Below are 56994 nucleotides of genomic sequence, written 5' to 3'. Positions count from 1 at the left end.
CCAAAAACCACACAACTGACTGAAACAAAACACCTTTTTAAATAAGAGGGCCTTAAGTAAAAAGTCGTGATACCAAAGTCTGGGATTCCTTTTTGCCGACCTTTGACCACTATCAATCAGGAACATTTCGGCCGACTAACCCACCGAAACACTCTCGATCTCCTTCAACCCAAGAACAAACGGAGAGCCTCACTATGGCAGATGAGAAATCCAATGCCTCGGCCTACTGGTCGGCGAACGTTCGCCTGATCACCGGCTGCCTGGTCGTCTGGGCCCTGGTCTCCTACGGCTGCGCCATCCTGCTGCGCCCGCTGCTGGCCGGTATCCCCGTGGGGGGCACCGACCTGGGCTTCTGGTTCGCCCAGCAGGGATCCATCCTGACCTTTATCGGCATCATCTTCTTCTACGCCTGGAAGATGAACAAACTCGACAAGAAGTTTGGCCTGGGGGAGTAAGCCGACTATGAGCCAATTTGCCATCAACCTGCTGTTCGTGGGGGCCTCCTTCGCCCTCTATATCGGCATCGCCATCTGGGCGAGGGCCGGTTCCACCAAGGACTTCTATGTGGCGGGCGGCGGCGTCCATCCGGTGACCAACGGCATGGCCACCGCCGCCGACTGGATGTCCGCCGCCTCCTTTATCTCCATGGCCGGCCTGCTGGCCTCCGGCGGTTACGCCAACTCCACCTTCCTGATGGGCTGGACCGGCGGCTACGTCATCCTGGCGATGCTGCTGGCGCCCTATCTGCGCAAGTTCGGCAAGTTCACCGTGCCAGACTTTATCGGTGACCGCTTCTACAGCAAGACGGCGCGCCTGGTGGCGGTGATCTGCCTGATCGTCGCCTCGGTGACCTATGTCATCGGTCAGATGACCGGCGCCGGCGTGGCCTTCTCGCGCTTCCTCGAGGTGCCCAACACCGCGGGCATCTGGATCGCCGCGGCCATCGTCTTCCTCTACGCCGTCTTCGGCGGCATGAAGGGCATCACCTATACCCAGGTGGCCCAGTACGTGGTGCTGATCATCGCCTACACCATCCCGGCGGTGTTTATCGCCATGCAGCTGACCGGCAACCCCATCCCCATGTTCGGCATGTTCAGCACCCACACCGAGTCCGGCGTGTCGCTGCTGACCAAACTCGACGAGGTGGTCAATGCCCTGGGCTTCCGCGACTACACCGCCGACGTGGACAACAAGCTCAATATGGTGCTGTTCACCCTGTCGCTGATGGTGGGTACCGCGGGCCTGCCCCACGTCATCATCCGCTTCTTCACCGTGCCCAAGGTGGCCGATGCCCGCTGGTCCGCCGGCTGGGCCCTGGTGTTTATCGCCCTGCTCTACCTCACCGCACCGGCGGTGGGCTCCATGGCACGCCTCAACCTGATGACCACCGTCTATCCGGAAATGTCCGGCCAGGTGGAGGACTACGAGAGCGCCGCCGGCGAGGCGATCCTCTATGCCGAGCGTCCCGACTGGGTGCGTACCTGGGAGGAGACCGGCCTGATCACCTTCGAGGACAAGAACGCCGACGGCCGCATCCAGTTCTATAACGACGCCAACCCCGACTTCGCCGCCACCGCCGAGGCACGTGGCTGGGAAGGCAGCGAGCTGACCGTCAACAACGATATCCTGGTGCTGGCCAACCCGGAGATCGCCAACCTGCCGCCCTGGGTCATCGGCCTGATCGCCGCCGGCGGTATCGCCGCGGCGCTGTCCACCGCCGCGGGCCTGCTGCTGGCCATCTCCTCGGCGATCAGCCACGACCTGATCCGCAGCATGATCAACCCCAATATCAGCGAGAAGGGCGAGATGCTGGCGGCGCGGATCTCCATGGCCGGGGCCATCCTGCTGGCCACCTACCTGGGCCTCAACCCCCCGGGCTTCGCCGCCCAGACCGTGGCCCTGGCCTTCGGTATCGCCGGCGCCTCGCTGTTCCCGGCGCTGATGATGGGGATCTTCTCCAAGCGGGTGAACAACAAGGGCGCGGTCGCCGGCATGCTGGCGGGCCTGATCGCCACCCTGCTGTATATCTTCACCTACCTGGGCTGGTTCTTTATCCCCGGCACCAACTCGCTGGCCAACACCCCGGATAACTGGATCCTGGGCATCTCGCCGCTCTCCTTCGGCGCGGTGGGGGCGATCATCAACTTCGCGGTCGCCTTCACGGTCTCCCGGGCCACCGCGGAACCGCCCCAGGAAATCCAGGACCTGGTGGAGAGCGTCCGCTATCCCAAGGGCGCGGGTGTCGCCACCGGTCACTGACGTCCCGGTACCTTCTGGGCCATAATGGCCCCCTGGCCCGGCATGCCGGGCCAGTCGATTCCCACCGCTCGGGCTTCCCATGGGAAGCCCGAGCGCTTTACGCAAGGAACTCCGATGATTTGGCACTTGATCGCCGCCATCTTCGCCGGCCTCGGGGCCGCGGGCCTCGCCCAGCTGCTGCGCCTGGCCAGCGGCAAGCGGCTGCCCCGCTGGCTGGTGCCGGTGTGCGCCGGCCTGGGCATGCTGGGCTACCAGGTCCATACCGAGTACCGCTGGTTCGATCACAAGCGCGCCCAGTTGCCGGAGACGGCCCAGGTCGTACAGGTGGAACACGACACCATGTTCTGGCGCCCCTGGACCTATCTCTTCCCCATGGCCACCGCCTTCAGCGTGGTCGATGCGCAGAGCCTGGTGACCCAGGAGGGAGACGAGGGGCGGCGCGTCGAATTCCTGCTCTATCGCTTCGAGAAGCAGGTGCAGGACCGGGTCAGCCATCAGGCCTGGCTGATGAACTGTGCCACCCGCGAGACCCTGCCGCTGGAGGGCGAATCCCGCCGCCCGCGGGTCGAGGCGATGCGCCGGCTGAGCGAACAGGCCCCGCTCTATCGGGCGATCTGCCACGACGACCGAGTGGCGCCGTAACGACACCCGGCGCGCCCCTGCCTTCGGCGATGCTTTGCCCTAGGCCGGGCGATCCGCCACGACGACCAAGCGGCGCCGTAACGACACCCGGCGTGCCCCTGCCTTCGGCGATGCTTTGCCCTAGGCCGGGCGATCCGCCACGACGACCAAGCGGCGCCGTAACGACACCCGGCGCGCCACCTGCCGTCGGCGATGCTTTGCCCTAGAATGGGCGCCAGACTCGAGGGAGGAAGCCCATGTTTTCCGGCTGGCTGCTGATCGCCGTTTCACTCGCCTATATCGCCGTGCTCTTCGCCATCGCTTGGCGCGGCGACCGCCGCGCCAAGCGTCAGGGCCCCAGCCGGCGGCGGCCGGTGATCTACAGCTTGGCCCTGGCCATCTACTGCACTTCCTGGACCTTCTATGGCGCCGTGGGCGAGGCGGCCACCTCCGGCTGGTCCTTCGCCAGTATATTCGTCGGGCCCATCCTCACCTTCCTGCTGTTCTGGCCGGTGCTGGCCAAGATGATCCGTGTCGCCAAGCACCAGAACGTCACCTCCATCGCCGATTTCATCGCCTCCCGCTACGGCAAGACCCAGTCCCTGGCGGCCTTCGCCAGCCTGGTGGCGCTGATCGGCACCCTGCCCTATATCGCCCTGCAACTGAAGGCGGTCTCGGCCTCCTTCCAGGTGCTCACCGAGGCCTCGGACCTGACCCGGGCGCCGCTGTTCGCCGATACCGGCTTCTATGTGGCGGTGGTGATGGCGCTCTTCGCCATCCTCTTCGGCACTCGCCATACCGATGCCACCGAGCACCACGAGGGGCTGATCCAGGCCATCGCCTTCGAGTCGCTGGTCAAGCTCGGCGCCTTCCTGGTGCTCGGCGCCTATGTGACCTGGGGCATGTTCGATGGCCTGGGCAGCCTGCTGGCCCAGGCCGATGCCCAGTTGGAGCTGCAGCGCCAGCTGGCGGAGCAGGACTTCGGGCACAGTTTCTGGGCCCAGACCCTGCTGGCGATGCTGGCGATCTTCTGCCTGCCGCGGCAATTTCATGTGGCGGTGGTGGAGAACACCCATCGCGACGATGCCGCCAAGGCACGCTGGCTCTTTCCCCTCTACCTGGTGGCCATCGGCTTCTTCGTGCTGCCCCTGGCCGCGGCGGGGCTGACCCTGTTCGGCGAGACCCCCGCGGTACGCCCGGACAGCTATGTGCTGGCGCTGCCCATGGCCGCGGACAGCGCCTGGCTGACCCTGCTGACCTTTATCGGCGGCTTCTCGGCGGCCACCGGCATGGTAATCGTCGCCGCGGTGGCGGTCTCCATCATGATCTCCAACGAGATCGTCATCCCGGCGCTGTTCCGGCTGCGCTGGTTCGATACCAAGGCCCGGGACTATGGCCGCCTGGTGCTGCGGGCCCGGCGCCTGACCATCCTGGTGATCCTGGCCCTGGCCTACGGCTTCTATCAGCTGATCGGCGAATTCAGCTCCCTGGCCTCCACCGGCATGTTGTCGTTCGCCGCCGCCGCCCAGTTCGCCCCGGCCCTGCTGGGGGGCCTCTACTGGAAGCGGGGCAACCGCCTGGGCGTTATCGTCGGCATGAATATCGGCTTCGCGGTCTGGGCCTATACCCTGCTCCTGCCGGCGCTGATCACCGCCGGGGTGCTGCCCCAGGCCTGGCTCGCCGGCGGCCCCCTGGGGGTGGCCTGGCTGTCGCCCACCCAGCTGTTCGGCCTCAATATCGGCGACGGCTTCACCCATGGGGTGATGCTGTCCCTGGGACTCAACCTCTTCTTCTATATCTTCGTCTCCCAGATGACCCCCCAGCGGGTGGTGGAGCGCATCCAGGCCTCGCTGTTCGTCGATAGCGTCGAGACCCGCCAGACCTCGGTGAATCGCCCCTGGACCGGGGCCACCACGGTGGGCGACCTCAAGGTACTGTGCGAGCGCTTCCTCGGCGCCAATCAGGTGCACCGTGCCTTCGAGGACTACGCCAGGCGCAACGGCAGCGCCCTGGACGACGGCGCTCGAGCCTCCATCGACGTCATCCAGTTCACCGAGCGCTTCCTGGCCTCGGTGCTGGGCGCCTCCTCGGCGCGAATCGTCGTCAACTCGGCGCTGCAGGGCCGCGGCATCGGCATCTCCGACGTGATCTCCATCGTCGACGAGGCCTCCCAGGTACTGGAGTTCAATCGCGCCCTGCTCCAGGCCACCATCGAGAACATCAACCAGGGCATCAGCGTGGTGGATCAGAACCTGCGCCTGGTGGTGTGGAACCAGCGCTACCTGGAGCTGTTTCGCTTCCCGGATCACCTGATCCGGGTCGGCGCCCCGATGGACAAGATCTTCCGCTACAACGCCCACAACGGCGAGTACGGTCCCGGCGACCCGGAAGAGCACGTGGAGCTACTGCTGGACAATATTCGCCAGGGCCAGCCCCACCGCTATGTGCGCTACCGTCAGGACGGCAGCGTGCTGGAGGTGCAGGGCACGCCCATGCCCGGCGGCGGCTTCGTCTATACCTATCAGGACATCACCCAGCAGAAGCGCACCGAGGAGGCGCTGATCCGCTCGGAGAGCAATATCCGCATCTATACGGATAACGTGCCGGCGCTGATCGCCTACTTCGACAAGGAGTGCCGCTACCTCTTCACCAACCGCGCCTACGAGCAGGCCTTCGACGTGGATCGCAATGCGGTGATCGGCAAGCGCCTGGGCGAGGTGATGCCGCCCCAGGTCAGCCGCGAGCGACGCCCCTGGATCGAGCGCACCCTGGCCGGCGAGCGGGTCAGCTTCGAGATTTCCCTGGACGATGGCGAGGGCGGGACCCGCTATATGCTGGTCACCTATACGCCCCACTTCGGCGATAGCGGCGCCATTCTCGGCTTCTTCGCCCTCTATCAGGACATCACCGAGCGGCGCCTGGCGGAGATCGCCCTCAAGGAGACCAACGAGACCCTGGAGGAGCGGGTCCGCGAGCGCACCCAGGCGCTCTCCGAGGCCAACGCGGCGCTGCGCCAGGAGAACCGAGTGCGCGCCGAGGCGGAGCAGGCCCTGCGTCAGGCCAAGCAGGTGGCCGAGGATGCCAACGCCTCCAAGACCCGCTTCCTGGCCGCCGCCAGCCATGACCTGCTGCAGCCCCTCAATGCCGCCCGGCTATTCACCTCGGCGCTCTCCCAGCAGGTCGACGCCGAGGACCTCAAGCGCACCATCGGTCATATCGACAACTCCCTGCAGGCCGCCGAAGAGCTCTTGGGCACCCTGCTGGATATCTCCAAGCTGGATGCCGGCGCCCTGACGCCGCGGCGCAGCCACTTCGCCCTGGCCGAGATCATTCGCCCGCTGCGCGCCGAGTTCGAGGTGATGGCGGAGGATCGCGGCCTCGATCTGGTGGTGGTGCCGACCCGGGCCTGGGTCGACAGCGACGCCCAGATGCTGCGCCGCATCGTGCAGAACTTCCTGTCGAATGCCATTCGCTACACCCAGCAGGGCCGAGTGCTGCTGGGCTGCCGGCGCCAGGGCGAACGCCTGAGCATCGAGGTCTGGGACTCGGGCCCGGGGATCCCCGAGTCCAAGCAGGCCGAGATCTTCCAGGAGTTCCGGCGCCTCGATCAGGCCTCCCGCCACAAGGAGAGCGAGAAGGGGCTGGGGCTGGGGCTGTCCATCGCCGACCGCATGAGCCGGGTGCTGGATCACCCCATCAAGGTGCGCTCCTGGGAGGGCATCGGCACCGTCTTCTCGGTCAGCGTGCCGGTGGTCGGCGCCGGGGCCGTGAGCTCCGAGGAGGAGGTGGCCCCCCCCAAGCGCGCCGGCAGCAAGCTGGCCGGCACCCGCATCCTGTGCATCGATAACGAGACGCTGATCCTGGAGGGAATGAAGGCGATGCTCTCCGGCTGGGGCTGCGAGGTGTTCACCGCCACCTCCATCGGCGGCGCCAAGTCGATCCTGCGCCACCTGGACGGGGACCCGGACGCGATACTGGCCGACTATCACCTGGACAACGAGGTCACCGGCCTGATGGCCCTGGAGGCCCTGGCCGAGCGCCTGCAGGGCGCGGTACCGGGGATCGTGATCACCGCCGACCGCACCGAGGAGGTCGCCGAAACCATCAAGCGCGCCGGCTACCAGCTGCTGCACAAGCCGGTGCGTCCCGCCGCCCTGCGCGCCCTGCTGACTCGTACCCTCCAGGCCAGCCGCGCGGCGCAGTAGGTCGGGTAAACGAGCCGAAGGCGAGCGCACCCGACGAGCCAGCTGGATAGCAGCCCAATGTGAATCGCCCCCATGGCAGGGCCATGGGGGCGATTGTTCTTCCAGCTTCCAGGCGCGAAGCGCCGCTCTTACGGCTCCTGACCGACGGTCAGGACTCGACCTTGGGCGGCTCCACCTCGAGTTTCTGGGCGGCGATCACCGCCTGGGTGCGGGAGTGCACGCCGAGCTTGCGCAGGATGGCGGTCACATGCGCCTTGATGGTGGCCTCGGAGACGTTAAGCTCGTAGGCGATCTGCTTGTTGAGCAGGCCCTCGGTCAGCATATTGAGCACCCGGAACTGCTGGGGCGTCAGGGAGGCGATGGCCTCGGCGAACTTGGCCTCCTCCTCGTCGGACTCGCCCAAGGTCTCCGCCAGCTCCGGCGGCAGCCACACCTCCCCTTCGAGGATCTCGCCCACCGCCTCGGCGATGGCCTGCAGGGAGGAGGACTTGGGAATAAAACCGGAGGCGCCGTAGTCGATGGCGCGTCGCACCACATGGGGCTCGTCGCTACCGGAGACCACCGCCACCGGGATATCCGGCGACTGGCCACGCAGCTGAATCAGGCCGGAAAAGCCGTGGGCTCCCGGCATATGCAGGTCGAGGAGGATCAGGTCCGCATCCGGATGACGGGTCACCACCTCGGTGGTGGCTTCCATGGTATCGGCTTCGACGATCTCGGCCTGGGGCGCCAGTTGTCGCAGTGCCTGTGTCAGGGCGGCACGAAACAGCGGATGGTCATCGGCGACGATGAATTTCTGGGCAAAGGCCATTGAATCTCCTCCGGATCTTGGGCCGGCCGTAGCGGCGGGGCGCTTTCGCCAAGGCTGACTGGCATGTTACCCCAAGGCGCCGGTGATTCCCAAACCCGCGCCTTCCACGCCATTACCGCTGCCGGTACAAAAACACCGGCCGCCTGGGCCGGTGTCGATAATCGATCACCCCGGGCCGGCCGGGGCGTCGCGATTTACCGATTGGCGCGGTGCTCGATCAGCTCGTCCACCACCGAGGGGTCGGCCAGGGTGCTGGTATCGCCCAGCCCATCGCACTCGTTGGCGGCGATCTTGCGCAGGATGCGCCGCATGATCTTGCCGGAGCGGGTCTTGGGCAGGCCCGGCGCCCACTGGATCACGTCCGGGGTGGCGATGGGGCCGATGTCCTTGCGCACCCACTGGGCCAATTCCTTCTTGAGCGCCTCGGTGGCTTCCACGCCATCGGCCAGGGTCACATAGATGTAGATGCCCTGCCCCTTGATATCGTGGGGGAAGCCGACCACCGCGGCCTCGGCCACCGCCTCATGGGCCACCAGGGAGGACTCGATCTCGGCGGTGCCCATACGGTGCCCGGAGACGTTGAGCACGTCATCGACCCGGCCGGTGATCCAGTAGTAGCCGTCCTCGTCGCGGCGGCAACCGTCACCGGTGAAGTAGTAGCCCTGGTAGGTGGAGAAGTAGGTCTGCACGAAGCGCTCGTGATCGCCCCAGATGGAGCGCGCCTGGCCGGGCCAGGAATCGGCGATCGCCAGGTTGCCATCCACGGCACCCTCCAGTACCCGGCCTTCGTTATCGAGCAGTACCGGCTGCACGCCGAAGAAGGGGCGGGTCGCCGAGCCCGGCTTGAGGTCGGTGGCGCCGGGCAGCGGGGCGATCATGATGCCGCCGGTCTCGGTCTGCCACCAGGTATCGACGATCGGGCACTTCGAATTGCCGATCACCCGGTAGAACCACTCCCAGGCCTCGGGATTGATGGGTTCGCCCACCGAGCCCAGCAGGCGCAGGCTGTCGCGCTTGCTGGAGTCCATGACGTTGTCGCCATGGGCCATCAGGGCGCGCACCGCGGTGGGGGCGGTATAGAGGATATTGACCTTGTGCTTGTCGACGATCTCGCCCATGCGGCCATGGGTCGGGTAGCTAGGCACCCCCTCGAACATCAGGGTGATGGCGCCATTGGCCAGGGGCCCGTAGACGATATAGCTATGGCCGGTGACCCAGCCCACGTCGGCGGTACACCAGTAGACCTCGCCGTCCTGATAGTCGAAGACGTACTGGTGGGTCAGGCTGGCATAGGTGAGGTAGCCGCCGGTGGTGTGCTTGAGGCCCTTGGGTGCCCCGGTGGAACCGGAGGTGTAGAGGATGAACAGCGGATCCTCGGCATTCATCTCCTCGGCGGCGCACTCGCTGGACTGACCGTCCACGGCCTCGTGGAACCAGACGTCACGCCCCTCGTGCCAGTCGATATCGCCGCCGGTGCGCTTGACCACCAGCACCTTTTCGCACACCTCGGCGCCCTGGCGGGTCAGGGCCGCGTCGACGTTGTCCTTCAGGGGGACCTGCTTGCCACCGCGCACCGACTCGTCGGCGGTGATCACCAGCTTGGAATTGGCGCCGATCACCCGCTGGGCCAGGGCATCCGGAGAGAAGCCGCCGAACACCACGGAGTGAACCGCGCCGATGCGCGCACAGGCCAGCATGGCCATGGCCGCCTCGGGAATCATCGGCATATAGAGGGTGACCACGTCGCCCTTGCCGACGCCCAGCGCCTTGAGGGCATTGGCCAACTGGTTGGTGCGCTCATAGACCTCGCGATAGGTCAGGGTCTTGGCGTCGTTGGGGTCATCGCCTTCCCAGATGATGGCGGGCTGGTCGCCGCGGGTCTCCAGGTGACGATCGAGGCAGTTGACGCTGGCGTTGAGGGTGCCGTCCTCGAACCAGCGGATATCCACGTCATCGGGGGCGAAGGAGGTGTGCTTGATCCTGGTCGGCGACTTGAACCAGTCGAGGCGTTTGGCCTGTTCCGACCAGAAGCCTTCGGGATCATCCACCGACTGCTGGTACATGGCCAGGTATTTTTCGTTATCGGCCCAGGCGTTGGCGGCGATTTCCTCGCGCACCGGATAGACATGCTGCTCGGTCATGGTATTACCCCTATCCCGGAGAGTGATCCAAATTCATTCCGCCGGCCGCTGTTGTTATGGAGTCTGGCCGACCCTGAAAGACAGGCCCAGCATATACCGCCCCGCGCCGAGCCGCCCTTTAGACATTGGTAGAAACAATTTCTTTTTAAATAACAATAGCTTATTTTTAATTTCCCGCCACCGATCCGGGCGCATAGACCAAGGTCTGAGCGCAATGTCGACAACGATAACGCCGACCACCCCGCGCCAGGGCATGACGCCGCGCGGAGAAGCCATGCTCGCGACAGGCGCAACGATAGACGAAGGGCATGGGACTGGCTCGTCCCACATCGAAGCGGTGCGTGGTGCGCGGTTCCAGCCCGAACAGCTCGCGCATCACCTGGCGCCATTCGCGCCCATGGGGGCGAAGTCGCGGTCCCTCGTCGAGGTGCCAGACCAGCCAGTGGGCCATCTCGTGGGGCACTACTTCGGCCAGGAAGGGGTGGCGATTCTCGTCCAGCAACACGGGATTGAAACGCAGGCCGCCGCGCCCGAAGTGGGCCTGGCCGGCGCTCTTGCCACGCAGGTCGCACCAGACCCGGGGGCGAGGCAGCCGGGGGTGGACCTCTCGGCAGAGTCGCCAGGCCGCCTCCACCTGGCGATGCAGGCAGGCCTCGAGCTCGCCGGCATCCAGGGCGGCGAGCGATTCGGCGGGGGGCGTGAGCAGCGCGGGTGTCGGCATGGATGCTAGAATGCCGAGCCAGACCGACGGCGTCCAGCGCGCCTGGCCGATTGCCCCGGCCCCCAGCGACTTTCCCAAGCGAGAGCCCCATGTCCGAGACTCCCCTGCCCCAGCCCCTGCTCGACGACGATGCCCTGGACTACCTGGATGATTTCTTCGACTCGGAGCGGGTCGGGCCCGATGCCCTGGATCTGATCGGCACCCATGGCTATCTGGTGGCCCTGGCGGTGGCCCCCCGCGAGGTGCCCGCCGCCACCTGGGTCGCCGAACTCTTCCAGGGCGAACCCGACTTCGCCGATGACGCCGAACGGGAGCGGGTCCTGGCCCTGCTGGAGCAGCTGCGCCATAACGCCATCGAGGCCCTGGAGCAGGGCCTGCTGCCGGAGCTGCTGTTCGAGCTGACCCTGGATGGCATTGCCCCGGAGGAGACCCCCATCGGCGACTGGTGCGCTGGCTTCATGGAGGCGGTGTTCCTCGACGAGGCGGCCTGGTTCGAGGGCGACGAGGAGAGCGCCGCGGCCCTGCTGCTGCCCTTTATGGCCCTGTCGGGGCTGTTCGACGACGAACCCGACATGGCCGAACTGGCCGGCAGCCCCCGTCAGCTGGAGGAGCTGGTGGCCCAATTGCCGGAGCTGGTGCTGGACCTCTATCTGCTCTATCGGGTGCCGCCGGAGAAGCCCAAGCCCAGCCCCCAGCGCAAGCGCCCCGCCGGCGCCAAGAGCGGCAAGAGCGGCAAGAGCGGCAAGAGCGGCAAGAGCCAGGGCAGCCGTAAGCGGTAATCGAGAAAGAAGAGCGAGGCACGAAGAAGCAAGAGGCCAAGCCAGCAAGGCGACCGGGCAAGGCGGCCGGGCAAGGCGGGCGAGCGATTTCGTCGGGCCGCCGACGCGCAGCGAGCTGGGTAGCGCAAATCGACAGGGATGTCGATTTTGGGCCGGCGAGAGGGACCTCGGTCCGGCCCTTGCGCGTCAGCCGGCGAGCGCAGCGTCGGGGTTTCGGCCCGAAGGTGAGCGAGCCGCCTTGCTCGGTCCCCATGCCCCACTCCCGGCCTTATCGGGATAATCTTTCTTCCAGCTTCAAGCCTATCGAAGCCGGGTCAGCCAACCATCCAGGGTACCGAACAGCCACTCCTTGAGGCGTTGCCAGCGGGGCCGCCGCGCCCAGGCGCCGGCGTGAATTTCCTGGCTGGCGGCGAAGTTGCGCTCGAACAGGGCGGCCACCTCCCGGGCGAAGCGCGGGTCGTCGACCTCCTGATTGGCCTCCAGGTTCCAGTGCAGGCTCCAGTGATCGAAGTTGCAGGAGCCGATGGAACTCCAGTCGTCCACCAGGCAGAACTTGGCGTGAATAAAGGAGGGCTGGAACTCGAAGATACGGATGCCCGCCCGCAGCAGGCGACCATAGAAGCGCTGGCCGGCATAGCGTACCCCGGGGTGATCGTGGGCCTCGCCGGGCAGCAGCAGGCGCACATCCACGCCGCGCCGCGCCGCCAGGGCCAGGCGGATCCGCAACCCCAGGGTAGGCACGAAATAGGGGGTGCAGATCCACAGCCGCCGACGCGCCTGCCACACCCGCCGATGCAGGGAGCGGCGAATCGCCTGGTAACGATAGCCCTGCCCCCAGACCACCCGGCCACGCATGCCCTGGTAGCCGTCATCGTCCGCCAGGGCCAGGCGCAGGCCACGCACCAGGGCCGCCTCCCCCGCGCCCCGGGTCAGGGAGGAATCCCAGAGCCGCGAGAAGAGTCGCACCCAGTCCGCCACCACTGGCCCCTCGATACGCACCGCCACCTCGTACCAGGCCTGGAGGAAATCATCCACGGCGCCGAAGCCGCCGGTAAAGGCGACACGGCCATCCACCACCACCAGCTTGCGGTGGTCCCGGGTCAGGTTGTGCGCCAGCGGCAGATGGAAGCCCAGGGGGTTGAAGAAGCGCAGCGCCACGCCGAACTCGGCGAGGCGTCGCCGGTCCGCCTCGGCTAGCCCCATGGCGCCATAGCCATCGAGCATCAACAGCACCCGCACGCCGCGCCCCGCGGCACGTCCCAGGGCCTCGATCACCGCGTCGCCGAGGCGCCCCGATTCCATCAGGTAGAGCTCCACCAGTACCCAGGACTCGGCCGCCTCCAGGGCCTCCAGCATGGCCGGCAGGAACTGGCTCGCCTCCGGGAGCAGGGTAAAGCGATTGCCGTCCCGCCAGACTCCCCGCATACGCCTCTCCTTTCGCCGATCCGCCTGCGTATAATAGTGCGGCACCCCCGAACTCGAAGGCAATGGAATGGCCTGGCGTCCCTTTCACGCTCTATTGCGCCGCCTGCTCGGCGCCTGGGTCGAGCTCCGTCACTGCGACCCGGCGCCCGAGACTCTGGCCCTCGATCCCGAACGCCCCGTCCGCTATGTGCTGCCGCACCGGGCGCTGAGTGATCGCCTGCTGCTGGAGAACCTGTGCCGCCGGCATGGCCTGCCCCTGGATGCGCCTCCCGGCACCTCGGCCATCCTGAGCCTGCCGGAGACGCGCCGCCGGCGGTGGCGCCGCCACGCGCCCTCGCCCCTGGCGGCCCTGACGGAAGGCCTGGCCGACGCCGCCCCCCAACTGGTGCCGGTGAGCATCTTCTGGGGCCGCGCCCCCGGCAAGCGCTTCGGCCTGTGGAAACTGCTGGCGGCGGACAGCTGGGCCCTGACCGGGCGCCTCAGGCGCCTGCTGTCGGTAGGGATCAACGGCCGCAGCGTGGAGGTGGTCTTCGGCGCGCCCCTGCGCCTGGACGAGCTGCACGACCCGGCTCGCCCCGAGCTGACGGCCCGCAAGGCGGGGCGACTGCTGCGGGTCCACTTCCGCCGGGTACGCACCCGAGTCCTGGGGCCCGACCTCTCCCACCGCCGCACCCTGATCGATAGCGTGGTGGCCAGCCCCGAGGTGCGCCGCGCCATCGACGAGGCGGCCGCGGCCCAGGAGCGCTCCCGCACCCGGCTGACCCGGCGCGCCCAGCGCTATGGTCGCGAGATCGCCTCCAATATGTCCTACCCGGTGCTGCGCTTCTTCGATCAGTTGCTCAAGCGTCTCTGGACGCGGCTCTACGATGGCGTCGAGGTCACCGGCATGGAGGCGGTCAAGGCCCTGGCCGGTGATCACACCCTGGTCTATGTGCCCTGCCACCGCAGCCATATCGACTACCTGCTGCTCTCCTACGTGCTCTACCGCCAGGGGCTGATGCCGCCCCATATCGCCGCCGGCCGCAATCTCGACATGCCGATCGTCGGCCCCCTGCTGCGCCGCGGCGGCGCCTTCTTCATGCGCCGCAGCTTCCGCGACAACCGCCTCTATGCGGCGGTCTTCGACGCCTACCTGCATCGCCTGCTGGCCCGGGGGCACGCCCTGGAGTACTTCATCGAAGGCGGACGCTCGCGCAGCGGCCGCCAGCTCGCGCCACGGCATGGCATGCTGGCCATGACCCTGCGCTCCCAGGCACGGCTGATCCAGGAACAACGACGCCCCCGGCCGCTGGCCTTCGTGCCGGTCTACGTCGGCTACGAGCGGGTGATGGAGAATGCCAGCTACCGTCGCGAGCTGGCCGGGGAGACGAAGCGCAAGGAGTCGCCGCTGGCCCTGCTGCGCACCCTGAAGCGCCTGCGGGAGCCCTTCGGCCGGGTGACGGTGGCCTGCGGCGAGCCGCTGATCCTGGATCACTGGCTCGATGCCCAATGCCCCGAGTGGCGCCGGGCCGTCCCCCAGGGGCGGCCGACCTGGCTGGGGCGGGCCTTGCCGGCCCTGGGGCAGGCGCTCTCCCGGCGCATCAATGCCGCCGCCCGCCTCAACGCCAGCAACCTGGTGGCCCTGGCCATGCTGGCCACCCCTCAGCGGGTCATCGAGACGCCCCGGCTGGCGCATCAGCTGCGCCTGCTGGCCCGCCTCGGTCGGGCGCACCCCGGCGAGCCCCTGGCGCCCCCCGAGGGCACTCCCGGCGACTGGATCGATCACGCCGAGCGGCTGGGCCTGATCCGCCGCCGCCCCCAGGCCCTCGGCGAGCTGGTGGTGGCCGACGCCGACCAGGCCGCCCAACTGGGCTGGTATCGCAACAATGTGCTGCACGGCTTCGCCCTGCCGGGCCTGGTGGCCTTCGCCTTCCGCAATACCCCACGCCATGATGCCGCCGGCCTCGCACAGCGGCTCAGTCCGATCTGGCCGCTGCTGGTGCGCGAGCTGGCCATCACGGCCCCCGAGGACCTGACGGCGGCGATCACCGAGCAACTGGGCCAGCTGACGGCGCTGGGGCTACTGGAGGCGGTGGGCGCTGGCTGGCAACGACCCCGGGCACTTCCCGACCAGGCCGCCCTGGATCAGCTCGGCGCCCTGGTGGAGCCCTTCCTGGCCCGGGGCTTCCTGCTGCTCACGGTACTGCTGCGCCAGCCCAGCGGCCGGGCCACCGCGGAGGCCCTGGCCGACCAGGGGCGCCAGCTCGCCGAACGCCTGGCGCTGCTCTCCGGCCTGCCGGCCCCGGAATTCTTCGATGCCAGCCTCTTCGCCGCCCTGCTCGAGGGGCTGGAGGCGGAAGGCTGGGTATGGCGGGATAACGACCGGGTGCACTATGGCGCCACCCTGCAGGAGGCCGCCCGGCACGCCCAGGAGCTCTTCGACCCGGCCCTGCGCCAGCGGCTGATGCTGCTGGCCGAGGCCGGCGAGGATAACGACGGACAGGAGGAGAGTTAAGGCTCTTCGCACTTTGGCGTGAATACCATGGTGGGAGCGCGGATTCCGCGCGATATCGCCCGAAGGGCGATCCCGGCAACCACCAAGGCGCCTGCGGCGCCCATCGTCCGGGGAACCCGGACTCCCACACTAGCTCGCCGGAGCTGGCCGAGGCCGGCGAGGATAACGATGGGCCGGAAGCGAGTTAACGAATCAGGGTTTTAGGGCCCGACGGACGTATAGATCATAGCGGCTGGTCTTGCCTTCCAGCACATGCTGGGGAGCGGGGCCGGCGATGGGCGGCGCCTTGCGCGGTCGCTTCACCACCACCCGATGGGTGGCCGTCTCCAGGGCCGCCTCCAGCAGCCGCGGCGCGTCGGCGTCGTCGCCGGCGAGCTCGCGGAACAGCCGCATCTCCTTCTTGACCAGCGCCGACTTGTCGCGGTGAGGAAACATCGGGTCCAGGTGAATCACCTGGGGCGGGAAATCCGTGGCCGCCAGGGTGGCGGGCAGTTCGCGGCCGGCATCGGCCCAGGCCAGGCGCATCCGCGCGACGATCTCGCCCACCTCCGGATCGCCGGCGGCCCGGGCCAGGCCGTCCTCGAGCAGGGCGGCGATGGCCGCCACCCGCTCGACCAGCAACACCGGGGCCCCCAGGCTCGCCAGCACGAAGGCGTCGCGGCCGAGCCCCGCGGTGGCATCGACGATATGCGGGGTCACCCCCTTGCCGAGGCCACAGGCCTTGGCCACCAGCTGGCCCCGGCCGCCGCCGAATTGGCGACGATGGGCGACCTTGCCGGCCAGGAAGTCCACCGCCAGCGGCTTGCCATAGACCCGAGGATCGCCGGCCAGCACCAGCCAACCCGCCTCCCGGCGCAGCACCAGGGTCGCCCGTTCGCCCTGGGGCAGGCCCAGCCGCTCGGCCAGGGCGGCATCGGCCACCGCCAGGCTCGGCGGCGCCTCGTCCGGGCTCATCGGCTCTTCTTCCAGGCCACCTGGTCACGCAGATAGACCGGCTGCACCCGATGCGGCGCCGCGCCTTCACCGGCGGCGAAGGCCTCGGCGGCCAGGCGCACCATGGCCTCGGCGCCGGGCTCCTCGTCCACCAGGCACTGCCCCACCCCGGCCTGCAGGGTGGCCGGCATGGCATCCCATAGCGCCCAGCCGGAGCCCACGCCGACCCAGTCGCGCTCCTCCTGCCCCAGCGGTAGGGCCAGCCGCTCCGGCGGCAGCACCGCCTCCTCGCCGATCAGGGTGACTCGCCCCGCCTCGCAGTGGTAGGCCGCCGCATAGACCTCGCCCATGCGCGCGTCCAGGGCCGGCAGCACATGGCGCAGATGCAGGCGCCGATGGGCGGCCAGGGCCAGGGCCGCCAGGGTCGAGACCCCCAGCAGCGGCCGCTCCAGGCCATAGGCCAGGCCCTGGGCGGCGCCGGCGGCGATCCGCAACCCGGTGAAGGAACCGGGCCCCCGACCATAGGCCAGGGCGTCCAGGGCGCTCAGCGGCAGCCCCGCCTCGGCGAGCAGTTCCCGGGCCATGGGCAGCAGCCGACGGGTGTGTTCGCGGGGCGCCACCACGAAGCGGGCGGTCACCTCGCCGTCATGCCAGAGGGCGGCGGAACAGGCGCTCGAGGAGGCATCCAGGGCCAGCAGGGTCGACATAGGGCGGTCACGGGTGGTGAAGGGTGGAGGCGGCATTATACGCCGCCCTACCCATGGGGAAAACGACACGGGAAAACGACACGGGCCCGCCATTGGCGGGCCCGTGAATACTGCGCGGAGGCGGTTTGCTCAGCCTCCCAGTTAGCCCTCCAGGGCCTCGATCACCTGACGGGTGATCTCGTCGACGCTGCCCACGCCTTCGACCCGATGGTAGGCCGGGGCGGCGGCGGCGTCCTGCTGGGCCCACTGCTGGTAGTAGTCGACCAGGGGCGCGGTCTGATCGTGGTAGACCGCCAGGCGGTTGCGCACCGTGGCCTCCTGATCGTCGTCACGCTGGATCAGCGCCTCGCCGGTGACGTCGTCCTTGCCGGCCTCCTTGGGCGGATTGTACGCCACGTGGTAGACGCGGCCGGAGCCCGGGTGCACGCGGCGACCCGCCAGGCGCTTGACGATCTCCTCGTCCTCGACGGCGATCTCCAGCACATGGTCGATCTTCACCGCCGCGTCCTTCATGGCCTCGGCCTGGGGAATGGTGCGCGGGAAGCCATCGAACAGGAAGCCGTTCTCGCAGTCGGGCTGAGCGATACGCTCCTTGACCAGGGCGATGATGATCTCATCGGAGACCAGGCCACCGCTGGTCATGATCTCCTTGACCTTGAGACCCAGCTCACTGCCTTCCTTGACCGCGGCGCGCAGCATGTCTCCGGTGGAGATCTGGGGAATCTTGAAGCGCTCGCAGATGAACTGAGCCTGGGTTCCCTTGCCGGCCCCGGGGGCACCCAACAGGATAAGACGCATCGATCATGCTCCTTGAGACGAGTTGAGAAAGTTTTTCGAAAAATTGGAATTGGCAGACGATACCCGGGCGACGACGGCGACACAAGCCGGCAAGCCGTCGCACCCCCTCGCCATAAAAACATTTTTTGCTTTAACGACAAGGTATTGTACGGCATTTAGCACTTTGGTCTGGACGCCGCTGCATCGTCCATGTCGCTTTTGCATGACAAAAACGCCGACGGCGCCCAGCGGGCGCCGTCGGCGGGACTCGCGTCCGGCCTCAGAGCAGCAGGCGACGGATATCCGTCAGCAGCTGACCGAGGAAGGCGGTGAAGCGTGCCGCATCGGCGCCATTGACCGCCCGGTGGTCGTAGGAGAGCGACAGCGGCATCATCAGCCGCGGCGCGAACTCGCTACCATTCCACACCGGCTTCATCTGCGCCTTGGAGACGCCGAGGATGGCGACCTCCGGGGCGTTGACGATGGGCGTGAAGGCGGTGCCGCCGATGGAGCCCAGGCTGGAGATGGTGAAGCAACCACCGGTCATCTCCTCGCGCTTGAGCTTCTTCGACTGGGCCTTGCCGGCCAGCTCCACGGTCTCCTTGGCCAGCTCGATCAGCGACTTCTTGTCGGCGTCGCGGACCACCGGCACCATCAGGCCGTCCGGGGTGTCCACGGCGATGCCGATATGCACGTACTTCTTATGCACCACGGTCTCGCCGTCGCTCTTCAGGCTGACGTTGAACTGCGGGAACTTCTGCAGCGCGAAGGCACAGGCCTTGATCAGGAAGGGCAGCGGCGTGAGCTTGGCCCCCTGGGCCTCCGCCTCGGCCTTCATGGACTTGCGGAAGGCCTCCAGCTCGGTGATGTCCGCCTCGTCGAACTGGGTGACGTGGGGCACGTTGAGCCAGCTACGATGCAGGTTGGTGGCGCCCATCTTCATCAGGCGACCCATCGGCTTCTCTTCGATCTCGCCGAACTGGCTGAAGTCCTGATCGGGAATCGGCGGGATGCCGGCACCAGCAGCGGCGGGGGCCGCGGCCTGACCCTTGCCCTGGTTGGCGATGACCTGCTTGACGTAGCCGTGCAGGTCCTCCTTGACGATCCGCCCCTTGGGCCCGCTGGGGGTCACCTGGGTGAGATCGACGCCCAGCTCGCGGGCCAGCATGCGCACCGCCGGACCGGCGTGCACGCGCTTGCCATCACGGGCCTGGCCGGTAGCGGGCTGGCCGGCCGCGGGGACCGCGGGCTTGGCCGCCTGAGGCGCCGCCTTGGCGGGCTCGGCAGCGGCTTGCGGGGCCGGCTTGGCCGGTTCGGCGGCGGGGGCGCCGGCGGTCTCGATGATACCGATCAGATCGCCTTCGCTGAGGGTATCACCTTCCTTCACCGACAGCTCGACGAGCTTGCCCTTGTAGGGGCTCGGCACGTCCATGGAGGCCTTGTCGGACTCCAGGGTGACCAGGGCATCTTCCTCGTCCACCTCGTCGCCCACGGCCACGGCGATCTCGATCACCGGCACGTCGCTGGAGCCGGAGAGGTCGGGCACCCGGATCTCCTTGCGCTGGGGCTCGCCGCTGGCGGCCGGCTCGGCGGGCGCCGAGGCGCTCTCCTGGGCCGGGGCGCTCTCCTGGGCCGGGGCGGCCTGGGGCTGAGACGCCGACTCGGCGGTCTCCTCGGCACCGCCCTCGATCTCGATGGTGCCGATCAGGTCGCCCTCGGAGACGCTATCGCCGACCTTGACGGCCAGGCTGACCAGCTTGCCGCCATGGGGGCTGGGCACGTCCATGGAGGCCTTGTCGGACTCCAGGGTGATCAGGGTGTCTTCCTCGGCGATCTCCTCGCCTTCGGCCACCGCCACCTCGATGATCTCCACATCCGCGGAGCCGCCCAGGTCGGGGACCCGGATCTCCACGGTCTGCTTGCCACCGGCGGGCTTGGCCGCGGGCTGGGCTTCCTCGGCGGCCGGCGCCTCGGGGGCGGAGGCCTGGGGCTCGGCCTCGGCCGGCGCGGGCTCGGCGTCGCCACCACCCTCGGCTTCCAGCTCGAGGATATCGTCGCCCTCGGAGACGCTGTCGCCCTCCTTGACCAGGACCTTCACGACCTTGCCGCCCTTGGGGGACGGCACGTCCATGCTGGCCTTGTCGGACTCCAGGGTAATCAGGGTGTCTTCGGCCTCGATCACATCACCTTCGGACACCGCGATCTCGATGATTTCGACACCTTCGCTTCCGCCGATGTCGGGGACTTTGATGATTTCGCTACTCAAGGTCGCGCTCCTCTCGAATCTTGCGTGCCGCAGGCGCCGCCTCCCGGTCGGGGAGGCACCGGTCGTACCGGCCGGCGCCTGCTGCTAGCTGGTCAACGGCTCACACCGACAAGGGGTTGGGCTTGCTCGGATCGATGCCGTACTTCTTGATCGCTTCGCTGACCACCTTGCGGTCCAGCTCGCCCCGGTCGGCCAGCGCCTTGAGCGCGGCCACGGTAACGAAGTAGCGGTCGACCTCGAAGAAGTGACGCAGCTTCTCGCGGGTATCGGAGCGCCCGTAGCCGTCGGTACCCAGCACGGTGTAGTCGGTGGGCACCCAGGCACGCACCTGGTCGGCGAACAGCTTCATGTAATCGGTGGAAGCGATGGCCGGGCCTTCGCGACCTTCCAGACACCGGGTGACATGCGGCTTGCCGGGCTCGTCTTCCGGATGCAGGAAGGCCTGACGGTCCACTTCCAGGGCCTCGCGACGCAGCTCGTTGAAGCTGGTGACGCTCCAGATGTCGGCGCCGATGCCCCACTCCTCGGCGAGCATCTCGGCGGCGGCCTCGACCTCGCGGAGGATGGTGCCGGAGCCCAGCAGCTGAACGCGACCCTTCTTGCCTTCGGTCTCGCGCAGCAGGTACATGCCCTTGATGATGTCCTCGGCCGGGAGGGTCTCCAGCTCCGGATGCTCGTAGTTCTCGTTCATCACCGACAGGTAGTAGAAGCAGTTCTCCTTGTCGGCGAACATGCGCTTCAGGCCGTCCTGGACGATCACCGCCACCTCGTGGGCATAGGTGGGGTCGTAGCTGCGGCAGTTGGGGATGGTGGAGGCCAGGATATGACCGTGACCATCCTGGTGCTGCAGGCCCTCGCCGTTGAGGGTGGTACGACCGGCGGTGCCGCCGACCAGGAAACCGCGGGCCTGGAGGTCACCGGCGGCCCAGGCCAGGTCGCCGATACGCTGGAAGCCGAACATCGAGTAGTAGACGTAGAACGGCAGCAGCGTCAGGTTGTTGTTCGAGTAGGAGGTGGCGGCGGCGATCCAGGCGGACATGGCGCCGGCCTCGGAGATGCCCTCCTCGAGGATCTGGCCCTTCTTGTCCTCCCGGTAGAACATGATCTGGCCCTTGTCCACCGGCTCGTACTTCTGCCCCTCGGAGGTGTAGATACCGAGCTGACGGAACATGCCCTCCATGCCGAAGGTGCGTGCCTCGTCGGGGATGATCGGCACCACCTGCTTGCCGATCTTCTTGTCCTTCACCAGGCCGTTGAGGACCCGCACGAAGGCCATGGTGGTGGAGACTTCACGGCCCTTGGAGCCGCCGGTCTGGGAGGCGAAGGTCTTGTCCTCCAGGGACGGGATCTCCAGCGCCTGGAAGTCGCTGCGGCGCTGGGGCAGGTAACCGCCCAGCCGCTCGCGCTGCAGGTGCATGTACTTCATTTCCGGGGAGTCGTCCGCCGGCTTGTAGTACGGCACGTCCTTGAGCTGCTCGTCGGAGATGGGGATGCCGAAGCGGTCGCGGAAGCGCTTGAGGGCCTCGTACTCCATGCTCTTGAGCTGGTGGGACTCGTTGGCCGCCTCGCCGTCGTCGGCACCCATGCCGTAGCCCTTGACGGTGTGCGCCAGGATCACGGTGGGACGCCCGTTGGCGTTGTTGACCGCCTCATGGTAGGCCGCATAGACCTTGTAGGGGTCGTGACCGCCGCGGTTGAGGCGCCAGATGTCCTCGTCGGACATGTCCTTGACCAGTTCCGCGGTCTCCGGGTACTTGCCGAAGAAGTGCTCGCGGGTATAGGCACCGCCATTGGCCTTGTAGTTCTGGTAGTCGCCGTCGACCGCCTCGTCCATGCGCTTCTGCAGCATGCCCTTCTTGTCCTGTTCGAAGAGCGGATCCCAGAAGCGGCCCCAGACGACCTTCTGGACGTTCCAGCCGGCACCGCGGAAGACGCCTTCCAGCTCGTCCATGATCCGCGAGTTGCCGCGCACCGGGCCGTCGAGACGCTGCAGGTTGCAGTTGATCACGAAGATCAGGTTGTCGAGCTTCTCGCGGCTGGCCAGGTGGATGGCCCCCAGGGATTCCGGTTCGTCGCACTCGCCGTCGCCCATGAAGCACCAGATCTTGCGATCGTGCATGTCCTTCATTTCGCGGGAATGCAGGTACTTCATGACGTGGGCCTGGTAGATGGCCTGAATCGGCCCCAGCCCCATGGACACGGTGGGGAACTGCCAGAAGTCCGGCATCAGCCAGGGGTGCGGATAGGAGGAGAGGCCATCGCCATCCACTTCCTGACGGAACTTGTCCATCTGCGCCTCGGAGAGACGCCCCTCCAGGAAGGCACGCGCATAGATGCCCGGCGCCACATGGCCCTGGATATAGACCAGGTCGCCCTCGAAGTCACCATTGGGGGCGCGGAAGAAGTGGTTGAAGCCCACATCATAGAGGGTGGCCGCCGACATGAAGCTGGCGATATGGCCGCCCACGCCCGGGTTGGCGCGGTTGTTGCGGATCACCTGGGCGATGGCGTTGTAGCGGATCAAAGAGCGAATACGCCGCTCCATGAACAGATCGCCGGGCATGCGTGCCTCGCGGTGCACCGGGATGCTGTTGCGGTGGGGGGTCGTCACCGAGAAGGGGACCTGCATACCGTCGCGACGCAGGCGGTCGGCCAGGTTGCTCAGCAGGAACTGGGCGCGATCCTCGCCCTCACGATCCAGTACGGACTCCAGGGATTCCAACCATTCCTGGGTTTCGACCGGATCAAGATCTTCTCTTGCCTCCAGACTCATAGACGTCTCTCCAAATGAAGATTTTTTGTCAGTCTGCCCTCACCCGGGGGTCGAGGGGCGTGTGGCGCTCTTCAGTGCGGGCGCGGCCTTCTGGTGGGCCGCATCTCCGGAAAAGGTAGGCTGTAGGTTTTTTACAGACCGGCGTCAATGACGCATGAATTCCGGCATGAAGATACCGCAAACGCTGGCTTCTGCCAATGACAACGAACATGGAAATTTTTTCCACATACGTCATTGCACTGCAACACAAGGCGTTGCGCGCCCCCCAGGCAGCCTAGACCAAGGCGCCATACCATGTAGTCAGGCTACACGATTCCCTCGCTCAAGCAGCGCCGCAGGTAGGCCCAATCGAAGGCGGGTCCCGGGTCGGTCTTGCGCAGCGGCGCGATCCGCGCATGGCTGGTGAAGCGTCGCGGGGTGATCTCGGGATAGGCCCGGCAGAGGGCCGCCAGGGCCCGAGCCAGGGTGCGATACTGGGCCTCCCGGTAGGGGGAGACCTCGTCTCCTTCCAGCTCGATGCCCACCGAGAAGTCGTTGAGCTCACCCCGCCAACGGCGGCCATCGAACCAGCGCGAGCGCCCGGCGTGCCAGGCGCGCCGATCGAAGGGCACGAACTGCACCGCCTCGCCATCGCGGCGAATCAACAGGTGTGCCGAGACCCGGAGGCCGGCGATCTCGGCGAAGAAGGGGTGAGCCTCGGGGTCCAGGGTATTGGTGAAGAGGCGCTCGATATGCTCGCCGCCGAACTCCCCCGGCGGCAGGCTAATGGAGTGCAGGACCACCGCCGAGACCTCCCCCGCCGGCCGCGCATTATGGTTGGACGAGGCCACCCGCCGCGCCGATTGCCACCAGCCCTGCTCGATCATCTCGCCTCCCCCGTCCTCGATTCCCTATAATGGCGGCCAGTATGGCATATCCCCCCACCAGCCCGGAGCCAGGCCCCATGCATTATCATCACGCCCTCGCCGAAGAGATCCGCGACGCCGCCGCCCGGCTGCTGGCGGAGGACGTCGGCCCCGGCGATATCACCGCCGAGCTGATCCCCGCCCAGCAGTGGGCCAAGGCCCGGGTACTGACCCGGGAGGCCTGCGTGCTGTGCGGCGTGGCCTGGGTCGACGAGGTCTTCCGCCGCCTGGACGCCCGGGTTCGCCTGACCTGGCACGCCGCCGACGGCGACCGCCTGGCGGCGGACAGCGTCTTCCTGGAGCTGGAGGGCCCGGCCCGCACCCTGCTCACCGGCGAGCGGGCGGCGCTCAACCTGCTGCAGACCCTCTCCGCCACCGCCACCCGCACCCGCCACTATGTGGACCTGATCGAGGACACCGGCGTGCGCCTGCTGGATACCCGCAAGACCCTGCCGGGCCTGCGCCTGGCTCAGAAATACGCGGTCACCTGCGGCGGTGGCCACAACCATCGCATCGGCCTCTATGATGCCTTCCTGATCAAGGAAAACCATATCGCCGCCTGCGGCGGGATCGCCGCGGCGGTGAAGGAGGCCCGGGATATCGCCAGCGACCTGCCGGTGGAGGTGGAGGTGGAAACCTTCGACGAGCTGGATCAGGCCCTGACGGCGGGCGCCGATATCATCATGCTCGACAACTTCGACCTGGGGGAGCTGCGCGAGGCGGTGACTCGCACCGCCGGCCGCGCCACCCTGGAGGCGTCGGGCAATGTCGACGACACCACCCTGCGCGCCATCGCCGAGACAGGCGTCGACTGTATCTCCAGCGGCGCCCTGACCAAGGGCGTGGAGGCCATCGACCTGTCGATGCGCCTGACCGAGACCTGGGAGGCCCGCTAGGGTATGGCCAGCTCGCCGGCGAGCGAGTCCTTTGCCCTGGAGGCGATCGGCCGCATCGAGAGCGACTACCCGGACAAGTTCGGCATCCCCCGCCAGCCGGGCCTGGCCCCGGCGGCGCGGGCCGAGCTGGTCCTCGAGGGCGCCTATGCCGACCCGCTGGCGGTGCGCGGCCTGGATGCCTTCAGCCACCTCTGGCTGACCTTCGTCTTCCACCAGAGCCCGCCGCGCTGGACGCCCCTGGTACGCCCGCCGCGCCTGGGGGGTAACGCCAAGGTGGGGGTCTTCGCCAGCCGCAGTACCCATCGCCCCAACCGCCTGGGGCTCTCCCTGGTGGAGCTCACCGGCATCGAGACCCGGGATGGGGTGCGCCTGCGCCTGGCCGGCTGCGACCTGGTCAGCGGCACCCCGGTGCTGGATATCAAGCCCTACCTGCCCTGGGCCGAGGCCCGCCCCGAGGCCCGCGCCGGCTTCGCCCCCGAGCCGCCGCCCCGGGTCGCCGTCGGCTTCGAGGCGGCGGCCCGGGCGGCCCTGGCCCGCCGCCCGGACGGCGACGAGTTGAGCGCGCTGATATGCCAGGTGCTGGCCCAGGACCCGCGCCCCGCCTACCATCGCGACAAGGCCGACGCCGAGCGCCTCTATGGCGTGCGCCTGCGGGATGTGGACGTGCGCTTTCGCGCCGCGGGGGACGGCTTGCGGGTGGTGGAGATCGTCCCCGCCTAAGACGACAACGCCCTCGCCACGGATTATGCACAGTGGCCCGGGGCGACCCTGGGGACAGGACTCGCCAAGACGCCGTAAATCCCTCCATGGAAGCTCGACTTTATCGTCCATGATAAAGACGCTTTGCTCTGCCCTGCCCCCAGCGCCCCTTAGCCACTCCCGCGGTGCTGATCATAGGGGCGGCGTAGCATAGATACGACAACGCCCTCACAAGGAGGGCGTTATCTCGAGTGCGGCGCTGGGATCAGCTAAATTCTACGCCGATCCGGCGACCCACCTCCTCGTAGGCCTCGATCACCCCGCCCAGGCCCTGGCGGAAGCGGTCCTTGTCGAGCTTCTCGCGGGTCTCGGCGTCCCACAGCCGGCAGCCGTCCGGGGAGAACTCGTCGCCCAGCACTATCTCGCCGTGGAAGAGGCCAAACTCCAGCTTGTAGTCGACCAGCAGCATGCCGCCGTCGGCGAACAGCTGCTTGAGCACCGCATTGACCTTGAAGGTCAGCGCCTTCATCTCGGCCAGTTGCTCGGGGGTCGCCCAGCCGAAGGTCTCGGCCAGGGACTCGTTGATCATGGGATCGCCCTTCTCGTCGTTCTTGAGGAACAGCTCGAAGGTGGGCGGCGTCAGGGCCTGGCCCTCGTCCACGCCCAGGCGCTTGACCAGGCTGCCGGCGGCGATATTGCGCACCACGCACTCCACCGGAATCATCTCCAGCTTCTTGACCACGCACTCGGTATCGGAGAGCAGGGTCTCGAAGTGGGTGGGGATGCCCGCCGCCTGGAGCTTCTCCATGATAAAGGCATTGAAGCGGTTATTGACCATGCCCTTGCGCTCCAGGGCCTCCTTCTTCTTGCCGTCGAAGGCGCTGGTATCGTCGCGGAAGGTGAGTACCAGGCGGTCCGGGTCGTCGGTGAGATAAACCGACTTGGCCTTGCCGGCATAGAGTTCTTGACGCTTTTCCATGGGGATCTCCGAAGAGGAACGCGGATAAATGCTGACCGGCATCGGCAGCGGTGATTAAGGGTCAGGCGATGGTTTGCCAGCCCAGGCCCTCGTCCTGGGCGGCCACCATCAGCCGGCGGTCGTCGCCGTCGAGCAGCGGCACCAGGGCCTCCAGGGCCAGCTCGGGACGGTTGTTATGCTCCGAGAGGTGAGAGCAGATGATGCGCTGCAGGCGATCCAGTCCCAGCCCCTGGAGCAGCCGGGCCGCCTGCACATTGGCCAGGTGCCCCCAGTCGCCGCCGACGCGGCGCTTGAGCCTCGGCGGATAGGGCCCCTCGGCGAGCAGCCGGCGATCGTGATTGCACTCCAGGATCAGCGCATCGCAGCCACGAAAGGCCTCCACCACATGGGCGCTGGGGTGGCCCAGGTCGGTAAGCACCCCGAGCCGGCGACCGGCGCCCGAGAGGCAGAATTGTACCGGTTCTCGGGCGTCATGGGGTACGGTCACCGGCTCGATTTCCAGCCCCTTGATCGCGAAACGGGCCTGGGGGGTGATCCAGTGGTGCCGCGGCACCCGGCCGAGGCGACCGGCGCGCCAGGTCCCCGGGGTCAGGTAGACCGGGATATCGTGACGCCGGGCCAGGGGACCGACGCCGCCGATATGATCGCCGTGTTCATGGGTCACCAGGATGGCATCCAGTTGCCCGGGATGCAGTCCCAGGGCGGCCAGGCGCCGTTCGGCCTCGCGCATGGTGAAACCGCAATCGATCAGCAGCCGCGTCTCGCCGTCGCTGACCAGGGTGGCATTGCCCTTGCTGCCGCTGCCCAGGGAGGCGAAGCTCAGGCGCCCCGCCTCGGGGAGGCTCGCCTCGGCCATCAACGCAGCAGGCGGGCGAGGCGCTCCAGCAGCTCGCGCTGATCCGCGCCCTCGAGGCCCTCGGCGACGCGGACACGGCTCTGCCCGCCGCCCTCGGCCTCGACCCGCAGGCGCGCCGCGCGGGGTTCGGGATCGTCGCGCCAGATCGCCAGGGTGGCCAGCATGCCCTCCCCCTGGCCGCGCAGGCGCTGCGGCAAATAGGCCACCCGGAACTCGCGAGCCGTGGCGTCACGCTCCAGCAGACGCTGGAAATCGGCGTCATCGAAGTCACTGGCCAGCTGATAGTCGAGCTCGTTCCAGACTCGCTCGGCGTCCGCCGGCACGCGCAGTGCCCAGCCGTCGCCCAGCGGTTCCACCGCCAGGCCGGACGCGCCCCCGGCGCGACGCGCCAGGGCCGCGGCACTGGCGCTTTGCCCCTGCTGCTCGAAATAGCCTCCCAGGGCATTCAGGCAGGCGACGTGGCTGCGCCCGGCGGCCTCGCAGCGCACCTCGCTGGCGTCGCCACTCAGGGCACGCCGCACGCTGAGGCGCCCCTGGGGAGTCTCGATCGTGCCCTGGCCGGCATCGCGAGCGGTGACGACCAGGCCCTGGCGCTCGACGAAGGTCTCCAGCATCGGCCACACCGCGGTGGGGGACGCGGCCACCTGCAGCCAGCGCTCCTCGCCCCGCTGCCGGGATTCGACGAAATGCTCGGGGCCGCGATCCAGCGCCCCGCCCGCCACCGGCCGGGGAGCGTCTTCCAGCGAGGCGGCGATGCGCCCCTGGGGTACCGGCATCACGCCGGCGTCACCACCGACGCCGCCCGGCAGGCGTAGCGGCTCGACGACCTCCGCCTCGCCATAGTCGAGGTTGCGATCATGGTAGTAGCCGTCGCGGGCGCAACCGGCGGTCGCCAGGGCCAGGGCCATGACCAGCGGGGTCCATTTCAGCGCAGGGTTCATGCATCCACCTTGAGTTGTGTGGCCGGTGTCGTGCGGCCTCAGGATTCGATCAGGCCCGCCAGTTGCAGGGCCTCGCTCACCGTGGAGTGGTACTTCTCGGAGAGCCAGGTCAGGGGCAGGCGAATGCCCGCCTCGGCCAGCCCCATGCGGTGCAGGGCCCACTTGACCGGAATCGGGTTGGACTCGACCCCCAGCACGGTATGCAGCGGCATCAGCCGAGTATTGATCTGGTGGGCCCGCTCGGCATCGCCGGCCATGGCGGTCACGCAGAGGTCGTGCATGGCGCGGGGCGCCACATTGGCGGTCACCGAGATATCGCCATGCCCGCCCATCAGCATGTAGTCGCAGGCGGTGCCGTCGTCGCCGGAATAGAGCATGAAGCCACTGCCCTTGAGGCGATCGATCAGCTCCTGGGCCCGCTCCAGGTTGCCGGTGGCATCCTTGAGACCGACGATATTCTCCACCTCGGCCAGGCGCAGCACCGTCTCATTGTAGAGATCGGAGCAGGTGCGCCCGGGCACGTTGTAGAGGATCACCGGCAGCTTGCTGCCCTCGGCCACCGCCTTGAAGTGGCGGTAGAGGCCTTCCTGGGTCGGCTTGTTGTAGTAGGGACAGACCGACAGGCAGTAGTCGGCCCCCACCTCGCCGGCATAACGGGCCAGCTCCACCGCCTCGGAGGTGGCATTGGCGCCGGTCCCGGCGATCACCGGAATACGGCCATTGACCTCTTCCACCACGGTGCGAATCACATCGAAGTGCTCGGCGAAGGACATGGTGGTGGGCTCACCGGTGGTGCCGGCGGCGACGATGCCATCGGTGCCATTCTCCAGGTGGAAATTGACCAGGCGGCGCAGCGCTTCCCAGTCGATTTCGCCATCCACCTTCATGGGCGTCGCCAGGGCGACGATACTGCCTGTGATCATGATCTTTCCTCTTAACTCGACAACCGCCTGGCACCTGGCCGCGACTCGGCGGCACGACCCGACATGGCGCAGGGCGCCCAATAGGCCTAGATGGTACTCAGGCGACGAAAGTCTGTACAGAACCCGAGGGGGCGCCGGCGCGGGATTGGCCCTTTACAGGGCCGGCCGCCTTGCGTGTAATCGGACCTTGTACATGGATTTCACCGACCCAGGAGCCCCATCATGAGCGTCAGCATCGGCCAGCCCGTTCCCGACTTCACCGCCCAGGCCACCGGCGATACCACCGTCAACCTCGCCGCATTGAAGGGCCAGCGGGTGGTGATCTACTTCTACCCCAAGGCCAGCACCCCGGGCTGTACCACCGAGGGCGGCGACTTCCGCGACCGCAAGGCCGACTTCGAGGCCGCCGATACCGTGATTCTCGGCGTTTCCCGGGACGGCATCCGCGCCCAGGAGAACTTCAAGGCCAAGCAGGGCTTCAACTTCGAACTGATCTCCGACAAGGACGAAACGCTCTGCCGTCTGTTCGATGTCATCAAGCTCAAGAAGCTCTATGGCAAGGAGCACCTGGGGATAGAGCGCAGCACCTTCCTGATCGACGCCGAGGGCAAGCTGGCCCGGGAGTGGCGCAAGGTGAAGGTCGCCGGTCATGCCCAGGAGGTGCTGGAAGCGGCCCAGGAACTCGCCGGCTAGGCGCTCTCCTCCCGACTCATCGACTGGCTCTCGAGGCGCTCCTGGATCCCCCGCGGCCAGGCATAGACCAGCGCCTTGAGCAGGGTGGCCAGGGGGATCGCGAAGAAGATCCCCCAGAATCCCCAGATGCCGCCGAAGAACAGCACCGCCACGATGATCGATACCGGGTGCAGGTTGACCGCCTCGGAAAACAGCACCGGCACCAGCACATTGCCGTCCAGGGCCTGGATGACGCCATAGGCCAGCACCACATAGAGGAACTGGTCGCTCAGCCCGAAATGGAACCCCGCCACCGCCGCCACCGGCAGGGTGGCCACGGCGGCACCGATATAGGGCACCAACACCGAGAAGCCCACCAGCACCCCCAGCAGCGCCGAATAGGGCAGCCCGAAGAAGGCGAAGGTCAGGAAGGCCACGCTGCCGACGATCATGATCTCGATGAACTTGCCGCGCACATAGTTGGCGATCTGGGCATCCATCTCCTGCCAGATGCGCGTCATCAGGTCGCGGCGGCGCGGCAGCATCAACAGCAGAAAGCCCACCAGCCCGTCGCGGTCCTTGAGCATGAAGAAGACCAGGATCGGCACCAGCACCAGGTAGATGATCAGATCGAGCAGGTTGCCCAGGGAGGCCAGCGACAGGCTCAGGGCCCGCTGTCCCACCTGGGTCAGCTCGCGCCCGGCCATGGCGATCCACTCCTGCACCTGGTCCGGGGTCACCAGGGTGGGATAGCGCATCTGCAGCTCATCCAGCCACTGCTGGCTGCTGGCGAACATCCGCGGTATCTCCTGGAGCAGGGTCACCAGCTGATTCCAGATCAGCGGCATCAGGACCAGGGCCATGGCCAGCAGCAGGCCGACGAAGCCCAGGAACACCAGGATCACCGCCAGCGGATGGGGCAGGCGACGACGCTCCAGCCAGTTCACCGCCCCCTGCAACAGGAAGGCGATCACCAGGGCGGTAAAGAAAGGCGCCAGCATCTTGCCGAACCAGACCACCGCGGCGACGCCGAGCACCAGCACCACCAGCAGGATCACCGCCTCCTCGTCGGAGAAGTAGTGCTCGACCCAGCCCTTGAAGACGGACTTCAGGGTCATGAGCCGGCCTCGCCGTCGGCCTTGCGCAGCCAGTAGTGGTAGACGCCGTCACGCTCCTCGCGGGCCTCCAGGGTGTGGCCACTATGCGCCACGAAGGTCTCGAAGTCGGCCCAGGAGCCGGCATCGGTGGCCCTCACCTCCAGTAGTTGACCGGGTGCCAGCCGCGAGAGCGCCTGCTTGGCCTTGAGCAGCGGCAAGGGGCACGGCAGACCGCAGGCATCGAGAAGGTCATCGGGTTGCAGCGCCATGGGATCTCCCGGAATATGAAGTCAAAGCAAGCAGGGACAGGGCCCCTGCCGGGCTATCGGAATTCGCTTTACGGCTCGCCAAGACACACGGCCGCCCCAGGGATTTAAAGGCACTTTGCCCAATGAATCAATGTCAGAACAAGGCCCCTGCCTCCTTCACTCGCCGTTCGGGACCCGTCATGCTGCGCACCCTTGCCCCCCTGCTTCTCGCCGCCCCCCTGCTGCTGGGAAGTCCCGCCTCTCCCGCCCAGGCCGACGACGGCGGCCTGCCCAGCCTGGGCGGCAGCCATGCCAGCCTCACGTTGTCCGACGAGCATCAACTGGGACGCGCCTGGCTGCGCCAGTTCCGGGCCCGGGCACCGCTCTTGGACGATCCCCATGCCCGGGACTATGTGGAGCGGCAGATCGCCCGCCTGCTGCCCCATAGCGAGCTGCCCGATGCCCGCACCCTGGTGGTACTGGTGGATAGTCACCAGCTCAACGCCTTCGCCGTGCCCGGCGGCGTGGTGGGAGTGAATGCCGGCCTCTTCGCCTTCGCCGAGGATGGCGACGCCTTCGCCTCGGTGATCGCCCATGAGCTGGGCCACCTCTCCCAGCGCCACCATGCGCGACGCATGGAGCGGGCCGAACAGACCCAGGTGCCGGCCATGGCCGCCTTCCTGGCCGGCATGCTGATCGCCGCCAGCGGTGGCGGCGACGCCGGCATGGGCGTGGCCATGGGCTCCCAGGCGGCCTTTATCCAGGACCAGCTCGCCTACTCCCGGCGCTTCGAACAGGAGGCCGACCGTATCGGCCTGCAGGCCATGGCCCGGGCGGGCATCGATCCCCAGGCCATGGTGCGCATGCTGCGCGCCATGCATCAGTTGATCAGCCTCCAGGGCGGCATGCCGCCGGAGTTCCTGCTTACCCACCCCCTGACCGAATCCCGTCTCGGCGACGTGGCGGCACGCGCCGAGCGGCTGACGATGGCCCCCGGCCACGACGCGGGCCCCCTCTACGCCATGATCCGCGCCCGGGCCCTGCTGGCCATACATCGCCACGAGCCGCGCCGCGCCCTGACCCGCCTGGAGGGCGCCGATGCCCAGGCACACCGCTACCTCGAGGCGCTGATCGCCGCCGAGGAGGGGCGCACCGACGCCGCCCTGGCCACGCTGGACAGCCTGGCCCGGGAGCTGCCCGACCTGGCCCTGCTGCCGGCCAGCGCCGCCGAGGTCGCCTTCGGCGCGGGTCGCACCGAGGAGGCCCTGGAGCGCAGCCGGCGACTGCTGCGTCTGATGCCCGACTACCTGCCGGCGCAACGCCTGCGGGCCGAGGCCCTGCTGCAGCAGGACGCGGACCAGGCCTACCACCTCCTGCGCCGCCTCACCGAGGAGCACGCCGAGGACCCGCAGCTTTTCACCCTGCTCGCCGAGGCCGCCGGACGCAGCGGCCGAGAGGCCTGGGGCCACCTGGCCCGCGCCGAGCACCTGCAGCTCAGCGGCGAGATCGACCGCGCCATTCGCCAGTTGGAGATCGCCGAGCGAGTCGCCGAGGGCACCGGCGACCCCAGCGTCGGCGCGCGCATCGCCCAGCGCCGCGAGGACTTTCTCGACTACCGGGAAACCCTGGAGACGTTTCAGTAAAGCCGCCAGTCGTCACGGCATAGGAAGCACGGCAAAAACCAAGGAGCCCCGCAGGCATTAACCTGCGGGGCTCCTCGAGGCTTGGCGCTTGACGCTTACTTCTGGAAGTTAAGCATCCGCTCCAGGGGCTTGAGGGCGGCCTGGCGCAGGGCATCGTCGACGAAGATCTCGCCGCCGCCGTCGCGCAGGGCGCCGGCCAGGTTGTCCAGGGCGTTCATGGCCATCCAGGGGCAGTGGGCGCAGCTCTTGCAGGTGGCGCCATTGCCGGCGGTAGGTGCCTCGAAGAGGGTCTTCTCCGGCACCGCCTGCTGCATCTTGAAGAAGATGCCCCGGTCGGTGGCCACGATCAGCTTGTCCTGGGGCAGCGCCTTGGCCGCCTTGATCAGCTGGGACGTGGAACCCGCCACATCGGCCAGCTGCACCACCGCCTCCGGCGACTCCGGATGCACCAGCACCGCCGCCTCGGGGTAGAGGGCCTTGAGGTCCTCGATGCCCTTGGCCTTGAACTCCTCGTGGACGATGCAGGCGCCATCCCAGAGCAGCATGTCGGCGCCGGTCTGCTTCTGGATGTAGCCGCCCAGGTGCTTGTCCGGCGCCCAGAGGATCTTCTCGCCCCTGGCGTGCAGGTGTTCGATCACGTCCACGGCGATGGCGGAGGTCACCACCCAGTCGGCGCGGGCCTTCACCGCCGCCGAGGTATTGGCATAGACCACCACGGTGCGGTCGGGATGCTGGTCGCAGAAGGCACTGAACTCGTCCGCCGGACAGCCCACGTCCAGGGAGCAGGTGGCCTCCAGGGTGGGCATCAGCACGCGCTTCTCCGGGGAGAGGATCTTGGCGGTCTCGCCCATGAAGCGCACCCCGGCCACCACCAGGGTGTCGGCCTGGTGGCGGGCGCCGAAGCGGGCCATCTCCAGGGAATCGGCCACGCAGCCGCCGGTCTCTTCGGCGAGCTGCTGGATGGTATCGTCGGTGTAATAGTGCGCCACCAGGACGGCGTTGTTGGCGTTCAACAGGCGCTTGATCTCTTCGACCCGCGCCTCGTCCTCGGCGGGAATCCGCGTGGGGCAATAGGCTCGAGCCAGATGCTCGCGCACCTCGGCCCGGGAAGTCATGATCGTCATCGTGTCTACCACTGTGACTGGCAGGGGCTCCCCCTGCGCTGTGCCAGTTGCGTCGAGCGATCGCGCTCCGCGACCCTCGCGCTCCCAGGGCCCGCCGTTGCGTCTACCACAGTGGCCGGCCCAGCTCCCATTCTAGCCCAGATGCCCGGCTAGACTGCAACAAAAACGCCCCCGCGAGGTGCGGGGGCGTTTTCGAGAATCTGGTGGGTCGTGTAGGATTCGAACCTACGACCAATTGGTTAAAAGCCAACTGCTCTACCAACTGAGCTAACGACCCCTGTCACCATGCCGAAGCAGGGTGAAGTGGCGGTGTGGTGGGTCGTGTAGGATTCGAACCTACGACCAATTGGTTAAAAGCCAACTGCTCTACCAACTGAGCTAACGACCCGCCGCCGGATCGTCGGCCATCGACCCTGCTCAGGGGAGTCGATGGTGGGTCGTGTAGGATTCGAACCTACGACCAATTGGTTAAAAGCCAACTGCTCTACCAACTGAGCTAACGACCCGCCGACAGGGCGCAGATATTACTGAGTCACCGCGCCCAAGGCAAGGGTTTCGATAAATTTTTTCAGCGCTTGTGGCCGGAGCGCGGGCGCCGCACCCCCTGCACCGGACGCCGCTTGTTCTTGTCGCGGCTCCAGCGATTCTTCTCGTCGGGGGTCAGCTCCGGCACCTTGCGCGCCTCCAGCCCGGCCAGGGTGGCCAGATCATCCACCTCGGCCTGGGTCAGCTCGGTCCACTCGCCGGCCTTGGCCCGCTTGTCGAGGAAGATATTGCCGTAACGCACCCGCTTGAGGCGGCTCACCGTCAGTCCCTGGGACTCCCACAGACGACGCACCTCCCGGTTGCGGCCCTCCATGATCACCACATGGAACCAGGTATTGATGCCCTCGCCGCCGAACTCCTGGACGTCGGTGAAACGCGCCGGGCCGTCCTCCAGCATCACCCCTTCGACCATCTGCTTGATCTGGGGCTTGGTCACCTCGCCCATGACGCGTACCGCATACTCCCGCTCCACCTCGGTGGAGGGGTGCATCAGGCGGTTGGCCAACTCGCCGTCGGTGGTGAACAGCAGCAGGCCACTGGTGTTGATATCCAGGCGGCCGATGGCGATCCAGCGCTCGCCCTTGAGACGCGGCAGCCGCTCGAAGACGGTACGCCGCCCCTCGGGGTCCTTGCGGGTGCACAGCTCGCCTTCCGGCTTGTTGTACATGATCACCCGGCGCGGGGTCTCGTCGGCACCGCGCAGGGTCACCGGACGCTGGTCGAAGCTGACCTTGTCGCTCGGCTCGATGCGGTCGCCCAGGGTGGCCACCTTGCCATTGACGCTGACCCGGCCATCGGCGATGGCGGCCTCCATCTCGCGACGCGAGCCCAACCCGGCCCGGGCCAGTACCTTCTGCAGTTTTTCGCTACTCATGAGTCATCGATCTCATCGGTTGAGTGTGACGCACCCGGGCGCTCGTCATCCTCGACGGTCGCTCGCTGGCGGGCGCGTTCGGCAAGGCGAGCCTGCAGATCGCTGAAGCTCAGGCCCTGCCCGTGGGACGCCGTCTCGGCGTGTGTGGCGTCGGCCATCCCGGCCGTCGCATCCTTCTCTTCCTGTTCGCGGGGCTCGTCGGTGGCATCGGCCTCCGGGGCCTCGATCTCGTTGCCTTCCATGTCGGTGGCATCGGCCTCGTCCGTCGCCGCCGGGCCCGGCGGCTCGTCCTCCGGCACGCTTTCCTCGCCCCAGTCATCGCGATCGGCCAGCTCGTGCATGGGCGGCAGGCTATCCAGGGTCTTGAGGCCGAAGTCGTCGAGAAAGGCGCGGGTGGTGGCATAGACGGCCGGGCGCCCCGGCACGTCACGGTGCCCCACCACGCGAACCCAGCCCCGCTCGGTGAGGGTGCGCATGATCGAGCTGCTCACCGCCACGCCGCGCACCTCCTCGATATCGCCGCGGGTCACCGGTTGACGATAGGCGATCAGCGCCAGGGTCTCCATCAGCGCCCGGGAATAGCGCTGGGGACGCTCGTCCCAGAGCCGCGAGACCCAGGGCGAGAGCCGCGAGCGAATCCGCAGCCGGTAGCCGGAGGCGGTCTCGATCAGCTCCAGGGCGCCCCGCTCGTGGCGCAGGCCGAGGCGCTCCAGGGCCTCGCGCAGGGCCCGCCGGGGCGGGCGCTCATGCGCATCGAAGAGGCCCTCGAGGCGCTCCAGGGCCAGCGGCTCCCCCGCGGCCAGCAGGGCCGCCTCGAGGATCTCGTCCAGGGCATCGGGAAATTCCATGGCGGTCATGGCGTCGACTCATCCTCGAAGGCGCTCTCGCCTCCGTCTTCCGGGGCTTGGGGGTCGTCGGCGAAGGCCGCTTCCTCCGCCTCGTCGTTCGGCGCCGCCCTGGCGCGCACATGAATCGGCGACAGGGGCGCGTTCTGCACGATCTCGATCAGCGCCTCCTTGGCCAGCTCGAGGATCGCCATAAAGGTCACCACCACCCCGGCCCTGCCCTCCTCCAGGGTGAACAGGGCCTCGAAGGGGGTGTAATGCTCGTGCTCGAGGCGTTCCATGATGCGCATCATGCGCTCCCGGGTGGAGAGCACCTCGCGGCTGATCTGGTGCGACTGGGTCAGCTCGGCGCGCCTGAGGATACCGGCCAGGGCGCCGAGCAGCTCGTCGAGCTCCACCTCGGGGTGGATCACCCGGGTCTCCAGGCTCGGCGGCTCGGCATGGGCCGGGAACCAGTCGCGGCCCTGGCGCGGCACCTCGTCCAGGGACTCGGCGGCCTGCTTGAGACGCTCGTACTCCTGGAGGCGACGAATCAGCGCCGCCCGGGGGTCCTCTTCCTCCTCGTCGCCCTCCGCCTTGGGAGGGCGCGGCAGCAGGGTCCGCGACTTGATCTCCGCCAGCATCGCCGCCATCAGCAGGTACTCCCCGGCCAGTTCGATCTCCAGGGCCTTCATCAGCTCCACGTACTCGATGTACTGGCGGGTGATGGCGGCCACGTCGATGGCGAGGATATCCAGGTTCTGGCGGCGGATCAGGTAGAGCAGCAGGTCGAGCGGCCCCTCGAAGGTCTCCAGGAAGACCCGCAGCGCCTCGGGGGGAATGTAGAGGTCCTCGGGGAGCTGGGTGATCGGCTCGTCGAACAGCCGCGCCAGCACCTCCGCCTGTGCGGCGGCCGCTGGTTCCTGGCTGGTCGCCTGCTCCGCGCCGACTGTCTCGCTCACGCCCTGCCCGTCCGGTTGCGTTCAGCCGGCCAGTCTACCAAGAGAGCCGCGCGGGAGATAGCGAGGGGCCTATCGGAGACTCGAGCTACTCCGCCGCCTCGGCACGGCGATAACGGCCCACGTAGTCGAACAGCTTCTCGCGCACCTGCCAGTGGCGGCCCACCTTGCGCCCCACCACGAAGTCCGGGTGACGCAGGCGACGCCGCTCCGCGATCACCGCCTCCGGGGTGGTGGGGCGCCAGTCGCTGCCCGGGGCGCGCAGGTGCTCGCGCAGAAAAACAGCGGCGAAGGCGCCACGCTGGGCCGGGGTCTCCAGGGCGAACCATTCGCCGAGCGTAGCGCCGTCCTCGTCGTGGTAGGTCACCTTGAGGCGCGGCAGGCCGCGGCCATTGACGACGGCCTCGAGCCGCATGCCGCTGACCCTGAGCACCCGGGCGTCCTTGAGACGCAGCGCCGCCTTGAGCTTGTCGTCGGCATCCACCAGCAGGGTCTCGCAGCCATGACAGCGGCGGGCGGCGATATCGTTCTCGGCGCCACAGTCGCCGCACACCTTGAAGCGAAAGCGGAAGTCGCACTGCTGGCGCTTGCCTGAGTCGTCCTCGACCAGCCCCTGGCAGCGGCGCCCGAAGTGCTCGATCACCAGGTCGCCGTCGCGCTTGCCCCAGAAGAGGTTGGCGTGACCGCAACGGGGGCACTCGACCTGCACCGGTTCGCTGTCGGCGTCCGGCTTCGGCGAGCCTACCTCGGGGGCATAGAGGTCCCAGGGATTGCCGGCATAGTCGAGGATCAGGCAATCCGTCTTGCCCGGCGACAGGCGCAGCCCGCGGCCGACGATCTGCTGATAGAGGCTCACCGATTCGGTGGGGCGCAGGATGGCGATCAGGTCCACATGGGGCGCATCGAAGCCGGTGGTGAGCACCGCCACGTTGACCAGGTACTTGAGCTCCCGGGCCTTGAAGGCGGCGATGATCGCCTCCCGCTCGGCGGAGGGAGTCGCCCCGGTGATCAGCGCCGCCTCGTCCCGGGGCAGGTAGCCGAGGACCTCCTCGGCGTGGGCCACGCTGGCCGCGAACAGCATCACCCCCTGGCGCTCACGGGCCCGCGCCACCACCTCGGCGATGATCCCCGGGGTGGCACGGTTGCCCGCCGCCACCCGGTTGAGCTCCTCCTCGCGGAACCGCCCGCTCGACGCGGGCACCAGACGCGAGAAATCGTAGCGCTCGACGGCGGCATCCACCCGCCGCGGCTCGGCCAGGTAGCCCTGCTTGACCATCAGCCGCAGGGGCTGCTCGAAGACGCAGTCGCGGAACAGGCAGTCCGCCTCGCCACGCACCATGCCGTGATGATGGCGGTGATAGATAAAGCCCTGACCCAAGCGGTAGGGGGTCGCGGTCAGGCCCAGCACCTTGAGGCCGGGATTCTGGGCACGCAGGTGATCGATCACCCGGCGGTAGCCGGAGGCCTTCTCCTCCGCGACCCGGTGGCATTCGTCGATCACCAGCAGGGTAAAGGCGCCCTGCCCCGGCACCGGCGCGGTGAAGGCGTCCAGGTTCCTGACCACCGACTGCACCGAGCCGAAGACCACCTGGCGGCCGCTCTCCTTGCGGCCCAGGCCGGCGCTGAAGATATCCGCCTGGCGACCATAGGCGAGGAACTTGGCGTGGTTCTGTTCCACCAGCTCGCGCACATGGGCCAGCACCAGCACCCGCCCCCGGGCCAGGCGCGCCAGCTCGGCGATCACCAGGGACTTGCCGCTGCCGGTGGGCAGCACCACCACGGCGGGGTCGTCACTGCCGCGAAAATGCTCGACCACCCGCGAGACCGCCTGCCGTTGATACGGCCGCAGGCTGGGAGGGCTGGCGAAAACGTCGGAGGAAAGGGGCGCGGTCATGGCAGGACCCTGGCAAGCGAGGCCGCCATTCTAGCGGCTCGCCAGGGGCCGACCCAAGTCAGCGGTGGGCCGGGCGCGTTCCAGGCCCTCAGGGCCCCGGGACGCGCCAGGACGACCCGGGGAACGAAGCCGGTAACCGTCAGGGTCAGCCGTGATGCGCCATTGTCCTGACCAAGGTCCTGCGGCCTGGGCCTCCTCGGCTGGCTATCCCCCGAGCCCCCCTGCCGGGGCCGACTGCAAATAATTGGTTAAGCCAGCAACAGGCCCTGCAGCAGCAGGTAGCCGGGCAGCCAGGCGGTCACCAGGCCCTGGGCCAGGGCGGTGCGCGCCATCAGCGGCTGCAGTTGGGGACGATGGCAGAGCATCAGGTAGAAGCCGAACCAGAGCAGGGCCCAGGCCAGCCAGTTGAGCCCCGACCACCAGCCCCAGAGCCCTTCGGCCACCGCCAGTTGCTGCAGCCCGGTGGGCAGGGCGGTCAGCGCCACGAAGAGGCAGAAGTAGCCCAGGCCATGACCGGAGCTGCCGTTGCGGCGATTGATGGCCACCCACAGATAGGTGAAGGCGAACAGCAGGGTCATGGCCGCGGTGCGCACGCTGGCCGCATCGGCTCCCGGCCCGAAGGCGGCATAGGCCGCCACCGCCAGGCTGACGCCTCCGGTAAAGAAGTTGATCACCTGGATCTCGCGGTCCTCGATGCGCCCCAACATCCACAGGCCATTGAGCACCAGCACCGCGCCCACGTAGAGCAGACTCAGTCCCTCATGCACCTTTGCATTCTCCCGGCTCGGGGCGCCAACCCCATGCCGGAGCCCCTCTTGCAAACGCCCTTATAGCCGCAAGCAACGACCCCGGCAAGAGTTTTGTGGAAATAGATTCCATGCCTTCTCCCGGATAGCAAAAAGGCGGCCCGAGGGCCGCCTTCGTTGAGGTCGAGAGGGGCTTAACCCACCCAGGCCCGGGCCGGGTGTGGTGATAGCGGAACAGCCACAGCCAGGCGGCGTCTTTGCCTTAACCCACCCAGACCCGGGCCGGGTGTGGTGATAGCGGAACAGCCGCAGCCAGGCGTCGTCCTTGCCTTAACCCACCCAGACCCGGGCCGGGTGTGGTGATAGCGGAACAGCCGCAGCCAGGCGCCGGGGCGCTCCCTAGGAGAGCGCCTTAACCCGGCCTTAACCCACCCAGACCCGGGCGTTGCGGAACAGCCGCAGCCAGGCGCCGTCCTGGGTCCAGTCGCCGGGCCGCCAGGAGTTGGTGACCGCCCGTACCACCCGCTCCGGGTGGGGCATCATGATGGTGACCCGACCGTCCGGGGTGGTCAGGCCGGTGATGCCGGCGGGGGAGCCGTTGGGGTTGGCCGGGTAGCGGCTGGTGACCTGGCCGTAGTTATCCACGTAGCGCAGCGCCACCTGGCCGCCGCCCTGCATGGTGCGCAGGTGACCGCTGTCGCGGAACTCGGCACGGCCCTCGCCGTGGGCCACGGCGATGGGCAGCCTCGATCCCTCCATCCCGGCCAGCAGGATCGATGGGCTCTGCTCCACCTGGACCATGGCCACCCGGGCCTCGAACTGCTCCGACTCGTTGCGCACGAAGCGCGGCCAGGCCTCGGCACCGGGGATCAGCTCCTTGAGCTGGGAGAGCATCTGGCAGCCATTGCAGACGCCGAGGGCGAAGCTGTCGTCGCGCTGGAAGAAGCCGGCGAACTGCTCGCGGGCCTGGGCATTGAAGAGCACCGACTTGGCCCAGCCGCCGCCGGCGCCCAGGACGTCACCATAGGAGAAGCCACCGCAGGCCACCAGCCCCTTGAACTGCTCGAGGGTGACCCGCCCCTCGAGGATATCGCTCATATGCACGTCGACCGCCTCGAAGCCGGCCTTGTCGAAGGCCCAGGCCATCTCCAGGTGACCGTTGACGCCCTGCTCGCGGAGGATCGCCATGGCGGGACGGGCGGTGTTGATAAAGGGCGCGGCGATATCCTCGTCGATGGCGAAGCTCGGCTCGGCACTGAGTCCCGGGTCGCGGTCGTCCAGCAGACCGTCGAACTCGCTCTTGGCGCACTCCGGGTTGTCGCGCAGCGCCTGCAGCTGGTAGCTGGTCTCGGCCCAGGTGCGCTGGGCCAGCAACCGGGTGGTCTCGAGCAGCGGCTCCTCGAAGAGGGTGACCCGCACCTGGTCGTCGTAGCGGGGCCGGGCGATGACGCCGCAGGTCTCGATGCCGGCGGCGGCGAACTGGGCCAGCACCTCCTCGGTGTGGGCGCGGCTGACCTGTATCACCGCCCCCAGCTCCTCGGCGAAGAGGGCATTGACCGCCTCGTGGGGCTCGTCGATCAGCCAGTCGAGCTTGATCTCCAGGCCGGCATGGGCGGCGAAGGCCATCTCCAGCAGGGTCACCAGCAGGCCGCCGTCGCTGCGGTCGTGATAGGCGAGCAGCTTGCCCTCGGCGTTGAGGCCCTGGATCACCGCGAAGAAGGCCTTGAGGTCTTCGGCATCGTCCAGGTCGGGACAGTCGTCGCCCACCTGGCCATAGACCTGGGCCAGGGCCGAGCCGCCCAGGCGGTTCTTGCCGCCGCCCAGGTCGATCAGCAGCAGGTCGGATTCGTCCTGCTCCAGGTCGATCTGCGGGGTCAGGGTCTTGAGGGCATCGGTGACCGGGGCGAAGCCGGTGATCACCAGCGACAGCGGCGAGGTGATGCTCTTCTCCTCTCCTTCCTCCTGCCAGGCCGTGCGCATGGACATGGAGTCCTTGCCCACCGGCACGGCGATGCCGAGTGCCGGGCAGAGCTCCATGCCCACGGCGTGGACGGCGTCGTACAGCGCCTGGTTCTCGCCGGGATGGTCGGCGGCGCTCATCCAGTTGGCGGAGAGCTTGATATCGGAGAGCGCGGCGATGGGCGCGGCGGCCAGGTTGGTGATCGTCTCGGCCACCGCCAGGCGGGCGCTGGCGGCGGGATCGATCAGCGCCACCGGGGGCCGCTCGCCCATGGCCATGGCCTCGCCGGCATGGGTATCGAAACTCGCCGTGGTCACGGCGACATCGGCCACCGGCACCTGCCAGGGGCCGACCATCTGGTCGCGGGCCACCTGGCCGGTGATGGAGCGGTCGCCGATGGTGATCAGGAAGCTCTTGGAGGCCACGGTGGGCAGGCGCAGCACCCGATCCATGGCCTCGCGCAGGTCCAGGTTGTCGAGCATCACGCCGGGAAGCTCGCGGGTCTCGCGGGAGAACTCGCGGGTCATCTTCGGCGGCTTGCCGAACAGCACGCTCATCGGCAGATCGACGGGCTTGGACGCGAAGTGGCCGTCGCGCACCTCGAGGTGGTGGGGCTCGGTGGCCTCGCCGACCACCGCATAGGGGCAGCGCTCACGCTGGCACAGGGCGTCGAAAGTGTCGAGGTCCTCGGGGGCCACCGCCAGCACATAGCGCTCCTGGGCCTCGTTGCACCAGATCTCCAGGGGGCTCATGCCCGGCTCGGCGTTGGGCACGGCGCGCAGGTCGAAGAGGCCGCCGCGCTCGCCATCCTTGACCAGCTCCGGCAGGGCATTGGAGAGGCCGCCGGCGCCCACGTCATGGATAAAGCAGATGGGGTTCTTGTCACCCAGGGACCAGCAGCGGTCGATCACCTCCTGGGCGCGACGCTCGATCTCGGCGTTGTCGCGCTGCACCGAGGCGAAATCCAGGTCGGCGCTGGAGGCGCCGGAGGCCATGGAGGAGGCGGCGCCGCCGCCCAGGCCGATCAGCATCGCCGGGCCGCCCATCACGATCAGCTTGCCGCCCACCGGGATCTCGCCCTTCTGGACGTGCTGGTCGCGGATATTGCCGTAGCCGCCGGCGATCATGATCGGCTTGTGGTAGCCGCGGCGCTCGATACCGCCCGCCCCCAGGGCGTCCTGCTCATAGGTGCGGAAGTAGCCGGTGAGGTTGGGGCGCCCGAACTCGTTATTGAAGGCGGCCCCGCCGATGGGCCCTTCCAGCATGATCTCCAGGGCGTTGACGATGCGCTCCGGCTTGCCGTAGTCGAAGGCCTCCCAGGGCTGCACGAACTCGGGGATGCGCAGGTTGGAGACGGTGAAACCGGTCAGCCCCGCCTTGGGCTTGCCGCCGATGCCGGTGGCGCCCTCGTCGCGGATCTCGCCGCCGGCGCCGGTGGCCGCGCCGGGATAGGGGGCGATGGCGGTGGGGTGGTTGTGGGTCTCCACCTTCATCAGGATCTGGATCGGCTCCTCGACGGCGGCGTAGCGGGCCCGCTCGCCTTCGACACCGGTCAGCGGCGCGGCGAAGAAGCGCGGCGCGGTGGTGCCCTCGATCACCGCGGCGTTGTCGCTGTAGGCGGAGAGCACCTTGCCCGGCGAGGCCTGGTGGGTGTTCTTGATCATCTTGAACAGCGAGTGGCTCTGGGCCTCGCCGTCGATCAGCCAGTCGGCGTTGAAGATCTTGTGGCGGCAGTGCTCGGAGTTGGCCTGGGCGAACATCATCAGTTCGACGTCGGTGGGGTTGCGTCCCAGCTCCTGGAAGGCCGCCAAGAGGTAGTCGATCTCGTCATCGGCCAGGGCCAGGCCCAGTTCGCCATTGGCGGTCGCCAGGGCTTCCCGGCCGCCGCTTAGGATATCCACGCTGCCCAGGGGGGCCGGCTCGTGGTGGGAGAAGAGCTTGGCGGCGTCGGAGGCATTGGCCAGCACCGCCTCGGTCATGCGGTCGTGGAGCACCGCCTGGATGCCCTCATAGGCCGCCTCGGAGAGGGTGCCGCTCAGCTTGACCCGGTAGGCGATGCCCCGCTCCAGGCGGCGCACCTGGCTCAGGCCGCAGTTGCGGACGATATCGGTGGCCTTGGAGGACCAGGGCGACTGGGTACCGATGCGCGGCACCACCAGGAAGAGGTGACCCTCGCGGCCGCCCTCGTCCCGGGGGGCGCCATAGTCGAGCAGGCGCTCGAGCACCGCCAGCGCCTCGGCGCCGAGGTCGCCGTCGTGGTCGACGAAGTGCACATAGTCGGCATGCAGGGATTCGACCTCGGGCACCTGTGCACGCAGGGTGGCCAGCAACTTGGCATGACGGAAAGCGGAAAGGGCAGGCGCACCGCGCAGTTCGAGCATGTCGATCGAGCCTCTGAGAGATAGCGAAGAAATGGCAGGATTGGGGCCGCGGCTGGCGGCGATCTGGCGCACATGATACTGGAAAGCGGGGCATGGAAGAAATCCACGGGATGACAGCCCGTCCCGGCGCCGTTATGGTGGGGCGGTCCGAGGCGACCCCGATCCCCTATGCACCGATCCCTGGCTTCCCATCTCTGCCGCCACTGGCGGGGGTATCTGCTGCTCTGCTGTGGCCTGCTGCTGGCCCTGTGGCCGGCACACCAGGCCTGGCGACCCGATGCTCGGCTGGCAAAGATCCGCGAACGGGCCTTCCTCAGCGTGCTGACCCGCAACACCCCCACCACCTTCTACCAGGGCCGCCACGGTCCCGCCGGTTTCGAGTACGAGCTGGTCCGACGCTTCGCCGATCACCTGGGCGTCAGCCTGGACATGGACCCGGATCATAGCCTCCAGGAGGTACTCGACGGGGTGCGCACCGGCGGCGCCGACCTGGGCGCCGCCGCCCTGCCCCTGGCCCCGGCGCAGGAGGGGGTGATCTTCACTCGCCCCATCCTCACCCTGCAGCCGCTGGTGGTCTATCGCCGCGGCCTGCCGCCGGTGCGCGAGATCGATGACCTGCAACGCCTCTCCCTGGCCACCCTGCGCGGGTCCGGGACGGCCCTGGCACTGCGCGAGCTGCAGGCCGAGCTGCCGGCGCTGAGCTGGCTGGAGACCGGCGACCTGGAGGTGGCCGACCTGCTGCAGCGGGTGGAGACCGGCAGCCTCGATGCCGCCGTGGTCTACGCCCACCAGTTTCGCCTCAACCGCCTCTTCTTCCCGGGCGTGGAGCGCGGCTTCCCCCTCGGCGAGCCGCTCTCCATGGCCTGGGCCTTCCCCGCCGCCAATGGCCTGGCCCTGCAGCAGGCGGCCAATGCCTTCCTGGCGACCCAGCAGGACAACGGCGAGCTGGAGGCCCTGGTGGCCCGCTACTTCGGCCATGATGACTACCTGGAGTACGTGGGGGCACGGCGTTTTATTCGCCAGACACGGGAGGTACTGCCCGACTATGCGCCGCTGTTCCGCGAGGCGGCCCGGAACACCGGCTTCGACTGGAAACTGCTGGCGGCGCTCGGCTATCAGGAGTCCCACTGGGACCCGCAGGCCACGTCCCCCACCGGGGTGCGGGGCCTGATGATGCTGACCCTGCCCACCGCCGACGAGATGGGCGTGGCCGATCGCCTCGATCCGGCCCAGAGCGTCGACGGCGGCGCCCGCTACCTGCGCGGCCTCATGGAGCGCCTGCCGGAGAGCATCGTGGAGCCCGATCGCCTGTGGATGGCCCTGGCCGCCTACAACGTGGGACTGGGCCACCTCTACGATGCCCGGCGCATCGCCGAGCAACGCGGCGGTGACCCGGACCGCTGGACCGATGTGCGCGAGGCGCTGCCGCTGCTGCAGAAGCGCGAGTGGTACAGCCAGACCCGCTACGGCTACGCCCGGGGCGGCGAGCCGGTGATCTATGTGCGCAATATTCGTCGCTACTACGAGATCCTCGACTACGTGGATCGCAGCCAGCGGCAGTTCTTCCAGCTCAACGCCCGCCGCCCGGACAACGGCGACGACGATCTCCTCTTCGATACGGTACCGCCGGTGCTTTAATCACGCCGCTCGGCGAAGAACGCCTTGAGCAGGCGCCGGGCCTGGCCGGCCAGCCGCCCCCCCTCCACCACCACGCGATGGTTGTGCCAGGGCTGGGCGAAGAGGTTGGCCTTGGACTCCACCATGCCGGTCTTGGGCTCGGCGGCGCCATAGACCACCCGCGCCAGGCGCGCGTGGATGATCGCCCCGGTACACATCAGGCAGGGCTCCAGGGTCACATAGAGGGTGCAGCCATCGAGGCGATAATTCTCGAGTCGGGCCGCCGCCGCCCGCAGCGCCTGGATCTCGGCGTGAGCGCTGGGATCATGGCAGCCGCAGGGGGCATTGTAGCCGGCACCGATGATCTCGCCTTCGGCATCCACCACCACGGCACCCACCGGCACCTCGCCGGCGGCCAGGGCCTGGCGGGCCTGATCCAGGGCCCGATGCATGTAAAAGTCGTCGCTGCGCATGGCGGGGCTCTCGGGTATCCTTAACAACATAAAACAATCGTATGACGAGCCACCCTACCGCAGAGGATAGCGCCATGACCAAGGCACTGGACGACCTGGTCGCCCTGCTCGGCCTGGAGATGATCGAGGAAAACCTCTTCCGGGGCCAGAGTCAGGACCTCGGCTTCCCACAACTGTTCGGCGGCCAGGTGCTCGGCCAGGCCCTCTCCGCCGCCACGCGGACGGTGCCCGGCGAGCGCCTGGCGCACTCCCTGCACGGCTACTTCCTGCGCCCCGGCGACGCCAAGCGGCCGGTGGTCTATCAGGTGGATGCGGTACGCGACGGCGGCAGCTTCACCACCCGTCGGGTCACCGCCATCCAGAAGGGCCAGCCGATCTTCTTCTGCAGCGCCTCCTTCCATGGCGAGGAGCCGGGCCACCATCACCAGTTCGCCATGCCCGAGGTGGACGACCCGGACACCCTGCTGGCCCGGGGTGCCAAGCTCCTCGACTTCGAGGGCCACCCCATCGAGTTTCTCCACCTGCCGGAATCCGGGACGGATGCCTCGCGCCCGGTCCGCAAGCAAGTCTGGTTCCGCCTGGCCGGGGAGCTACCGGACGATACCGCCCTGCATCGCTACCTGCTGGCCTACAGCACCGACTTCAACCTACTGACCACCAGCCTGGTGCCCCATGGCATCGAATTCGGCGACCCCAGGCTGCAGATCGCCAGCCTCGACCACGCCCTGTGGTTCCACCACGACCTCAGGGTCAATGACTGGCTGCTCTACGATATGGACAGCCCCTGGGCCGGCGGCGCCCGCGGCTTCGCCCGGGGCAACCTGTTCGACCGGCGAGGACGTCTGGTGGCCTCCAGCGCGCAAGAAGGTTTGACGAGGATTCGCCAGCCCAAGGGGCAATAGCGGTTCCCGATACGTCCCGGGGCGCAGGGCCGGGCTAGCGATCCATCTCCTCTTCCGGCAACCAAGCCGCCAGCTCGCCCAGGGCGGTGGACTCCAGCAGATAGGGCTGGCGGCTGTGCAGGGCCCGGTCCCGGGTCTCCCGCAGCAAGCGGGCCGAGGACCAGCCGTCGACCTCGCCCCTGGCCGGGGGCGCCACCTCGGCCACATAGCCCCACAGGTGCTGCACGGCATTGCGCAACCCGCCCGGCGTCGGCGCGGTCAAGAGCCACTCCGAAAGCTCCTGCGCCAGCGTCGTCGGCAGCACACCGCGTGGCAGGGCCGCCACCTCGCGACCGATCTGCTGGTAGCGCCGGGGACTGCGCGCCATCACCGAATACTTGTGCTGACGCCAGAGGCCCTGTGCCTGTAGAGGAGGCGGCAAGCGGCCCGGGGTTCGCCAGCGCCGGGCGGCGGCCAGCCAGGCCAGTTGCCCGGCGACCCGTTGCGGATCGAGGCGCGCCTCGCCGGGTACCGGGGGGCCACTCGGCAGTAACGCCACACGCTCACCGCGCCCCCAGAGCTCCGCCGCCAACCGGGCGCGACCTCCCGGGGTCGTGCCTCGCGCATGCCAGGCCCAGAGCAGCTCCCGCCGATTGAGATAGGCCGGGCTCAGGTCCCAGGCTTCGACACACCAGATGCTCATTGGCGACCTCCCGCCGACGGGACACTACGTAGACTTATCGCTGATTCGATAAAAGTTACATATTCTACTGTACTGAAATCAGATATAACCCTTGTCCGCGTATCCCCCCTCGGTTCGGGAGATGCCGGAGCCTCCCCGAGTGCGCTGAAGGACCAGTGACATGCTCTCGAACCTGGATAGTTCACTGCTGGGTGCCCTACTGCTTGGCCTCGCCGCCCTGTTGAGCCTGCACACCAGCCTGCGTATCTCCATGGCCATGCCATCTCTGGTACTCTCCCGCCGTCGTCGGCCATGGCTCATCGCTGGCGCCGCCCTACTCGCCTTAGGCAGCCTGGGTCTGTACACGGCGGGGCGCTCCTTGCTGGCCACGCTACCGCCGAAAGCCGCGCTACTCGGCGCATTCTGGCCCCTGATGGCGGCCGCGATACTGGTCCTAGCCCTTTCCGGGCGCTCCCGCGCCTCGACCCCCGCTTGCCTGCTGGCCGGTGCGCTTCTGGGCAGCGCTCACCTCATGATGCATTGGTGGCTCACTCCCGGGTATGCCTTCTCGCCCTGGCTGGCACTCCCGCTGGCACTCCTTACCCTGCTGCTAGGCAGCCTGACCTGCTACAGCCTGCGACTGACCCGAGGCGCCATCTTCAAGGAGCGCCTGCAGCTGGGAGGGCTCGCCCTGATCTTGCTGGCACTGCAGCCGAGCCTGGGCCTGGCCCTGATTCCCCCATCCCCACACGCCTCCTCACCGCTGCCCCTGTTGAGTCTCGCCATGGGGCTCAGTGGCGGGGCTCTGCTGACGTTGATGATGCTACGCCTGGAGCAGCACCTACTCGGTAAAGAGTCCCTGCACCACATGTCCAGCGAGCGCCTGCGCCATATCGTGGCATCCTTGGGGGATGGCATCCTTCTGCTGGACGACAAGGCGCGTATCCTGATGTGCAATGATACCCTTGCCGACCTTGTTGGACGGCCTCAACAGGCCTTGATCGGACAACCCGCCAGCCACTGGATAACCGCGAACGAGGCCAGTCTGCAACGCTGCCTGTCTCGAGCCGATGACCAGGATCAAGGCTCGCATGAGGTCGATATCCATCACTGCGACGGCGATACTTTTCCCGCCAGGATTGCTCTGCGCCGAGTCTGCTACAGCCACAGTGGGCGTCGTCACTATGTCGTGACCGTGACCGATATCCGAGCCCAACGCGCGGCTCAGAGCCGCATTCAGCAACTGGCCTACCGGGACTCCTTGACCGGCCTTCCCAACCGCCTGGCGCTGATGGAGCAACTGCTACAGCGCCTGGAGCGAAACGAGAGCGGCACCCTGCTGCTGCTGGATGTGGATGGTTTCAAGGCCCTCAACAATACCCTGGGCCAATCCATCGGCGATCAACTGCTCTGCCAGCTGGCGGGGCGACTCAAGGAATGGGTCGCCGACAAGCGCTTAATAGCCAGAATCGGCGGCAATGAGTTCGCCCTGCTTTTCCCGGGGCTTGGAGGCCAGGAGGCCGTGGACGCCGCCCAAGCCATACAGGATACCCTCAACGATACCTATCGCTTGGCTGGCCACCGCTATCTCTGCCGCCTCAGCGCCGGCCTCGCCGGCTTCGAGGTCGCCGATGGCGACGAAGCGGCTCTAGTGCGACGCACCAGCCTGGCCCTGACCGAAGCCAAGAAGCGGGGAGACTCCAGAGTACAGAGGTTCGATCCTGCCCTGGAGCAGGCCCTGGAAGGGCGCCTGCGCCTGGAGGTGGAGCTACGCCAGGCCATGACGGGCAACCAACTGCGCCTCTACCTGCAACCGCTGGTGGATCACCAGGGTCAACTGGTCGGTGCCGAAGGCTTGATCCGCTGGCAACATCCCGAGCGAGGCCTGGTACCGCCGGGACACTTTATCCCCTTCGCTGAGGAGACCGGGCTGATCTTGAGCCTCGGCCAATGGGTCATCGAGGAGGCCTGCCGCCGCCTGGGCACCTGGGCCACCACTCCCCACCTGCGCCAGCTGCGCCTGTCGATCAACATCAATGTCCAGCAGCTGCAGCAACCCGACTTCATCGAAGAGGTCTCGGCTAGCCTGCAGCGCCACGCCGCACCGGCTCAACGGCTGACACTGGAGCTGACCGAAAGCCTGCTGATCGATGAAATTGACTCGGCAGCCGCCACACTGGCCGGCCTGAGCAGACTGGGGATCAAGTTAGCCCTGGACGATTTCGGCACCGGCTACTCGGCTCTCGCTTATCTACAGCGCCTGCCCCTGGATATTCTCAAGATCGACCGCACCTTCGTGCAGCGCCTCGGCGAACAGCCGGAGACCCTGGCCATCACCCGGACGATTCTGCAGCTGGCCGAGGCGCTATCGCTCGAGGTCGTGGCGGAAGGCATCGAGACGCCGGAGCAGTATCTCGCCCTGGAAGCGTTAGGCTGTCGCATCTTCCAGGGCTACCTCTTCGGCCGTCCCCAGCCCCGGGAGGCCTTCGAGGCCCTGGCCAAGGGCAAGACCGCTGCCTATGCTCTCGAAGCGCCGGTGGGCCGCGATAGCTCAGTCGGTAGAGCAACTGATTTGTAATCCGTTGCAAGGCTTCCCCGTGGGATGCACACTCCAATGACACAGGGAGAATCTAACCGAATGACCCTTTAGGAGGGTGTAATGAGAGACCTGCGAGCGGTGCTAGGTGCCTCCCTGCTGAGTGCCATATTGAGTGGCTGTGCCGTCTACGCTGACGGCTATGGTGGTAGCTACCGCTACGATCCCCATCGGTCGGAGGTACCCAGTGGCCATCTACCACCACCGGGAGAGTGCCGGATCTGGTATCCGGATCGGCCCGAGGGACACCAGCCACCACCAGGACCATGCCATGAGCTGCGCTACCAGGTCCCCCCAGGAGCCAAGCTGATTCGCGGCTGAGTCGCCTTCAAAGGTGGTCGACAAAGTGACGACACCCGGGGCAACCACTGGCAGGAATTGGCAAGGCTGCCCAGGGTCTCGTAATCAGTAGGTCGGCGGTTCGACTCCGCCTCGCGGCACCAGCGCGCTCAGGCATGCACCCTGGGCAGCTCGTCCCAGCGGGTGGTGTAGCGGTCGCTGCGATTGGCGCAGCGCAACGCCCAGCCGCTGTCGTGGCGCGGCAGGCCCAGTCGCACCGTATCACGGCCCAGTTCCCGATTGACCCGGTCGAGGGTCGCCATCAGCCGGCGACGCCGCACCGTCTCGGCGCTCTCCTCCGCCAGCAGCCGCTCCTGAGGCGCCTCTGCTTCCACCAGCTCCATCAGCATCACTCCGCACTTCTGGTAGCGATAGCCTTCCCGATAGACGGCCGCCAGGGCCTGCCGAGCGGCCCGCAGCAGCTCGCGGGTGTCATCGCTGGGTGCCGCCAGGGTCACCAGGGCGGCATTGTGGTAGGCGCAGCGCCCCACCTGGAAGGGAGCGGTACGCAGGACGACCCGGACGACCTGGGCCAGGCTGCCCTGGCGTCGCAGCTTCTCGCCGGCCCGGGTCACGTGCTGGCGCAGCGCCTCATGAAGCTCATGGGCCGCCGTAGTGGGTCGCCCCAGGGAGCGTGAGACCAGCAGGTGTCGACGGGGCGTGTCCAGGTCATCCATCACGATGGCAGCATGGCCGCGCAGTTCCCAGACGATACGCTCCATCACCACCGACAGGGTTCGGCGAATCCGTGCCGGCTCGGCCTGTCGCAGGGCCCAGGCGTTATCGATCCCCAAGGCGGCCAGGCGCTCGCCGCTGCGTCGTGCCACGCCCCATAGCTCGGCCACCGGCAGCGCCTCCAGCAGGGCTCGGGTAGCCGGTGCCTGAGCGTCCAGATAACGAACGCCGCCGCCGTGCTTGGCCAGCCGATTGGCGAGCTTGGCCAATACCCGGGTCGGCGCCAGCCCGACACTTACCGGAATGCCGGTCTCGCGGCGTACCCGCTCGTGGATCTCTCGGGCCAGGGCCTCGGCCTCCGGCGGGCCGAAGCCACTCAGGTCGAGGAAGCTCTCGTCGATGGAGTAGGGCTCCACCGCCGGCGCCAGGGTCTCCAGTACCTCGTTGACCCGCCGAGACATATCGCCATAGAGGGCGTAGTTGCTGGAAAGCAACATGCACTGGCGGCGCAGCGCCGGCGGGATCAAATGTACCGGCGCGCCCATGGCGATACCCAGCGCCTTGAGCTCTTCGGAACGAGCCACCACGCAGCCGTCATTGTTGGAGAGCACTCCCACCGGACGTCCTTCCAGGGCGGGAGCGAAGGCTCGCTCGCAGCTGACATAGAAGTTATTGCAGTCCACCAGGGCGATCATCGGCGGCCTCCTTACGGCATCGACGCAGGCTGGCTGACGGCGTGCGTCCGGGCACTGATCACTGGCCCCCGGGCAGGGCATGCACCACATGAGTGACCACGCCCCAGACCCGGCAATCGCGTCCCGCCAGGGGAATCGGCGGAAAACCCGGGTGGCTGGCCACCAGGCAAGGCCCCGCCTCTCGCTGCTCCAGCCGCTTGACGGTGAGCTCCCCCTCCAGGGCGACGATCACCACCCGGCCGGGGCGTGGCTCGAGACTGCGATCCACCACCAGCAGGTCACCATGGTGAATACCGTCGCCTCGCATGGAGTCCCCCTCGGCGCGGACGAAATAGGTGGCGCTGGGGCGCTTTACCACATGGGCATGCAGATCGAGTTCGGTATCGAGGTGATCATCGGCGGGACTCGGGAAACCGGCCCGCACCCGGCAGCCCAGCAGGGGCAGCGGCGGCATACCGGACTCGGGACGAGCGCGCCTGGGCATGGATAGAGACATATCGCCTCCCGGCAAAGATACTGTATATAAACACAGTATCTTACACTGATTCGAGGTTCGCAACTGTTGCTACCGTCCAAGGCCCGTTCACGGAAGCCTCGTCAGGGGCACCTCCTCGCGGCTAAGCTGTCAGAGAAAGCGTCGTCATCGCCGAGCGCTGACGCCATTGCCCTTCGGGCGCCACCCAGGGCCCCGACTCAGGAAGGAGACGCTCATGGCACCCCTAGAGTATTTCGCGATTGGATTAGCCGCGGCCGGCATTCTCGCCATGGTCGCTCACGCCCATAGTCACCAACGGCGTCCGGCACGCCAGACGGTACGCATCCAGCCGCCGCGCCCCCAGCCACGCCGTCCCCGGCCCTAACCCCTCACCTCGGCCCGGCGCCGGCTCGGCGAGCCCATCCCGACGCCGGCCACCGAACTCTGGCTGCTGACCCACCCCGGCCTGCGGCGGGGGACGCGAATCCGAGCCTTTGTGAAGTTCATCGCCACGCCCCTGGAACGGTGGGGCGCGGCGACAGCCACGCCTCGCGGACAGGCCCCCTGGCACGATCTATCCTGAGAACGAGCCCCCTCCGGGGCGGCCGGGAGGCGCTGATGACGGAAGCCGAATTTCGAGCCCTGGCCCTGGGCCTGCCCGGGGTCGTGGAACATGCCGAGCAGGATCACCCCGACTACCGGGTCGGCGGCAAGATCTTTGCCCGCCTGGGTTACCCCGAGGCGAGCTGGGCCACCCTATGGCTGCCCCCCGAGGCCCAGGCCGAGATCGTCGCGACCAACCCCGGGACCTTTCGCCCGGCCCCCGGTGACACTCCCGGCCAGACCCGGGTGCGCCTGAGCGAGGCGCCCCATCCCCGGGTCCGCGAGGCCCTGATCGCCGCCTGGCGGGACAAGGCCCCGCGGCGTATCCGCGATCACTTCCGCGACCCGTTCTGAGCGTCAGTATGCCCTGAGCGTCTGGCGATCGGCTTCGCGATGAAGGCCCACGGCTACCGCCCCGACGGCCCCCGGCGAAGTCAGCGCCGGTCGATGGCGGTCGCGCCGCGTTCTGGTAGCATCTTGCCACCGAGGCATGACCGGGAGACGGCATGAAACTGATCCTGAGCCGCAAGGGCTTCGACTCCGCCGCCGGCGGCGTGCCGAGCCCCATCCTGCCGGATGGCCGGCTGCTGGCCCTGCCGATTCCGGATGCCGCCTCGACGATTCGTTATGACGATATCGCCGTCGATGGCGCCCCGCTGGCGAGCCTGGTCACGCCACTGACCCGCGGCAAGGTCGGGCCCGGGGACGGCGCCCACCTGGATCCCGACCTGATCGCCGACATGCTGCCCCGGGCGCCCGGCTGGCGACCGATCTTCGGCCAGAGCGGCCAGGCCCAGGGCCACCTGCGCAACCAGGGAGTCGGCCCCGGGGACCTGTTCCTGTTCTTTGGCCTCTTCCGGTGGGTCGAGCGCCACGCCACCAGCTGGCGCTGGGTACCCGGCACGCGGCCCTGCCACGCCATCTGGGGCTGGCTGCAGGTCGAGTCGCTGGTAGCGGTGGATCAGGCCAGGGAGGACGACTACGCCTGGGCGCACTATCACCCCCACTTCCGGCGCCGACCCGATCCCAATAACCTGCTCTATCTGGCCCGCCGACGCCTCGCCCTGCCGGGTCTCGACGCGGCGCTGCCCGGCGCCGGCACCTTCGCCGGCCTGACGCCGGAGCGACGCCTGACGGCCCCCGAGGCGGATCGCGTCTCCCAATGGCGGCTGCCCGCCTGGTGCTATCCGGGCGAAGACCGCCCACCCCTGAGCTACCACGCCAATCGCCAGCGCTGGCGAAAGCATGCCGCCCATACCGAGCTTAGCGCGGCGGCGCGGGGCCAGGAGTTCGTGCTCGACGGCGACGCCTACCCCGAGGCCCTGCCCTGGGCCGGCGAGCTGATTCGTCGCGGCGGCTAAGTATCCGGTCGCGCGCCCTCTCCCCCGCCCTTGCCTCGGCACCTGGGCGGCGTGGGCTACTCCGCCTCCAGGCCGTCGAGCAGCTTGCCGAGCAGCCGACTCAGGGTTTCCTGCTCCTCGCGGCTCAGGGCGGCGAGCAGGCGCGCCTCGTTGGCCACATGCCGGGGAATCAGCCGATTCATCAGCGCGAGTCCCTCGTCCGTCAGCGAGACCAGCACGCCGCGGCGATCCTCGGGGTTGGGCGAGCGCCGAATCCAGCCCGCCCGCTCCAGGCGGTCCAGGCGATTGGTCATGCCCCCGGAGGAGATCATCAGCGCCTCGAACAACTGGGTCGGCGTCAGCGCATAGGGGGCCCCGGCGCGGCGCAGCGAGGCCAGCACATCGAACTCCCCCGCCTGCAGATCATGCGCCTTGAAGAAGGCGTTCAGCCGCCCCTGGGTGATCAACTGGCTGGTCTTTAGATAGCCCACCACCTCCATGGGCAAGAGGTCCAGCTCGGGCAGTTCACGCTGCCACTGGTTTACCGCCTGTGTCACTCGGTTCATCGATCGGCCTCGTCGCGCTTGCCAACTATTAATCTCGATACTAAGATACTTTTCGAAAAGTCACTCGATACAAAGATACTTTATCACGAGCTACAGGAGCCGAATGATGACCAAGGTCAACGTCCAGCACAAGGGATCCCCTCGCCCCGGCCTCCAGGCGCTCGGCTGCCTGCTGCTGGTGGGTAGCTGCCTCGCCCTGTCGCTGACGGTCGCCAAGCTGGCCGACGATGCCGGCGCCCCGCGAATCAGCTTCCTGATGGTCGCCATGGCCGGCGCCGGCCTGGTACTGATGGGCCTCGCCGCGTTACGCCGGCGGCCGCTGGCCTTCGACCGCCGTGCCCTGGAGTATTCCCTGGTGGCCGGTGCCCTGCTGGCCCTGCCCAACGCCCTGGCCTTCGTGGCCATCCGCCATGTGGGCGCGGGCTTTATCTCGCTGAGCTTCGCCTTCCCGATCCTGATCACCTGGGTGCTGGCCGTCTGCCTGAGGCTCGAGCGCCTGCGGCTGCTGCGCTTGTCGGGGGTGGTACTGGGTCTCGGCGGCGGCCTGGTGCTGGCCGCCGCCAAGGCCGGCGGGATGAACGCCGCCCCGGGTTGGGCCCTGCTGGTGATGGCCATGCCACTGGTGATCGCCCTCGGCAATATCTACCGCACCCTGCGCTGGCCCGAGGGCGGCTCGCCGCTCTTCCTGGCGGCACTGATGCTGCTGGGCGGCGCCGTCACCCTACTGCCCCTGTCGCTGGCCCTGGAGCCCGGTCAGTTGCCGGTGCTGTTCAGCCGTGAGGCCGTGCTGCCACTGCTGGCGCTGGAGGCCACGGTCTTCACGGTGCTCTACCTCTTCTATTTCGTGCTGCAGAAGCTCGCCGGCCCCGTCTACCTGAGCCAGATCGGCGCCGTGGCGGCCGTGGTGGGCACCCTGATCGCGGTACTGGCCCTCGGCGAAGCACCGCCTCCCAACCTGGGTCTGGCCGCCCTGCTGGTGGTCGCCGGTAGCCTGCTGTTCCAGCGCGGCGCCCGGGCCGCCGCCCTCCCCACCGCGACAGCGACGACCTGAAGACGCCCGCGCCCCCTCCCACACGACCCCAAGGAGTGATCATGACCCTTATCGACGCCCTTAACTGGCGCTACGCCGCCAAGCGCATGACCGGTGCCAAGGTGCCCCCCGCCCAGCTCGAGCGGATCCTCGAGGCGGTGCGCCTGGCGCCCTCCTCCTACGGCCTGCAGCCCTATTCCGTGCTGGTGATCGAGGACCCGGCACTGCGCGAGCGCATCCGTCCGCTGGCCTTCGACCAGCCGCAGATCACCCAGGCCTCGCACCTGCTGGTGTTCGCCGCCTGGGCGAGCGTCTCGGCGGCCGAAGTCGACGACTTCCTGCGCCTGACCGCGGCGACACGGGGCCAGCCCCTCGCCGAGCTGGCGGGATATCGAGAGGCCATCCTCGGCACCGTCCAGGGCTTCCCCACCGCGGAGGCACGTTTCCAGTGGGCCTCCCGCCAGGCCTATCTGGCGCTGGGCACGGCACTGGCGGCGGCGGCCACCGAGCGGGTGGATGCCTCACCCATGGAGGGCTTCGATCCGGCGGCGCTGGATCAGTTACTGGGGCTCGAGGCGCGTGGCCTGCGCAGCACCGCGCTCCTCGCCCTGGGCTACCGCGATAGCGAGGCCGACCGCCACGCCGGCCTGGCCAAGGTGCGCTGGCCCCGGGAGCGGCTGTTTATCCCGCTGCCGGCCGGCTAGCTGTGATCTCTCGGTAGGTTGTTCATCCGGAGCCGACCCGGAAAACTGGGGGTGCGAACCAAACCAACCTCCAGGAGGCCCGGATGAACACCCATAAGAATGCCCGTCTCACTCCCCATGGTCGAGCCCTGCTGGTCCGCCGAGTCCTCGAAGAAGGGCTTCGCCCCGAGGAAGTTGCCCAGGCGCAAGGCGTCAGTGTGCGGACCGTCTACAAGTGGGTACGCCGCTTTCGTGAAGCG

General features: G+C 67.9%; 46 protein-coding genes and 3 tRNA genes. 18 read left to right on the top strand and 31 right to left on the bottom strand.

Annotated features, from left to right (window positions below; genetic code table 11):
* Nucleotides 1-194: 194 nt before the first annotated feature.
* From NFU04_RS11810 to NFU04_RS11795, 4 genes are all read left to right on the top strand, one after another.
* Nucleotides 195-455: a DUF4212 domain-containing protein gene (locus NFU04_RS11810; RefSeq protein ID WP_251309624.1), complete on the top strand. Its 261-nt coding sequence runs from the start codon at nt 195-197 to the stop codon at nt 453-455.
* A 7-nt stretch (nt 456-462) separates the two neighbouring features.
* Entirely contained in the window at nt 463-2259 is a 1797-nt protein-coding gene (locus tag NFU04_RS11805) for a sodium:solute symporter family protein (protein ID WP_251309623.1), read from the top strand.
* A 114-nt stretch (nt 2260-2373) separates the two neighbouring features.
* Nucleotides 2374-2901, top strand: coding sequence for a hypothetical protein (locus NFU04_RS11800; RefSeq protein WP_251309622.1), 528 nt, complete (start codon nt 2374-2376; stop codon nt 2899-2901).
* 236 nt (nt 2902-3137) lie between these two features.
* Complete coding sequence (locus NFU04_RS11795; protein WP_251309621.1) at nt 3138-7085, top strand: hybrid sensor histidine kinase/response regulator; 3948 nt, start codon at nt 3138-3140, stop codon at nt 7083-7085.
* A 148-nt stretch (nt 7086-7233) separates the two neighbouring features.
* On the opposite strand, the gene NFU04_RS11790 is transcribed toward NFU04_RS11795, so the two are convergent.
* The 3 genes from NFU04_RS11790 to NFU04_RS11780 all read right to left on the bottom strand — a co-directional run bounded on the left by NFU04_RS11790 (nt 7234) and on the right by NFU04_RS11780 (nt 10758).
* Nucleotides 7234-7896: a response regulator gene (locus tag NFU04_RS11790; protein ID WP_146803962.1), complete on the bottom strand. Its 663-nt coding sequence runs from the start codon at nt 7894-7896 to the stop codon at nt 7234-7236.
* Between the two features lie 194 nt (nt 7897-8090).
* The gene (gene acs, locus NFU04_RS11785; RefSeq protein WP_251309620.1) at nt 8091-10037 is read right to left on the bottom strand and encodes an acetate--CoA ligase; all 1947 of its coding nucleotides are present in this window, start codon (nt 10035-10037) and stop codon (nt 8091-8093) included.
* Nucleotides 10038-10203: 166 nt separating this feature from the next.
* Nucleotides 10204-10758, bottom strand: a complete 555-nt coding sequence (locus NFU04_RS11780; protein WP_251309619.1) for a SprT-like domain-containing protein — start codon at nt 10756-10758, stop codon at nt 10204-10206.
* An 89-nt stretch (nt 10759-10847) separates the two neighbouring features.
* Here NFU04_RS11780 and NFU04_RS11775 point away from each other — a divergent pair, with 89 nt between their 5' ends.
* Nucleotides 10848-11537: a YecA/YgfB family protein gene (locus tag NFU04_RS11775; RefSeq protein WP_251309618.1), complete on the top strand. Its 690-nt coding sequence runs from the start codon at nt 10848-10850 to the stop codon at nt 11535-11537.
* A 300-nt stretch (nt 11538-11837) separates the two neighbouring features.
* Here NFU04_RS11775 and NFU04_RS11770 read toward each other — a convergent pair whose 3' ends face one another.
* Nucleotides 11838-12962: a phospholipase D-like domain-containing protein gene (locus NFU04_RS11770; protein WP_251309617.1), complete on the bottom strand. Its 1125-nt coding sequence runs from the start codon at nt 12960-12962 to the stop codon at nt 11838-11840.
* A gap of 67 nt (nt 12963-13029) precedes the next feature.
* Between NFU04_RS11770 and plsB the strand changes: the two genes are divergently transcribed.
* Nucleotides 13030-15456, top strand: coding sequence for a glycerol-3-phosphate 1-O-acyltransferase PlsB (plsB, locus tag NFU04_RS11765; RefSeq protein ID WP_251309616.1), 2427 nt, complete (start codon nt 13030-13032; stop codon nt 15454-15456).
* Nucleotides 15457-15648: 192 nt separating this feature from the next.
* Here plsB and NFU04_RS11760 read toward each other — a convergent pair whose 3' ends face one another.
* The 6 genes from NFU04_RS11760 to ampD all read right to left on the bottom strand — a co-directional run bounded on the left by NFU04_RS11760 (nt 15649) and on the right by ampD (nt 23778).
* Entirely contained in the window at nt 15649-16410 is a 762-nt protein-coding gene (locus tag NFU04_RS11760) for a class I SAM-dependent methyltransferase (protein WP_251309615.1), read from the bottom strand.
* Nucleotides 16407-17096: a tRNA (adenosine(37)-N6)-threonylcarbamoyltransferase complex dimerization subunit type 1 TsaB gene (gene tsaB / locus NFU04_RS11755; RefSeq protein WP_251309614.1), complete on the bottom strand. Its 690-nt coding sequence runs from the start codon at nt 17094-17096 to the stop codon at nt 16407-16409. The genes NFU04_RS11760 and tsaB overlap by 4 nt, the downstream gene beginning before the upstream one ends.
* Before the next feature lie 141 nt (nt 17097-17237).
* Nucleotides 17238-17894, bottom strand: coding sequence for an adenylate kinase (gene adk / locus NFU04_RS11750; protein WP_251309613.1), 657 nt, complete (start codon nt 17892-17894; stop codon nt 17238-17240).
* A gap of 259 nt (nt 17895-18153) precedes the next feature.
* Entirely contained in the window at nt 18154-20139 is a 1986-nt protein-coding gene (gene aceF, locus NFU04_RS11745; protein ID WP_251309612.1) for a dihydrolipoyllysine-residue acetyltransferase, read from the bottom strand.
* 100 nt (nt 20140-20239) lie between these two features.
* The gene (aceE, locus tag NFU04_RS11740) at nt 20240-22912 is read right to left on the bottom strand and encodes a pyruvate dehydrogenase (acetyl-transferring), homodimeric type (protein WP_251309611.1); all 2673 of its coding nucleotides are present in this window, start codon (nt 22910-22912) and stop codon (nt 20240-20242) included.
* A 305-nt stretch (nt 22913-23217) separates the two neighbouring features.
* Nucleotides 23218-23778, bottom strand: a complete 561-nt coding sequence (gene ampD, locus NFU04_RS11735; protein WP_251309610.1) for a 1,6-anhydro-N-acetylmuramyl-L-alanine amidase AmpD — start codon at nt 23776-23778, stop codon at nt 23218-23220.
* Between the two features lie 77 nt (nt 23779-23855).
* Here ampD and nadC point away from each other — a divergent pair, with 77 nt between their 5' ends.
* Both nadC and tsaA read left to right on the top strand, forming a co-directional pair.
* A complete protein-coding gene (gene nadC, locus NFU04_RS11730) occupies nt 23856-24713 on the top strand; it encodes a carboxylating nicotinate-nucleotide diphosphorylase (RefSeq protein WP_251309609.1) in 858 nt (285 codons plus the stop codon).
* Between the two features lie 3 nt (nt 24714-24716).
* Nucleotides 24717-25433 (top strand): tRNA (N6-threonylcarbamoyladenosine(37)-N6)-methyltransferase TrmO, encoded by a 717-nt coding sequence (gene tsaA, locus NFU04_RS11725; RefSeq protein ID WP_251309608.1) that lies wholly within the window; start codon nt 24717-24719, stop codon nt 25431-25433.
* Between the two features lie 244 nt (nt 25434-25677).
* Here tsaA and purC read toward each other — a convergent pair whose 3' ends face one another.
* The 4 genes from purC to dapA all read right to left on the bottom strand — a co-directional run bounded on the left by purC (nt 25678) and on the right by dapA (nt 29111).
* On the bottom strand, nt 25678-26391 hold the full coding sequence (gene purC / locus NFU04_RS11720) for a phosphoribosylaminoimidazolesuccinocarboxamide synthase (RefSeq protein WP_251309607.1): 714 nt from the start codon (nt 26389-26391) through the stop codon (nt 25678-25680).
* Between the two features lie 61 nt (nt 26392-26452).
* Nucleotides 26453-27247, bottom strand: coding sequence for an MBL fold metallo-hydrolase (locus NFU04_RS11715; RefSeq protein ID WP_251309606.1), 795 nt, complete (start codon nt 27245-27247; stop codon nt 26453-26455).
* Nucleotides 27247-28188, bottom strand: coding sequence for a lipoprotein, NlpB (locus tag NFU04_RS11710; protein WP_251309605.1), 942 nt, complete (start codon nt 28186-28188; stop codon nt 27247-27249). Before NFU04_RS11710 ends, NFU04_RS11715 begins: the two co-directional genes overlap by 1 nt.
* A gap of 38 nt (nt 28189-28226) precedes the next feature.
* Nucleotides 28227-29111, bottom strand: a complete 885-nt coding sequence (gene dapA / locus NFU04_RS11705; RefSeq protein WP_251309604.1) for a 4-hydroxy-tetrahydrodipicolinate synthase — start codon at nt 29109-29111, stop codon at nt 28227-28229.
* A gap of 222 nt (nt 29112-29333) precedes the next feature.
* Between dapA and NFU04_RS11700 the strand changes: the two genes are divergently transcribed.
* Nucleotides 29334-29804, top strand: a complete 471-nt coding sequence (locus NFU04_RS11700) for a peroxiredoxin (protein ID WP_251309603.1) — start codon at nt 29334-29336, stop codon at nt 29802-29804.
* Here NFU04_RS11700 and NFU04_RS11695 read toward each other — a convergent pair.
* Together NFU04_RS11695 and NFU04_RS11690 are read right to left on the bottom strand one after the other, a co-directional pair.
* Entirely contained in the window at nt 29801-30901 is a 1101-nt protein-coding gene (locus NFU04_RS11695) for an AI-2E family transporter (protein WP_251309602.1), read from the bottom strand. The genes NFU04_RS11700 and NFU04_RS11695 overlap by 4 nt on opposite strands.
* Nucleotides 30898-31149 (bottom strand): sulfurtransferase TusA family protein, encoded by a 252-nt coding sequence (locus NFU04_RS11690; RefSeq protein WP_146803942.1) that lies wholly within the window; start codon nt 31147-31149, stop codon nt 30898-30900. Before NFU04_RS11690 ends, NFU04_RS11695 begins: the two co-directional genes overlap by 4 nt.
* 179 nt (nt 31150-31328) lie before the next feature.
* Between NFU04_RS11690 and NFU04_RS11685 the strand changes: the two genes are divergently transcribed.
* Entirely contained in the window at nt 31329-32771 is a 1443-nt protein-coding gene (locus tag NFU04_RS11685; RefSeq protein WP_251309601.1) for a M48 family metalloprotease, read from the top strand.
* A 95-nt stretch (nt 32772-32866) separates the two neighbouring features.
* On the opposite strand, the gene nadA is transcribed toward NFU04_RS11685, so the two are convergent.
* From nadA to purL, 10 genes are all read right to left on the bottom strand, one after another.
* The gene (gene nadA, locus NFU04_RS11680) at nt 32867-33895 is read right to left on the bottom strand and encodes a quinolinate synthase NadA (RefSeq protein WP_251309600.1); all 1029 of its coding nucleotides are present in this window, start codon (nt 33893-33895) and stop codon (nt 32867-32869) included.
* 201 nt (nt 33896-34096) lie between these two features.
* Nucleotides 34097-34172: transfer RNA gene (locus NFU04_RS11675), tRNA-Lys, on the bottom strand.
* A 35-nt stretch (nt 34173-34207) separates the two neighbouring features.
* Nucleotides 34208-34283, bottom strand: a tRNA-Lys gene (locus NFU04_RS11670).
* A gap of 42 nt (nt 34284-34325) precedes the next feature.
* Nucleotides 34326-34401: transfer RNA gene (locus NFU04_RS11665), tRNA-Lys, on the bottom strand.
* 62 nt (nt 34402-34463) lie between these two features.
* Entirely contained in the window at nt 34464-35315 is an 852-nt protein-coding gene (rluB, locus tag NFU04_RS11660) for a 23S rRNA pseudouridine(2605) synthase RluB (protein WP_251309599.1), read from the bottom strand.
* Nucleotides 35312-36172, bottom strand: coding sequence for an SMC-Scp complex subunit ScpB (scpB, locus tag NFU04_RS11655; RefSeq protein ID WP_251309598.1), 861 nt, complete (start codon nt 36170-36172; stop codon nt 35312-35314). The genes rluB and scpB overlap by 4 nt, the downstream gene beginning before the upstream one ends.
* The gene (locus tag NFU04_RS11650; RefSeq protein WP_459382088.1) at nt 36169-37101 is read right to left on the bottom strand and encodes a segregation and condensation protein A; all 933 of its coding nucleotides are present in this window, start codon (nt 37099-37101) and stop codon (nt 36169-36171) included. Before NFU04_RS11650 ends, scpB begins: the two co-directional genes overlap by 4 nt.
* A gap of 85 nt (nt 37102-37186) precedes the next feature.
* On the bottom strand, nt 37187-38992 hold the full coding sequence (locus NFU04_RS11645; RefSeq protein WP_251309597.1) for a DEAD/DEAH box helicase: 1806 nt from the start codon (nt 38990-38992) through the stop codon (nt 37187-37189).
* A 248-nt stretch (nt 38993-39240) separates the two neighbouring features.
* Nucleotides 39241-39759 carry an AmiS/UreI family transporter gene (locus NFU04_RS11640; protein WP_251309596.1) on the bottom strand — a complete coding sequence of 173 codons (519 nt, stop codon included), beginning with the start codon at nt 39757-39759 and terminating at the stop codon, nt 39241-39243.
* 402 nt (nt 39760-40161) lie between these two features.
* Nucleotides 40162-44079, bottom strand: a complete 3918-nt coding sequence (purL, locus tag NFU04_RS11635) for a phosphoribosylformylglycinamidine synthase (protein WP_251309595.1) — start codon at nt 44077-44079, stop codon at nt 40162-40164.
* Nucleotides 44080-44247: 168 nt separating this feature from the next.
* Here purL and mltF point away from each other — a divergent pair, with 168 nt between their 5' ends.
* Nucleotides 44248-45717: a membrane-bound lytic murein transglycosylase MltF gene (gene mltF, locus NFU04_RS11630; protein WP_251309594.1), complete on the top strand. Its 1470-nt coding sequence runs from the start codon at nt 44248-44250 to the stop codon at nt 45715-45717.
* On the opposite strand, the gene tadA is transcribed toward mltF, so the two are convergent.
* Entirely contained in the window at nt 45714-46169 is a 456-nt protein-coding gene (tadA, locus tag NFU04_RS11625; protein WP_251309593.1) for a tRNA adenosine(34) deaminase TadA, read from the bottom strand. The two genes, mltF and tadA, sit on opposite strands and share 4 nt — an antisense overlap.
* Before the next feature lie 74 nt (nt 46170-46243).
* Between tadA and NFU04_RS11620 the strand changes: the two genes are divergently transcribed.
* Complete coding sequence (locus NFU04_RS11620; RefSeq protein WP_251309592.1) at nt 46244-47071, top strand: acyl-CoA thioesterase; 828 nt, start codon at nt 46244-46246, stop codon at nt 47069-47071.
* Between the two features lie 34 nt (nt 47072-47105).
* Here the strand turns inward: NFU04_RS11620 and NFU04_RS11615 are convergent, their stop codons facing one another.
* A complete protein-coding gene (locus NFU04_RS11615; protein WP_251309591.1) occupies nt 47106-47753 on the bottom strand; it encodes a DUF1722 domain-containing protein in 648 nt (215 codons plus the stop codon).
* Between the two features lie 511 nt (nt 47754-48264).
* Here NFU04_RS11615 and NFU04_RS11610 point away from each other — a divergent pair.
* Complete coding sequence (locus NFU04_RS11610) at nt 48265-50310, top strand: putative bifunctional diguanylate cyclase/phosphodiesterase (protein WP_251309590.1); 2046 nt, start codon at nt 48265-48267, stop codon at nt 50308-50310.
* Between the two features lie 467 nt (nt 50311-50777).
* Here the strand turns inward: NFU04_RS11610 and NFU04_RS11605 are convergent, their stop codons facing one another.
* Together NFU04_RS11605 and NFU04_RS11600 are read right to left on the bottom strand one after the other, a co-directional pair.
* Nucleotides 50778-52037, bottom strand: a complete 1260-nt coding sequence (locus NFU04_RS11605; RefSeq protein ID WP_251309589.1) for a Y-family DNA polymerase — start codon at nt 52035-52037, stop codon at nt 50778-50780.
* 58 nt (nt 52038-52095) lie between these two features.
* Nucleotides 52096-52533, bottom strand: a complete 438-nt coding sequence (locus tag NFU04_RS11600; protein WP_251309588.1) for a LexA family protein — start codon at nt 52531-52533, stop codon at nt 52096-52098.
* A gap of 597 nt (nt 52534-53130) precedes the next feature.
* Between NFU04_RS11600 and NFU04_RS11595 the strand changes: the two genes are divergently transcribed.
* A complete protein-coding gene (locus NFU04_RS11595; protein ID WP_251309587.1) occupies nt 53131-53469 on the top strand; it encodes an MmcQ/YjbR family DNA-binding protein in 339 nt (112 codons plus the stop codon).
* 152 nt (nt 53470-53621) lie between these two features.
* Entirely contained in the window at nt 53622-54476 is an 855-nt protein-coding gene (locus NFU04_RS11590) for an Nmad3 family putative nucleotide modification protein (RefSeq protein WP_251309586.1), read from the top strand.
* A gap of 56 nt (nt 54477-54532) precedes the next feature.
* Here NFU04_RS11590 and NFU04_RS11585 read toward each other — a convergent pair whose 3' ends face one another.
* On the bottom strand, nt 54533-55021 hold the full coding sequence (locus tag NFU04_RS11585) for a MarR family winged helix-turn-helix transcriptional regulator (protein ID WP_251309585.1): 489 nt from the start codon (nt 55019-55021) through the stop codon (nt 54533-54535).
* Nucleotides 55022-55127: 106 nt separating this feature from the next.
* On the opposite strand from NFU04_RS11585, the gene NFU04_RS11580 reads away from it, so the two are divergent.
* The 3 genes from NFU04_RS11580 to NFU04_RS11570 all read left to right on the top strand — a co-directional run.
* The gene (locus tag NFU04_RS11580) at nt 55128-56072 is read left to right on the top strand and encodes a DMT family transporter (protein WP_251309584.1); all 945 of its coding nucleotides are present in this window, start codon (nt 55128-55130) and stop codon (nt 56070-56072) included.
* Between the two features lie 41 nt (nt 56073-56113).
* Nucleotides 56114-56755: a nitroreductase family protein gene (locus NFU04_RS11575; RefSeq protein WP_251309583.1), complete on the top strand. Its 642-nt coding sequence runs from the start codon at nt 56114-56116 to the stop codon at nt 56753-56755.
* Between the two features lie 83 nt (nt 56756-56838).
* A partial coding sequence (locus NFU04_RS11570; RefSeq protein ID WP_251309637.1) for a leucine zipper domain-containing protein occupies nt 56839-56994 on the top strand: 156 nt, incomplete at its 3' end.

The organism is Halomonas sp. NCCP-2165 (assembly GCF_023708045.1).
Taxonomy (GTDB): domain Bacteria; phylum Pseudomonadota; class Gammaproteobacteria; order Pseudomonadales; family Halomonadaceae; genus Bisbaumannia; species Bisbaumannia pacifica.
The sequence above is the reverse complement of the archived record's forward strand: the minus strand, read 5'-3'. Positions and strand labels throughout refer to the sequence as shown.

Coding starts and splice junctions, on each gene's coding strand:
- NFU04_RS11810 (WP_251309624.1), top strand. CDS start 195: ATGGCAGATGAGAAATCCAATGCCTCGGCCTACTGGTCGGCGAACGTT.
- NFU04_RS11805 (WP_251309623.1), top strand. CDS start 463: ATGAGCCAATTTGCCATCAACCTGCTGTTCGTGGGGGCCTCCTTCGCC.
- NFU04_RS11800 (WP_251309622.1), top strand. CDS start 2,374: ATGATTTGGCACTTGATCGCCGCCATCTTCGCCGGCCTCGGGGCCGCG.
- NFU04_RS11795 (WP_251309621.1), top strand. CDS start 3,138: ATGTTTTCCGGCTGGCTGCTGATCGCCGTTTCACTCGCCTATATCGCC.
- NFU04_RS11790 (WP_146803962.1), bottom strand. CDS start 7,896: ATGGCCTTTGCCCAGAAATTCATCGTCGCCGATGACCATCCGCTGTTT.
- acs (WP_251309620.1), bottom strand. CDS start 10,037: ATGACCGAGCAGCATGTCTATCCGGTGCGCGAGGAAATCGCCGCCAAC.
- NFU04_RS11780 (WP_251309619.1), bottom strand. CDS start 10,758: ATGCCGACACCCGCGCTGCTCACGCCCCCCGCCGAATCGCTCGCCGCC.
- NFU04_RS11775 (WP_251309618.1), top strand. CDS start 10,848: ATGTCCGAGACTCCCCTGCCCCAGCCCCTGCTCGACGACGATGCCCTG.
- NFU04_RS11770 (WP_251309617.1), bottom strand. CDS start 12,962: ATGCGGGGAGTCTGGCGGGACGGCAATCGCTTTACCCTGCTCCCGGAG.
- plsB (WP_251309616.1), top strand. CDS start 13,030: ATGGCCTGGCGTCCCTTTCACGCTCTATTGCGCCGCCTGCTCGGCGCC.
- NFU04_RS11760 (WP_251309615.1), bottom strand. CDS start 16,410: ATGAGCCCGGACGAGGCGCCGCCGAGCCTGGCGGTGGCCGATGCCGCC.
- tsaB (WP_251309614.1), bottom strand. CDS start 17,096: ATGTCGACCCTGCTGGCCCTGGATGCCTCCTCGAGCGCCTGTTCCGCC.
- adk (WP_251309613.1), bottom strand. CDS start 17,894: ATGCGTCTTATCCTGTTGGGTGCCCCCGGGGCCGGCAAGGGAACCCAG.
- aceE (WP_251309611.1), bottom strand. CDS start 22,912: ATGAGTCTGGAGGCAAGAGAAGATCTTGATCCGGTCGAAACCCAGGAA.
- ampD (WP_251309610.1), bottom strand. CDS start 23,778: ATGATCGAGCAGGGCTGGTGGCAATCGGCGCGGCGGGTGGCCTCGTCC.
- nadC (WP_251309609.1), top strand. CDS start 23,856: ATGCATTATCATCACGCCCTCGCCGAAGAGATCCGCGACGCCGCCGCC.
- tsaA (WP_251309608.1), top strand. CDS start 24,717: ATGGCCAGCTCGCCGGCGAGCGAGTCCTTTGCCCTGGAGGCGATCGGC.
- purC (WP_251309607.1), bottom strand. CDS start 26,391: ATGGAAAAGCGTCAAGAACTCTATGCCGGCAAGGCCAAGTCGGTTTAT.
- NFU04_RS11715 (WP_251309606.1), bottom strand. CDS start 27,247: ATGGCCGAGGCGAGCCTCCCCGAGGCGGGGCGCCTGAGCTTCGCCTCC.
- NFU04_RS11710 (WP_251309605.1), bottom strand. CDS start 28,188: ATGAACCCTGCGCTGAAATGGACCCCGCTGGTCATGGCCCTGGCCCTG.
- dapA (WP_251309604.1), bottom strand. CDS start 29,111: ATGATCACAGGCAGTATCGTCGCCCTGGCGACGCCCATGAAGGTGGAT.
- NFU04_RS11700 (WP_251309603.1), top strand. CDS start 29,334: ATGAGCGTCAGCATCGGCCAGCCCGTTCCCGACTTCACCGCCCAGGCC.
- NFU04_RS11695 (WP_251309602.1), bottom strand. CDS start 30,901: ATGACCCTGAAGTCCGTCTTCAAGGGCTGGGTCGAGCACTACTTCTCC.
- NFU04_RS11690 (WP_146803942.1), bottom strand. CDS start 31,149: ATGGCGCTGCAACCCGATGACCTTCTCGATGCCTGCGGTCTGCCGTGC.
- NFU04_RS11685 (WP_251309601.1), top strand. CDS start 31,329: ATGCTGCGCACCCTTGCCCCCCTGCTTCTCGCCGCCCCCCTGCTGCTG.
- nadA (WP_251309600.1), bottom strand. CDS start 33,895: ATGACGATCATGACTTCCCGGGCCGAGGTGCGCGAGCATCTGGCTCGA.
- rluB (WP_251309599.1), bottom strand. CDS start 35,315: ATGAGTAGCGAAAAACTGCAGAAGGTACTGGCCCGGGCCGGGTTGGGC.
- scpB (WP_251309598.1), bottom strand. CDS start 36,172: ATGACCGCCATGGAATTTCCCGATGCCCTGGACGAGATCCTCGAGGCG.
- NFU04_RS11645 (WP_251309597.1), bottom strand. CDS start 38,992: ATGACCGCGCCCCTTTCCTCCGACGTTTTCGCCAGCCCTCCCAGCCTG.
- purL (WP_251309595.1), bottom strand. CDS start 44,079: ATGCTCGAACTGCGCGGTGCGCCTGCCCTTTCCGCTTTCCGTCATGCC.
- mltF (WP_251309594.1), top strand. CDS start 44,248: ATGCACCGATCCCTGGCTTCCCATCTCTGCCGCCACTGGCGGGGGTAT.
- tadA (WP_251309593.1), bottom strand. CDS start 46,169: ATGCGCAGCGACGACTTTTACATGCATCGGGCCCTGGATCAGGCCCGC.
- NFU04_RS11620 (WP_251309592.1), top strand. CDS start 46,244: ATGACCAAGGCACTGGACGACCTGGTCGCCCTGCTCGGCCTGGAGATG.
- NFU04_RS11615 (WP_251309591.1), bottom strand. CDS start 47,753: ATGAGCATCTGGTGTGTCGAAGCCTGGGACCTGAGCCCGGCCTATCTC.
- NFU04_RS11610 (WP_251309590.1), top strand. CDS start 48,265: ATGATGCATTGGTGGCTCACTCCCGGGTATGCCTTCTCGCCCTGGCTG.
- NFU04_RS11605 (WP_251309589.1), bottom strand. CDS start 52,037: ATGATCGCCCTGGTGGACTGCAATAACTTCTATGTCAGCTGCGAGCGA.
- NFU04_RS11600 (WP_251309588.1), bottom strand. CDS start 52,533: ATGTCTCTATCCATGCCCAGGCGCGCTCGTCCCGAGTCCGGTATGCCG.
- NFU04_RS11595 (WP_251309587.1), top strand. CDS start 53,131: ATGACGGAAGCCGAATTTCGAGCCCTGGCCCTGGGCCTGCCCGGGGTC.
- NFU04_RS11590 (WP_251309586.1), top strand. CDS start 53,622: ATGAAACTGATCCTGAGCCGCAAGGGCTTCGACTCCGCCGCCGGCGGC.
- NFU04_RS11585 (WP_251309585.1), bottom strand. CDS start 55,021: ATGAACCGAGTGACACAGGCGGTAAACCAGTGGCAGCGTGAACTGCCC.
- NFU04_RS11580 (WP_251309584.1), top strand. CDS start 55,128: ATGACCAAGGTCAACGTCCAGCACAAGGGATCCCCTCGCCCCGGCCTC.
- NFU04_RS11575 (WP_251309583.1), top strand. CDS start 56,114: ATGACCCTTATCGACGCCCTTAACTGGCGCTACGCCGCCAAGCGCATG.